This is a genomic window from Aeromonas aquatilis (genome assembly GCF_054052405.1).
In genome coordinates this window covers 1-55,078 of record NZ_JBSTYP010000032.1, presented here as the reverse complement: position 1 = coordinate 55,078, position 55,078 = coordinate 1, and the positions used below count along the sequence as shown (strand labels likewise).

The following is a 55,078-nucleotide window of genomic DNA, read 5'->3' as shown; positions in this document are numbered from 1 at the left end:
TACCCCCGCTGTGTGAAGCCAAGGCCACAGAAGTACAGTGTGAAAAAAGCCAATAAAAACAATGCCAGTCAGGCTTAACTGACTGGCATTAAGCCTGCGAGCTCCCGTTTTTTATGGGCGCAAGAAGTGATGGGCAGAAAATCGCAGGCAACAAAAAGGCGACCCACGGGTCGCCTCGATGTATTTAGGGGAAATAGCTTAGCGGGCCTGCGCCAGCGTGCGCACCACGGCGGCATGGGCCTGACGGGTGCGGCTGATATGGCGCGGCGCGACCAGCACCACGTCATTGCCCGCGACGGCGCCCATGATCTCGGGATTGGCGTTGCGATCCAGCAGGCGAGCCACCACGGTGGCGGCCCCCGGAGTGGTGTGGATCAGCACCATCTGCTGGTTATGCACTACATAGAGCACCATGTCATGGACGGATCGGGTGCTGCCAGCGGGCTCCAGCTGTTCGTCCACCAGGGTGTAGACCTTTTTGCCGTTGGCATTTTGGGCTTTGACCACGCCGATACGGCTCAGCAGGCGGGAAATGGTGGACTGACTGATGTCGGCAAAGCCACGCTCTGACAGTTCACGGCGGATCTCTTCCTGAGTGCTATAGCGGTGCTGACCGATGATCTGGCGACAGGCATCCAGCTGGGCCAGATCGGGCTCTTGGGCAACGGGACGACTGAGGGTTTTGACCACGACGAATTCCTTTGATGATGACCGGAGGTAAACGCGCGATATCTGCCATAGCCGTCAGTTATCAGGCAAAAACACTGATAATCCATCTATATGCAGGGAATGAGCGGGCATTACCATCTTGCGATGGCAAATTATAGCTGACTGGCAATTCGGTGATGTGACAGGGTTCAAAAATGGGCCCCGCAGGGCCCAATCAGATATCAGTAACGCTCGCTGACGATGTCCTGAGTGAAGGACTTCTCGCAATATTTGCACTTCATCCGCACCACGCCTTTCACCTCGCGCACCCGGAAGTAGCTGTCTACCGGCTCGTTGTGGGAGATGCAGTTGGAGTTGGGGCAGTGGAACACCCCGGCGATGAACTCCGGCAACTCCAGCTGGTGCTTCTTCACCACATTGAAGTCTTCGATGATGTTGACGGTCGCTTTCGGGGCGAACAGCGCCAGCTGGTTGGCCTGCTGTTCGGTCAGGCGGGTGTTCTCAATCTTGATGAGATCCTTCTTGCCCAGTGCGCCGGATTTCAGGTTGAAGCCGACGGTGATCCGCTCCTGGGTTTCAACCAGCTGGAACAGCTTGAGGATCTTGATGCCCTGGCCAGCGGGGATGTGATCGATGACGGAGCCGTGACGGATGGCTTCGACTTGCAGTTGGTTCTTGTCAGACATGATATTCCCCTAAGCTCAGACAGTTTCGTTCAGTACCAGTGCCAGCAGCGCCTGGCGTGCATAGACCCCGTTCTCCGCCTGCTGGAAGTAGCAAGCGTGGGGAGTCTTGTCGACCGCCACATCGATCTCATCGACGCGGGGCAGGGGATGCAGGATCTTCATGGTGGGCTTGGCCCCTTCCAGAGTCGCCAGCTCCAGAATGAACTTGGCGGCCATGTGCTTGTATTCGGTCTCGTCGAAGCGCTCTTTCTGGACGCGGGTCATGTAGAGGATGTCCAGCTCTGGCATCACCTCTTCCATGGTCTGGTGGACGCTGAACTGGATGCCTTTCTCTTCCAGCTCTTCACAGATGTAGTCCGGCATCGCCAGCGCTTCCGGGGAGATGAAGAAGAAGCGGCAGTTGAACAGGCTGAGGGCCTGGGCCAGCGAGTGCACGGTGCGGCCATATTTCAGGTCACCGACGAAGGCGACGTTGAGGTTGTCCAGACGGCCCTGGGTCTCATGGATGGTGAACAGGTCGAGCAGGGTCTGGCTCGGATGCTGGTTGGAGCCGTCGCCGCCGTTGATGACCGGCACGCGGGAGAACTCGGAGGCCAGACGGGCCGCGCCCTCTTTCGGGTGGCGCATCACCACCGCATCCGAGTAGGAGCCGATGATCTTGATGGAGTCAGCCAGCGTCTCACCCTTCTTGGCGCTGGTGTTGCCACCGTCGGCGAAGCCGATGATGTTGCCGCCAAGGCGCTGTACCGCGGTCTCGAACGAGAGGCGGGTGCGGGTGGAGGCTTCGAAGAAGCAGCTGGCAACCAGCTTGTCTTTCAACAGGCTGGTGTCAGGTTCAGCCTTCAACCGTTGTGCGGTTGAGACTACCAGTTCCATTTCTGACCTGGTCAGGTCCGAAATGGAGATGACATGTTTCTTATAGAGTGGATTGGTCATCGTCTGCATTCCCTTTGACATCATTGGAGGTTTTTCGGGCACAAAAAAAAGCCCCTGAAACAGGGGCTTTTTTTAAAAATAACTGGGGATCTTTGGGGTGGGAACCGGAAACAACGGGGCCGCTCTGATGCGCATCACCCGTCTGCAAGGCTGTTTTCTGAATCAAAAACTGCATCGTTTCGTCCCGACCTTTTTCAAAACCGGACAGATTATAGGGCCGGTTTTTTAATTGTCAAAATTTTATTTCCGATGCCAATTTCAGCATGAAAAACGTTTAAGTGGCGGGAACAGGACGACAAATCCACACCCTGTGTGTCTCTTGCAGCGATTCCCCATCGCGGGCCATGGCGCGCAAATAACCGAGTCTGTGGTGCCCTTCCAGCAGGCAGTAGGGTTGCGGCAGCGGCTGCCCGTTCGGGTAACTGCTCCCCTCGGCGGGCGCCAGTACGATGACCGGCTCGGGCCAGGTACCTTCGCTCAGCATCTTCTCGCCGAGCCAGGAGCGGCGTACATAGCGATTGCTGCGCAGCATCTCGCCCCAGCGCTCGATCACCTCCATATGGCGGGAGCCGATCTGATCCAGTAGTTGCACAGTGGGCCAGCTTTCGCAGGCGAACTGATGGCTGGCGAGATCGATAAAGCTCCAGTTGGACTCAAAACCGCGCCAATGACGGTAAATCCACTGGGAGAGCACATTTTCAGGAATAAAGGGCACCAGCGGCGCGACCCGTTCAAGATAGGCGGGCAGGGACTCTGTTTTGCGTTCATCTCTGAAGTTGAGGGGCGCCAGTTGTTGGAGTAGTCGGTAATTGAGCATAAGTGGCCTCCCGGTACCTGATTTCACCCTACCCCCATTTATGTCCCATTCCTACCCCGGCAGGGCTGCAAATACAGCAAGTTATCCCGCTTTGCTGCACAAACAACCGCGACTTGTTCGGGATTTGTGCAATCGCATCAAAAGTGCAAAAAAAGCCTTTACCTTTGATCCCGGCTTTGTATAATTCGCCTCGTTTGTTGCAGGGGCGTAGTTCCAATTGGTAGAACAGCGGTCTCCAAAACCGATGGTTGCGGGTTCGAGTCCTGCCGCCCCTGCCATTTTCAGAAAGGCCAGCTCATTGAGCTGGCCTTTCGCATTTCCGGCGTTCGCCCTCTGTCCCTCCCATCCCCAGTTTCTCCTCCTGATTGCTCCACCGCTCGGTAGCATGGAATAGCGAGCAACCAACTTCTGATAGCTATCCCTGTTATTGATGGATGTAAAAATATACAGATTCACTAAAGTCTGTTCATATTGCGGCCGATAGCCTTTGATACATCAGGGTTTTCCCTGCCTGACACAACAACAAGGATTCGTCGTCATGACCCTCTCTCTGCGCGGCAAGCTGCTGGCCACCAGTCTTGGTGTAGTGCTACTGATGGCATCACTGCTCGGCATCGTTGCCTTTCACACCCTAAAATCCCGCACCATGAGCGCCATCCAGAGCGAGGCGGTCAACTATGGTCACGCTTACTCGGTGGAGATCGGCGACTGGATGGCGGATCGCAAGAATAGCGTCCATGCGCTGGTCAATCTGATCAGCGACAACCCGCAAGCCGAGCTGGTGCCACATCTGAAGCAGGCTTACACCTCCGGTGGATTCGGGCTCACTTACTTTGGTTCGACTCAGGGGGTAATGACCCGGCAGGACCCGTCCCTCAACACCGGCAACTATGACCCGCGCGAGCGCCCCTGGTATCAGGATGCGGTGAAGGCGGGGCAGCTGATCGTGACCGCCCCCTATGTCAGCGTCACCATGCAGAAGCTGGTGGTCACCCTCTCCGAGCCGGTGCGTCATCAGGGCGAGCTGGTCGGCGCCGTGGGGGCCAATCTGGTGCTCGACAAGCTGATCGATGAAGTGCTTGAAATGAAGGTGCAGGGTGAGGGCTATGCCATGCTGCTGGACAGCAGCGGTCTCATCGTCGGCCATCCGCAAAAGGATCTGGCGCTCAAGCAGATTGGCGAGCTCTCCCCCGATCTGTCGGCGGCCACCTTTCAGCAGTGGGGCCGCGAAAACAGCGAGCTACACGCCGCCACCCTCAACGGGCGGGATGTGCTGCTGGCGGTACAACCGGTACCGGGCACCGACTGGCTGCTCGCCATGGTGATGTATCGCGATGTGCTGGAAGCGCCGCTCAGCAGCCTGTTGTGGGAGCTGGTGGGACTGACTCTGGTGCTGATGCTGGTGTTCAGCGCCCTGCTCACCGCCATGTTCAAGTATCTGTTTGCCGATCTGGGCCGGGTGGCCGGTGCGCTGCACGACATCGCTCACGGCGAGGGGGATCTCACCGTCCATATCGACACCCGCAGTCAGGATGAGGTGGGTCAGCTGGCACGCAACTTCAACCAGTTCGTGGCCCGGCTGCACGGTATCGTCAGCCGGTTGCGCGATGTCACCGTCGAGCTGGCGGCCCAGTCGCGCGCTCAGGCGGCTGGTGCCCACTCCCGCAGTCAGCGGGTGCGTCAGCAGCAGGACGAGATCGTGATGGTGGCGACCGCGGTGACCGAGATGGCCTCCGCCACTCAGGAGATCGCCGGCAACGCCGAGTTTGCCGCCACCACCTCCGGCGAGGCGGTCAAGCTGGCGGTCGCCGGCCAGTCGCAGGTCGGTCAGAGCCAGCGCAGCATTACCGGGCTCGCGGACGAAGTGGCCGATGCCAGCCAGATCATCAACGAGCTCGACAGCCATGCCCAGAAGATCAGCGGCATTCTGGCGACCATCAGCGGCATCGCCGAGCAGACCAACCTGCTGGCGCTCAACGCGGCCATCGAGGCGGCGCGGGCCGGCGAGCAGGGGCGCGGTTTCGCGGTGGTGGCGGACGAGGTGCGGGTGCTGTCGCGCCGCACTCACGACTCTACCGACGAGATCCAGCAGATGATCGAGACCCTGCAGCAGACCACTCGCCGCGCCGTGGGCGGCATGGAGACCAGTCGCCAGCTGGCCGGCACCAGCGTCGAGGATGCGGAGTCCGCCAACCAGAGTCTGTCGCGGATCAACGAGGCGATCGGCTCCATCAGCGACATGGCGACCCAGATTGCGGCGGCGGCTGAAGAGCAGACCTCGGTCACCAGCGAGATCAGCCGCAACACCGAGAATATCCGCCACGTCTCGCAAGAGCTGGCCGAGCAGGCCAATCAGGAGGCGGCGCAGGCGGCGGAGCTGAAGGCGCTGACCGAGCGGCTGGAGCAGGAGATCGGCCGTTTCCGGCTCTGATCCTCAGGCCATCTTCCATGAAAAAGGGCAGCCCGCGGGCTGCCCTTTGTTATTGTCGCTGACCGTCAGGCGGCGCTCTCCAGCTGCGCCAGATGGAAGGCACGCCAGTTGCCGTCTGGCAGGTAGTGCTTGCCCTGCTGCCACCTGGGATCGTGCTGCACCACGTAGCGGTAGTGGTAGGCCTGCTGCTGGCCGACATAACGCCCCTGCGCCGGGTCGAAGATCTCCACCTCGATGAGCTGGCGCAGATATTCGCTCTGGGGATCATCCTCGCCGTGGAAGTTCTCCATCTCGTCGAGCGCCGCGATGGCGGCAGGGAAGTCGTCCAGCACAAACAGCTCGCCATAGACCCAGTCATCCCCCTGCAGCAGGGCCGGATAGCCCTTGTGCTGCAGGTGATAGAGGGCGCCGCGCACCCGGGCGCGCCGGGGCGTCTGGCTCACGTGGTGAGCCAGATAGCGGCGGTAGTTGAACAACCCGTCCATCAGGCTGCCGTAGACGAACAGCGGGCGTGGCTGGCCGAGGCTCATGAGATCTCGCCGCCCACGACCTTGATATCGCCATCCTGCTGCAGCACCACCGCCTCGATGGCCAGCGCCAGCGCGCGGGTAATGTCGCTCATGGCGAGGCAGGGCTGGTTCACCTTGTCCGCTACCTGCTCGGTGATGTAGGGAACGTGGATAAAGCCGCCGCGCACCGCCGGGAACTCTTTTTCAATCAGGTAGTGCAGCTGGTACATGATGTGGTTGCAGACGAAGGTGCCGGCAGTGTTGGAGACCGCCGCCGGAATGCCGTTCTCCTTGATGCGCTGCACCATCCCCTTGAGGGGCAGGCGGGAGAAGTAGGCCGGTGCGCCATCGGCCTGAATCACTTCGTCGATGGGCTGCAACTGCTCGTTGTCGGGGATGCGGGCATCGTCGATGTTGATGGCGACCCGCTCCGGGGTAATGGCGAAGCGGCCGCCCGCCTGACCGACGTTGATCACCACGTCGGGTTGATGCTGGCGCATCAGCTCCGCCAGCAGGGTGGCTGACTTGCCGAATACGGTGGGGATCTGCGCCTTGATTACGGTGGCGTCCAGAATGGTCTCTGGCAGGCGTTTGACCGCCTCCCATGCCGGGTTGATGGGTTCGCCGCCGAAGGGGTCAAAACCGGTAATCAGTACTTTCATCATCTTCTCCCGAATGGTCAGAATGCCCAGAAATACATGAGTGCGATATGGATCAGCACCAACGTCAGTGCCATCGGCACCTGCACCTTGATCACCTTGTTGAGATCCTTCATCTCCAGCAGGGCGGCGGGCAGGGCGTTGAAGTTGGCGGCCATGGGGGTCATCAGGGTGCCGCAGAAGCCGGCGGTCATCGCCAGCGCACCGGCCACCACCGGGTCACCGCCCTGAGCGATAACGAAGGGGATGCCGATGCCGGCGGTGATGACCGTGAAGGCGGCATAGGCGTTGCCCATGATCATGGTGAAGACCATCATGCCGAGGCAGTAGGCCACCACCCCGACGAAGGGGCTGCCGACCGGCACCACGGTGGAGATGCCGTGGGAGATGACATCGCCGACGCCGGACTTGTTGAAGATCACCCCGAGGGCGGCCAGCAGTTGCGGCAGAATGCCGGTGATGCCGACCTGCTGGATCATCCGGTTGGAGTCGCCCACCACGGTGGAGGGGGTGGCGCGGGTCAGCAGTACCGTGATGACGAAGGCGATGACCGCCGCCAGACCGATACCAACCTGACCGCCAAGGGGGGTGAACTGGGCGATCACCACCGCCAGCACGGCCAGCAGGATGCAGGGGAGGAAGATCCGGTTGCCGATGCGGTTGGCGTGGCGCTGGGACTCCTCCTCGCTCGCCTGCTCCAGCTTGCCGATCTTCACCTGCTTGAGCAGGGTGATGACCCCCATGGCGAGGATCAGCACACCATTGATGACATTGGGGATATAGCTGCCGAAGGCGAACAGCACACCCAGGATGGTCCAGAACAGGGCGGTACCGATTTTGGCCGGGTGGCTTGGGTCACGCAGGACGCGCCAGGCGCTACTGAACAGGATGACGCCGATCAGCACATAAAAGAATTCGAGCATGTTGGGGATGAGGGTCGCCATTATTGCTGCCCCTCCTTGTCGCTGCTCACGGTATATGTCTTGGCCATCTGACGGTCAAACCACATATTGGAAATAGCCACCATCAGCAGGGCGATAATGGCGATCGGCATGGATGCCTTGGCAATATCGACGGCAGAGACGCTATATCCAAGAGATTCAAACGTGCCGACGATCAGCAATACTCCGGCGGAGGCGACGAAGGTATTCTGGGCAAAGAAGTTACCGTAGTTTTCGGTGGCCGAAACCCGCGCCTTGATATATTCCTCGTCCTCTTCGCTTAATTTGCCGTGCACCTTGGTGGCGGCTGCCTGAGTCATGGGGTTGACCAGCGGACGAATAAATTGGGTGTGACCCTGAACCCGCACCGAGAAGAGACCGGCCAGTTCGCGGATAAACATATAGAGGGTCATGAACTTGCCCGGGGTGAGCTTCTTGATCCGCTCGATCAGGGTGACAGCCTGCTGTTTGAGGCCGTAGCGTTCACAGATGCCGATCATCGGCAGGGTCAGCAGAAACAGCGTCACCATGCGGTTGGAGACGAAGGCTTCCCCCAGCAGGGAGAGGCAATCGGTCATGGAGAGACCGGAGACCAGCGCCGTGGTGACGGCGGCCACCAGCACGACAGCCAGGGTGTCGAGTTTGAAATAAAAACCCAACAAAATAATAAGAATGCCGCTCAGTTTAATCCATTCCAATTAGCCACCTCGTTAAAGTGAATATTTATGTGTAATTTTGGGTAGTCTAGTTGTTTATCATCCGGAGTAATGGATGGCAATAATTAATCGTCGATTCGGGATTCGTTTGATTTCTTATGGCGTTCTATCGATTACTTGTTGTTCACTAGTAAAGGGTGAATCCTAATTTCTCGTTGCTATAACCGAAGACCTCGGAGAGGGAGGCTTAATTATTCGCTAAAGTATCATTAGTTGTGCTGGTGCGTTATTTGTTGTTTGCATGGCTATTCAATCACACATATAGAAACGCACGGCTAACATCTTTGACGAACGCCTTACACGCTCGCCGTGGCTGAATCAGCGGCCGCCAGTGTCGTGATGGGAGGGGGGAATATTTTGCGTCACCGGTGCGGGGTCAATGAGTCTGTTTGACCCAGATAAGTTGGTCGGTGGCAAAGCCCAGCCCCTTGGCCTTGGCGATCAGCGCGTCCACCTTCTCCTTGGGCGGATTGGGGGAGCGGGAGAGGATCCAGAGGTAGTCGTGGTTGTAGCTGGTCACCAGCGAGAGCTGGTAATCGGGGTCGAGGTCGATGACGTTGTAGCCGCCGTAGAAGGGGCCGAAGAAACTCACCTTGAGCCGCGCCTCGTCCGGGTTGCCGACGAAGTAGGCCTTGCCCTCGGCTTCGCGCCAGCTGCCATCGCTCTGCTTGCCGCGGTTGAGCACCTTGACGCCGCCATCATCCCGCAGGCTGTAGGTGGCGCTCACCTGCTTCAGCCCCCGTTCGAAGCTGTGGTCGAGGCGGGCGATTTCGTACCAGGTACCGAGATAACGATCGAGCTGGAAGCCGGTAACGGGGCGGATGCCATCGGCAATCCCGGTACAGGCCGTCAGCAGCAAAGCGGTGAACAGGCAAAGCAGTGAACGCATAAGTAATCCCTCTCTTGTTATCCCTCGATGATGCGCAGCTGGCCATCCCGGAAGCGGGAGGCCTGATCCGTTGGCGTGCTGCCGAAGAAGCGCTTGTACTCCCGACTGAACTGGGAGTTGCTCTCGTAACCGACTCTGGCCGCCGCGGTGCCCGCCTTGATGCCATCGTGCAGCATCATCATCCGCGCCTTGTGGAGGCGAAACGACTTGATGTACTGCAGCGGCGAGGTAGCGGTGACCGCCTTGAAGTGGTGGTGAAAGGCGGAGACGCTCATGTTCACCTCCCGCGCCAGCTCCTCCATGGTGAGGTTGTCGGCATAACGGGACTCTATCATACGCAGCACCCGGGCGATCTGGCCCACATGGTTGTGGCGATTGGCGAGCGCCTGCAGCGCCGGGCCGCCCCCCTCGGTGAGGGCGTGGAACAGCATTTCCCGCACCGTCTGCGGTCCCAGCACCCTGGCGTGCAGCGGGTTGTCCATCAGCTCGATCAGTCGCTCGGCGGCGCAGAACATGGTTTCCGACAGGGGGACCGAGTGGACGCCGCTCTTTTGCGGCGCGGGGGCGGGTAGGGCATCGCCCAGCTCCAGCAGCAGCTCTTGCAGGGTGACCAGATCGATCTCGATGGTAAACCCGATAAGCGGCTGCTCGGGGGAGGCGAAGCACTCGCACTCGCAGGGTAGCGGCAGGGTCATCAGCAGATAGTGGTTGGGGTCGTAGCGAAATACCTGATCCGCCAGATAACCCACCTTGTGCCCCTGCAGGATAACGATCATCCGCGGTTGGTAGAGCACCGGGGTGCGGCCATGGTGCTCGGTGGTATAGATGAGGTTGACCTGTTTCACCGGGGACGGGGAGATGCCGGGGGTGGTGACGTGGCGGGCCACTCTGGCGGCGAGGTCGCTGTAACGGTTTTGCATGGGGGCTCTTTGATTCGACTGTTTTGGTTTTTGCTGCTTTGTAGAAATAGGCAAGAATCAAGCAGGATGTTGCCTTGATGGTAGGGTTGTTCTGGAGAAAAATGCAATCACGATTTCGCGGCCAGGCCGCCCTGACTATCAGAAGAAGGCAATGTCGATGAACAACTTTACTCTCCATACCCCGACCAAAATCCTGTTCGGCCAAGGGCAGATCGCCCAGCTGCGCGAGCAGCTCCCGAGCGATGCCCGCGTCATGATCACCTATGGCGGCGGCAGCGTGGTACGCAGCGGCTTGCTGGAACAGATCCGCAACGAGCTGGCTGGCATGACCCTGTTTGAATTTGGCGGCATCGAGCCGAACCCGGCCTACGAGACCCTGATGGGGGCCGTGGAGCTGGCCCGTGCCGAGCGGGTCGACTTCCTGCTCGCCGTTGGCGGTGGTTCCGTGCTCGATGGCACCAAGTTTATCGCCGCTGCCACGCATTACGATCCGGCCAAGGATCCCTGGCACATTCTCGAGACCGCCGGCAGCGAAGTGCGTTCCGCCATCCCGCTCGGTTCCGTGCTGACCCTGCCGGCGACCGGTTCCGAAATGAACATGGGTGCCGTCATCACCCGTCGCAGCAGTGGCGACAAGGTGCACTTCTTCTCGCCGTTCGTGATGCCGCGCTTCGCCGTGCTGGATCCGGTGCTCACCTACACCCTGCCCGAGCGCCAGGTGGCGAACGGAGTGGTGGATGCTTTCGTCCACATCGTGGAGCAGTACCTCACCTATCCGGTCAATGCAAAGGTGCAGGATCGCTTCGCTGAAGGCTTGCTGCTGACCCTGATCGAAGAGGGCCCCAAGGCGCTGGCCGAGCCGCACAACTACGAGGTACGCGCCAACATCATGTGGAGCGCCACCATGGCGTTGAACGGCCTGATCGGTGCCGGGGTGCCACAGGACTGGGCCACCCACATGCTGGGTCACGAGCTGACTGCCCTGCACGGCCTCGACCACGCCCAGACTCTGGCGGTGGTGCTGCCTGCCCTGCTGCAGGCCAAGCGCAAACAGAAACATGCCAAGCTGCTGCAATACGCCGAGCGGGTGTGGGGTCTGCACAGCGGCAGCGAAGCGGAGCGCATCGACGATGCCATCGCCGCGACCCGCGACTTCTTCGAGCGGATGGGGGTCAAGACCCGGCTGCGCGACTACGGTCTCAAAGATCTGGGTATCGACACCCTGATCGGCAAGCTGGGTGAGCACGGCATGAGCCGTCTGGGTGAGCACGGCGATATCGATCTGGTGCAGAGTCAGCATATTTATGAAGCTGCCTGGTAAAAGCCCCGGATCGGGCGCCAACCGGCGAAACGATTGAATATCGAGGGCCGCCTCCTGCCAGCTGGCGGGAGTGCGGCCCTGTCATTGTTGTGAAATTGTTATTTTTCGGCCTTTGCCGCAGCCGTACAGAGCTCCGGCGCATTTCGTAAGAACAAAAAACGCTAAGATAGAGAGCCGGTGAAACATTTTTTTTGACTGGTTGGATCACTTTTTTCAGCCGTTTTTACTGGTATAAGCCTCTAATTTGGTTTGTTTTTTTTAATCCTCGGCGGGGATGGGCTGAAATCTGTACGCGTGCTGTCGGGCGTGCGGTTGTAATAAAACTCCAAAATTTGATACTAATCACCTTCGCGCCTGAAAAGCGGGGGCCTGACCATGACAGGAGGTTGAGGTAAAGCCTACTGATTTTCATAACAAAGAGCCCAAGACCTGCACTTTGGTCATGTCTTGTTTCGCCAGAAATGAGACACTGGGCAGCGATTGTTTATTAACCATCAGGGAATAGTCATGCAGATTGGAATACCGAGAGAGAGTCTCGTCGGTGAGACCCGGGTCGCAGCGACCCCGGCTACCGTCGAGCAGCTGAAAAAGCTCGGCTTCGAGGTCGCCATCGAGACCGGCGCAGGCCTGTCGGCCAGCTTCGATGATGCCGCCTTCGAGGCTGCCGGTGCCAGCGTGGTGCCGAATGTCTGGCAAGCCGACCTTATCTTCAAGGTCAATGCGCCGACCGATGCCGAGATCGCACAAATTAAAGATGGTGCCACTCTGGTGAGCTTCATTTGGCCCGCCCAGAACCCTGAGCTGGTCAAGAAGCTGTCGATGCGCAACATTAATGTGATGGCGATGGACATGGTGCCGCGGATCTCCCGTGCCCAGTCCCTCGATGCCCTCTCCTCCATGGCCAACATCGGTGGCTATCGCGCCGTGGTTGAAGCTGCGCACCAGTTCGGTCGCTTCTTCACCGGTCAAATCACCGCAGCCGGTAAAGTGCCGCCTGCCAAGGTGCTGGTGATCGGTGCCGGTGTGGCCGGTCTGGCCGCCATCGGTACGGCCGGTTCCCTCGGCGCCATCGTGCGTGCGTTCGATACCCGTCTGGAAGTGGCCGAGCAGATCGAATCCATGGGTGGGGAATTCCTCAAACTGGACTTCGGCGGCGAAGACGGCGCATCCAGCGATGGTTATGCCAAAGTGATGAGCGAAGAGTTCATCAAGGCCGAGATGGAGCTGTTTGCCCAGCAGGCCAAAGAGGTGGACATCATCATCACCACCGCCCTGATCCCGGGCAAGCCGGCTCCCAAGCTGATCACCAAAGAGATGGTCGACAGCATGAAGCCGGGCTCCGTCATCGTGGACATGGCCGCTCAGGCTGGCGGTAACTGCGAATACACAGTGCCGGGTGAACTGCATGTCACCGCCAACGGCGTCAAGGTGATCGGTTACACCGATCTGCCGGGTCGTCTGCCTGCCCAATCCTCCCAGCTCTACGGTACCAACCTGGTCAACCTGATGAAGCTGATGTGCAAGGAGAAGGACGGCAACGTAGCCATCAACTTCGAAGACGTGGTTCAGCGCAACATGACGGTGATCCAGGCCGGTGAAGTGACCTTCCCGCCGCCCGCCATCTCTGTCTCTGCCGCCCCGCAGAAACCCGCTGCCGCCAAACCGGCCGCCAAGAAGGAAGAGGCCAAGCCCTCCAACAAGAAGTTCGTGTTCGGTGCCCTCGGCATCGCCGCCTTCGGCTGGATTGCGTCTGTTGCCCCGGCAGCCTTCCTCTCCCACTTCACCGTATTCATCCTGGCCTGTGTGGTTGGTTACTACGTGGTGTGGAACGTATCGCACGCCCTGCATACGCCGCTGATGTCGGTCACCAATGCCATCTCCGGCATTATCGTGGTCGGTGCTCTGCTGCAGATCGGGCAAGGGTCGACCCTGGTCACCGCGCTGGCGTTCATCGCCGTGCTGATTGCCAGTATCAACATCTTCGGCGGCTTCACCGTCACTCAGCGCATGCTGAAGATGTTCCGTAAGGATTAAGGGGGTTTAACGTGTCTCAAGGACTGGTAACAGCATCCTATATCGTTGCCGCCGTGCTCTTCATCCTCAGTCTCGCGGGACTGTCGAAGCAAGAAACGGCCAAGCATGGCAACCTGTTCGGTATCGCGGGTATGGCTATCGCCCTGCTCGCCACCGTATTCAACCCGGAGACCAGTGGCGTGCACTGGATCATCCTGGCCATGGTGATCGGCGGTGCCATCGGCGTGCGTCTGGCACTCAAGGTCGAGATGACCGAGATGCCCGAGCTGGTGGCCGTGCTGCACAGCTTCGTCGGTATGGCGGCAGTGCTGGTGGGCTTCAACAGCTTCATCGATCTGCACCCCTCTGCGCCTGCTGAGGTGGTGGTCTCCGTCGGTTCCAACCTGGATGCTACTTTGGCTGCTGCCCGTGCGGCGTTCGAACAGGCGGCCAGCGTCGCCCAGGTCGAGCACCTCTCCGGCGCCATGCTGAACATCCACCTGGTCGAAATCTTCCTGGGCGTCTTCATCGGTGCGGTGACCTTCACCGGTTCCGTGGTGGCCTTTGGCAAATTGCGCGGTCTCATCTCCTCCAAGCCGCTGATGTTGCCGCACCGCCACAAGCTGAACCTGTTGGCCGTGGTCGCCTCGCTGGCGCTGATGGTCTACTTCGTCAACGCGGGCGGTTCTACCTTCGCTCTGCTGGTGATGACCCTGATCGCCTTCGCCTTCGGCTGGCATCTGGTTGCCTCCATCGGTGGCGCCGACATGCCGGTGGTGGTCTCCATGCTGAACTCCTACTCCGGTTGGGCGGCAGCGGCGGCGGGCTTCATGCTCTCCAACGACCTGCTGATCGTGGTGGGTGCGCTGGTGGGCTCCTCCGGTGCGATCCTCTCTTACATCATGTGTAAGGCGATGAACCGCTCCTTCATCTCGGTGATCGCCGGTGGCTTCGGCTCCGATGGCGTGGCCTCCACGGCTGATCAGGAGATGGGCGAATACCGCGAAACCAGCGCCGAGGAAGTGGCTGACCTGCTGAAGAACTCCAGCTCCGTCATCATCACCCCGGGCTACGGCATGGCGGTGGCACAGGCCCAGTATCCGGTGGCTGAAATCACCCAGAAGCTGCGTGATCGCGGCGTCAAGGTACGCTTCGGTATCCACCCGGTTGCCGGTCGTCTGCCAGGCCACATGAACGTGCTGCTGGCGGAAGCAAAAGTCCCGTATGACATCGTGCTGGAAATGGACGAAATCAACGACGACTTCGCCGACACCGATACCGTGCTGGTGATCGGTGCCAACGACACCGTCAACCCGGCCGCGATGGAAGATCCGGGCAGCCCGATCGCCGGTATGCCGGTGCTGGAAGTGTGGAAAGCGCAGAACGTCATCGGCTTCAAGCGTTCCATGAACACTGGCTACGCCGGTGTCCAGAACCCGCTGTTCTTCAAGGAAAATACCCAGATGCTGTTTGGCGATGCCAAGGCCAGCGTCGAGGCAATTCTGAAAGCACTGTAAGTGCCGCTCAGAGAGTGAATACCAAGGAGGCTTCGGCCTCCTTTGTTATTGTTGGATACTTGTATATCCTGAGTCCATATGGGTCATGAGGGATCTCCATGATGTGGTGTCAGGGTTGGCGCAAGCTGGGTTGGTGTGGTTGCCTGCTGGTATCGCTTCTGGTCGACAGCGAGGCGGTGGCGGGCGAGCTCCCCCCTCTGATTATTCTGACCGAGATCTGGCCTCCTTATGTGATGCGAGACGATAACGGCAAGTTGGTTGGGGCTGACCTGGAGCTGACCCAGATCGTCCTTGCCCAGTTGGGTTATCAGACCAACGTGAGGGCGTTGCCCTGGAAGCGGGTACTGCAAGAGGCTCACCTCAAGCAGGGGGATGCGGTGCTTGGCGTCTTCTTTGAACCTTCTCGCCAGCAGTGGCTCCACTATCCCGACGAGCCGCTCTCTCGCAGCGGCGAAGTGCTCTTCTATCCGGCGGATCGCCCGGTGAAATTCGAGCAATTCTCTGACCTCAAGGGGTTGCGGATCGGCATTCAGGCAGGCTATGCCTACCGCCCTGATTTTCTGGCTGAGGAAGGAGTGATCAGAGTCGCCATGACGGGCGAAGGCAAGATGCTCAAGCAACTGCATCTGATGATGGCCGGTCGACTGGATGGTGTCGTGCTCAACGAACGGGTTGGTCACTATTTGCTGCACAGCCAGGGATTGCAGGGTCTGGTGCGTCACGGTACACCTCTGCTGACCGATGACAATCGCAATTTCCTTGCATTTACCCGCAAGCCCGGCCACGACCAACTGGCTATCCGTTTCTCCTCTGCTCTCAAAGCATTCAAGAAAACCGCTGCCTATCAGCACCTATTGGCTCGTTACCATCTCTAGATGAGCCAGATGTCTGTGGGCTGCTTCACAATTTGTCGCACTTTGTTAAAAGACGGGCATAATTGCGCTGAAAAAAGCGATATTGCGCAACTTAATTTGATTTAATTGATATTAATATCAAATTAAGTTGCTTGGCATGGGGTCGTCATCGGACGGCCACCTCTCTCGCAGCGCCTCTGCGATGCTCCCCCAGATTGACGTTGACCCCGGGTCACCCTTTTTTGCCATGTTGTTGCCTGTGGCGATGACAGGCATTGCGCCACCAAGATGAGAATGCACAGATGAAAGCACAATGGACCGACTTTATTACCCTGCTCAAGCGTGAAGTGGTGCCAGCCCTGGGCTGTACCGAGCCGATGTCGGTGGCGCTGGCGGCGGCCAACTGCCGCAAGCTGCTGGGGGAGACCCCGACCCGCATCAGCGTCTGGGTCAGTGGCAATCTGTTCAAGAACGGCATGGGGGTCGGGGTGCCGGGCACCGGCATGATCGGTCTGCCGGTGGCCGCTGCGGTCGGCATCACAGGGGGCAATCCCGATGCCGGACTGGAGGTGCTCAAGACCCTTACACCAGAACAGGTGGAAGCGGCCAAGACGTTGCTGCCGGTCATCAAGGTGGATGTGAAGGATGTACCGGATGTGCTCTACGCCGAGGTGCTGGCTGAAATTGAAGGGCACAGCGCCCGGGTGGTGATCTGTACCGACCACACCCGCATCATCCTGATGGAGAAGGATGGCGAGGTGCTGATGGAGCTGGCCAGTGCCCCCGGCGTGCAGATCCAGCCAGCCAAATCCGCCAAACCGACCATGACCCTGCGGGAGATCGTCGATTTTGCATTGGAAGTGCCGCTGGCGGAGATCGACTTTATCCGCGAGGCCGCCACCATGAATCAGGCGCTGGCTGATGAAGGGTTGCAGGGTTACGGCCTGAAGATCGGCAAGATCCTCACCGAGCAGGTGGAGCGCAAGCTGCTCTCCGATGACCTGATGACGCTGGCGATGCGACTCTCCTCTGCTGCCTCCGATGCACGGATGGATGGCGCCATGCTGCCCGCCATGTCCAACTCGGGTTCCGGCAATCAGGGCATTGCCGCCACCATGCCGGTGGTCGCGGCTGCCCGCTTCCTCAAGGCGAGCGACGAGCAGCTGACCCGGGCACTGGTGATGAGCCATCTGGTGGCCATCTACATCAAGACTTATCAGAACAAGCTGTCGGCGCTGTGCGCCGCCAGTACCGCCGCCATGGGGGCCGGTGCCGCCATCACCTGGCTGCTGGGCGGCCAGTATCAGCAGATCAGCCACTGCATCAACAACATGATTGGCGATGTCTCCGGCATCATCTGCGACGGCGCGGGTAGCGCCTGCTCCATGAAGGTTTCCACCTCCACCTCGGCGGCGGTGAAGTCTTCGCTGATGGCCATCAACAACCTGCATGTGCCCCAGAGTGAGGGGATCGTCTCCGATGATGTGGACCAGACCATTGCCAATCTGGGTCGCCTCTCCAAAGAGGGGATGCTCGATACCGACATCGAAATCATCAACATCATGCGAGCGAAACAGCAGAAGCAGTGAATCTGTGACAAGGGGGCGATAGACCCCCTTGTTCTTGTCACGACGGCGCAGACCGTCTGACACGGTTGCCAGGGCAAGCATGGCGCTTGCTCTTGTTTCTCGGGCGCAAGCCCGCTTTTTGGGGAGTCATACCATGACATTTAGCGTTATCGGCAATCTGGCCATTGCGGCCTTCTTGCTGTTCTTCCTCTATCGGTTGCAGCAAAAACATGTGAGCTTCACCCGCCGGGTCTTTGCCGGTCTGGGGCTCGGTATTCTGTTCGGCGCCGCTTTGCAACTGCTTTACGGTGCAGGTTCGTCCGTCATTGTTCAGACCATCGACTATCTGGATATCGTGGGTAGCGGCTATGTGAAGCTGCTGCAGATGATCATCATCCCGCTGATCATGGTCTCCATCATCGGGGCCATCCTCAAGCTCAATGGCGGTACTGCGCTGGGCAAGATCAGCGCCATGACCATAGGCGTGCTGATCTTCACCACCGCCATCGCCGCCGGGGCGGGCATCCTGATGTCCAACCTGTTTGGCCTGACCGCAGAAGGGCTCACCTCCGGGGCCGCCGAGAGCGCCCGTGGCGCCGCGCTGCAGACCACCCTCGGCAGCGTCGAGAGCATGTCTTTCGCCAAGATGATGCTGGAGTTCATTCCGGCCAACCCCTTCCTCGACATGACCGGGGCGCGCAAGACCTCTACCATCGCCGTGGTGATCTTCTCCATCTTCATTGGCCTCTCCGCTACCGGTATCGCCCGCAAGAAGCCGGAGATCTTCGCCAGCTTCAGCCACTTCGTGGCCGTGGCTCATGCCATCGTAATGCGAATGGTGACTCTGGTGCTGCGCCTGACCCCGTTTGGCGTACTGGCGCTGATGACCAAGGTGGTCTCCGGCTCCAACTATGCGGATATTCTTAACCTGCTCAGCTTTGTGATGGCCTCTTACGGCGCCATCGCCATCATGTTTGTCGTGCACCTGCTGCTGGTGAGCATGGTCGGCATCAACCCGCTGCGCTTCCTCAAGAAGATCACTCCGGTGCTGGCGTTTGCCTTCACCTCGCGCACCAGTGCGGGCTCCATCCCGATGAACGTGCAGACCCAGACCAAGTCGCTGGGTATTCCTGAGGGGATCGCCAATTTCGCCGCCTCCTTCGGTTCCACCATCGGCCAGAACGGCTGCGCCGGTATCTATCCGGCCATGCTGGCCGTGATGATTGCCCCGACCGTCGGGGTTAACCCGATGGATCCCGGCTTCATCATGACCCTGATCGCCATCATCACCGTCAGCTCCTTCGGGGTGGCCGGGATTGGCGGTGGCGCTACCTTTGCCGCGCTGATCGTGCTCTCCGCGCTGGACTTCCCGGTGGCGCTGGCCGGTCTGCTCATCTCCATCGAGCCGCTGATCGACATGGGCCGTACCGCGCTCAACGTTTCCGGCTCCATCACCGCAGGGACGGTCACCAGCCGCCTGATGGGCGAGACCGACATGCATGTGTTCAACAGCGATCACGAAGTGAGTCTGGACGGCGAAGAGTCCACCGTCTGATTTGCTGTCGGTTGATCTGCGCGTGGAAAGGGGCGACCCTTTCCCGTCATAGACCGCAGGGAGGGCATGCCCTCCCTGCGCCATTGAGAGGAAAAACAATGAGAATTCTGATCATAGGTGGCGAAGCAGCCGGTATGAGTGCTGCGGCCAAGGCACGCCGTCTGGCCAAAGATGCCGAAATCGTGGTGTATGAGGCCTCCGAAGTGATCTCTTTCGGTGCTTGCGGCCTGCCTTACTTCGTCGGTGACGAGTTTCAGGATCCCGGCTACATGGCCGAGTTCACCCCGGAGCAGTTCGCCGCCAAGGGGATCGAGGTCAAGATTGGCCATCGGGTATTGAGTGTTGACGCAACTGCCCAGACTCTGCAGGTGGAGCATAACGGCGACACCTTCACCGATCACTACGATCGGCTGATGATCGCCACCGGTGCCCGTGAAGTGATGCCCCCCATCCCCGGCTTGCAGCAGCAAGGGGTATTCGGTCTGCGCCGGATGGCCGACGGACTGGCGCTGAAGGCGGCGGTACAGGACAAGAACAATCGCCGCGCCGTGGTGATCGGTTCCGGCTTTATCGGGCTGGAAGTGGTCGAGGCGCTGGTCCATCAGGGTAAAGAGGTGCGTCTTATCGAGCTGGCGGAGCGGGTCATCCCCGATGCGTTTGATGGCGAGATCACCCAGCACATCGAAACCGAACTGCGCGAGCAGGGGGTCTCTCTCCATCTGGGTGAGCGAGTTGAAGCACTGCTGGGGGATGGTCGGGTGACCGGCGTGCGCACCAGCCAGGGCGAGTACGAGGCCGATATCGTGGTGGTCTGCACCGGGGTCAAGCCCAACACCGAGTTTCTGGCTAATACCGGCATCGAACGACTCGGCAACGGCGCCATCAAGGTGGACCGTCAGGGACGCAGCTCGCTGGCCAACGTCTGGTCGGCCGGTGACTGTGCCAGTGTCTGGCACAGCGTCAAGCAGCAGCAGGTCTATGTACCGCTCGCCACCATCGCCAATAAGCTGGGCCGCATGGTGGGTGAGAACCTGGCCGGTGCCGAGCAAGAGTTCCCGGGCACTCTGGGTTCTGCTGCGCTCAAGGTACTGGGGTTGGAGGCGGGCCGTACCGGCCTCTCCGAACAGGAAGCCAAGGCGATGGGCATCGACTATCGCACCGTGGTGATCAAGGACAAGTGCCACACCAACTACTGCCCTGGCCAGTCCGACATCCACGTCAAGCTGGTCTACGAGGCGGGTAGCAAGCGGCTGCTGGGGGGCCAGATCCTCGGTCGCAAGGGGGCGGTACACCGCATCGACGCGCTGGCAGTGGCCATCACCATGGGGGTAACCACCGAGCAGCTCGGCATGCTGGACTTTGCCTACGCGCCGCCCTTCTCCCGCACCTGGGATGCCCTGAACGTGGCGGGTAACGTCGCGAAGTAAGAGCTGCGGTGACGGTGCAGGGAGGGCACCGTCATGCTGAACCAGCTCAGCGGGTAACAGCTGAGGGTAAACTGCAGCGATAAAAAAACCGATGCCAAGGCATCGGTTTTTTGTTACCGGTTTATCCGTATCACTCAGCTACGGCCGAGGCGGTTCTCCGGGTAGTTCTTGGCCAGCACTTCGCGGGCATGCTTGGCCAGCTGCGGCATCTTCAGGGCGTCGTAAGACTCGACCATGATCTCCAGTGCCTTCTCGGTTTCGGCTGTGTCGGGGTAGGTTTCGACCAGCAGCTTGGCCCGGTTGGCGGCTGCGACCAGTGCATCACGCTTCACATAATACTCGGCCACGCTCAGGTCATATTTGGCCAGACGATTTTTCAGGCCAATCATGCGGGCGCGGGCATCGGCGGCATAGACGCTGTTGGGGTAGTTCTGCAGCAGGGTCTTGAAGTCCTGGAAGGCCTGACGGGCATAAGCCGGGTCTTTGTCGTCCCGATCGATACCGAACAGGCTCTGGAAGAAGTTGTAATCCGCCGCCATGTTGGTCAGGCCGCGCATATAGAAGACGTAATCAATATTTTTATGCGCCGGATTGAGGCGGATAAAACGGTCGATATTGGCGATCGCCTGAGCGGTGTCATCCTGCTTGTAGTAGGCATAGATGAGGTCAAGCTGCACCTGATTGGAGTAGGCGCCGAACGGGTAGCGAGAGTCCAAAGCCTCCAGCAATTCAGTGGCTTGCACGTAATTGCCAACGTCCAGTTTGAGGCGTGCTTTCTGGTACAGGGTCTCCGGCGGTTCGTCGGGTACCTTGGGTTTGGTGCTGGAACAGCCTGTGATCAAGGTAGCGACCAAGGCGAGCGACATCAGCAGGTGAGACTTCTTTCCCATCAACAACATCCGGTCCATTTCCACGAAATTGGCAAAGTATCCGTTATGCTTGGCTAAAAGAAAAGCTAGAATACCCGGATTATTTCGAATTGATACCCCCCGCTCAAGAGACCATACATGAGCCAGCATATTGAACTGACAGGCGAATTCCAGGATCACCAATTCGGGCAGCGACTCGACCAGGCCCTGGCCGAATTGTTTCCAGACTACTCCCGCACCCGCATCAAGGAGTGGATTTTACAGGACAGAGTGACCCTGGACGGTCAGGTTGCCAACACCCCGCGCGAGAAGATTCTGGCCGGGCAGCAGGTGCATGTGAATGTCGAGCTGGAAGCCGATACCCGCTGGGATGCCCAGGAGATCGAGCTCAACATCGTTTATGAAGACGAACACATTCTGGTGATCGACAAGCCGGCCGGTCTGGTCGTCCACCCGGGCGCCGGCACGCCCGATGGCACCATCCTCAACGCCCTGCTGCACCGCTACCCCGGCATTGCCGAGGTGCCCCGTGCCGGTATCGTGCACCGTCTGGATAAAGACACCACAGGTCTGATGGTGGTTGCCAAGACCGTACCCGCCCAGACCCATCTGGTGGAAGCGCTGCAGGCGCGCCAGATCACCCGTGAGTACGAAGCGATCGCCATCGGTCACATGACCGCAGGTGGTACGGTTGATGCGCCCATCGGCCGTCACCCGACCCAGCGTACCCATATGGCCGTGGTGCCCAATGGTCGTCCTTCCGTGACCCACTACCGGGTGCACGAGAAGTTCCGTGGCCACACCCGTCTGCGTCTGCGTCTGGAGACCGGTCGTACCCACCAGATCCGTGTCCACATGGCCCACATCAAGCACCCGCTGGTGGGTGATCCCGCTTACGGTGGTCGTCTGCGCCTGTTGCGCAACGCGACCCCCGAGCTGACCCAGATGCTGCGCAGCTTCAACCGTCAGGCGCTGCATGCGACCATGCTGCAACTGGCACACCCCATCACGGGTGAAGTGATGCAGTGGCACTCCGAGACGCCGCAGGACATGGTGGATCTGATGGAAGTGCTGCGCGCTGACACCTTGGCCAATCCGGATGATTTAGTCTGGAACTGATGCGATAGGGCCTGCGTCGGTTTCTGCCGTCAGCCGGCCCGAAGAGATGCCAAACGGGGTTCCCTTGCAGGAGCCCCGTTTTTTATAGCGGTGAATTGAAGGAGTCACAGATGAAATGGATCGAACCCGATTGGCCTGCACCTGACAACGTCAGAGCCTTGTCGACCACCCGGGATGGCGGCGTCAGTGAAGGGGTCTTTGCCGGCCTCAATCTGGGGGCTCACGTGGGGGATGAACCGGCTCGCGTCGAGGTAAATCGTGCCCGCTTGCAGCAGGCCGCTGAAATCCCCGGCACCCTCAACTGGCTCAATCAGGTACACGGCACCGTCGTTCATCCGGTCAGCCGCCATTATGAGCAGGCGCCGGATGCCGATGCCGCCTGCGCCCATGAGAGGGATCAGGCCTGCATTGTGATGACCGCCGACTGTCTGCCGGTGCTGTTTTGCGATCGGGCGGGTACTGTGGTGGCCGCCGCCCATGCCGGCTGGCGTGGACTGCAGGGGGGCGTGCTGGAGGCGAGCATCGCCGCCATGGGCTGCGAGCCGAGCGAGATCCTGGCCTGGATGGGCCCGGCCATTGGCCCCACTGCATTTGAAGTGGGGGGAGAGGTGCGCGAGGCCTTTATGGCTGAGCAGGCTGAAGCAGAAGCGGCGTTCGTCCCTTCGTCCAACGACGGCAAATGGTTGGCGGATATCTACCGGCTGGCCCGGCTGCGCCTTGCCCGCGCCGGCGTCATCGCCGTCTATGGCGGCGAATACTGCACCTTCAGCGATAGCGAGCAGTTTTACTCCTATCGTCGCGACGGCCAGACCGGCCGGATGGCCTCCCTCATCTGGTTGGCCCGCTAAGCAATCACCCGCCAAGTAATACCCCGTCTCTCTCTCAATAACAGATCCGTATGAGAGAGGCGGGGATCCTGCCCTCTCCCCACTTTGCAGAAAAAATAACCAGCCCCACCCCTTGAAATAGTCCGTACGGGCCTCATCTTTCATCTCAGAAAGTTATGTTGTTTGCCGCGCAAGCGGCGTCTGCCTGTTTGAAGGGGGAGTGCAATGCGCCTCGATCGCCTTACCAGCAAATTCCAGATTGCTATTTCCGATGCCCAGTCTTTAGCACTGGGTCGTGACCACCAATTTATCGAACCCGTTCACCTGATGACCGCACTGGTCAATCAGGATGGCGGCTCTATCCGTCCGCTGCTCACCCTGACCGGGATGGATATCAATGCCCTGCGCTCCCGCCTCGGCGAGGAGCTGGATCGCCTGCCGCGCGTCAGCGGTGTGGAAGGGGACGTACAACTTTCCAACGGCCTCGGCCGCCTGCTTAACGTCTGCGACAAGCTGGCCCAGCAGCGCAAGGATCAGTTCATCTCCTCCGAACTGTTCGTGCTGGCGGCCCTCGACGAGAAGGGCACGCTGGGCGAGCTGCTGCGTGCCCAGGGGCTGACCAAGGAAAAACTCGAAGCGGCCATCGACAAGGTGCGGGGCGGCAAGAAGGTGGAGGATGCCAACGCCGAGGAGAACCGCCAGGCGCTGGAGAAGTACACCATCGATCTGACCGAGCGGGCCGAACTTGGCAAGCTCGACCCGGTGATCGGCCGTGATGACGAGATCCGCCGTACCATTCAGGTGTTGCAACGCCGCACCAAGAACAACCCCGTGCTGATCGGTGCCCCCGGTGTCGGCAAGACCGCCATCGTCGAGGGGCTAGCCCAGCGCATCATCAACGGCGAGGTGCCGGAAGGGCTCAAGAACAAGCGGGTGCTCTCCCTCGATATGGGGGCGCTGGTGGCCGGAGCCAAATATCGCGGCGAGTTTGAAGAGCGGCTCAAAGCCGTGCTGAACGATCTGGCCAAGGAGGAGGGCAACGTCATCCTCTTTATCGACGAGCTGCACACCATGGTCGGCGCCGGCAAGGGTGAGGGGGCCATGGACGCGGGCAACATGCTGAAACCTGCGCTGGCCCGTGGCGACCTGCACTGCGTCGGCGCCACCACCCTGGATGAGTACCGCCAGTACATCGAGAAGGATGCCGCGCTGGAGCGTCGCTTCCAGAAGGTGCTGGTGGAAGAGCCGAGCGTGGAGGACACCATCGCCATCCTGCGCGGCCTGAAAGAGCGTTACGAGCTGCACCACCATGTGCAGATCACCGACCCGGCCATCGTGGCAGCGGCCCAGCTGTCGCACCGCTATATCGCGGATCGCCAGCTGCCGGACAAGGCCATCGACCTTATCGACGAGGCGGCGGCCAGCATCCGGCTGCAGATCGACTCCAAGCCCGAGGCGCTCGATCGTCTCGAGCGGCGCATCATCCAGCTCAAGCTGGAGCAGCAGGCGCTGATGAAGGAGGACGATGACGCCAGCCGCAAGCGTCTGGAGCTGATCAATCAGGAGATTGGCGAAAAAGATCGGGAATACAACGAGCTGGACGAGGTGTGGAAGGCTGAGAAGGCCGCACTCGCCGGCACCCAGCATATCAAGGCTGCGCTGGAGCAGGCTCGTCAGGATCTTGATGTAGCGCGCCGCGCAGGTGACCTGGGCCGGATGTCCGAGCTGCAGTACGGCCGCATTCCCGAGCTGGAGAAACAGCTGGATCTCGCCACTCAGGCCGAGATGCAGGAGACCAGCCTGCTGCGCAACCGGGTCACCGATGTGGAGATTGCAGACGTCTTGGCCCGCTGGACCGGTATTCCGGTGGCCCGCATGCTGGAAGGGGAGCGCGACAAGCTGCTGCGGATGGAAGATCAGCTGCACAGCCGGGTGATCGGTCAGGAAGAGGCGGTTGATGCGGTCTCCAACGCCATTCGTCGCTCTCGCGCCGGGCTGTCCGACCCGAATCGCCCCATCGGCTCCTTCCTGTTCCTGGGGCCCACCGGGGTGGGCAAGACCGAGCTGTGCAAGGCGCTGGCCGAGTTCCTGTTCGATACCCAGGATGCCATGGTGCGGATCGATATGTCCGAGTTCATGGAGAAACACAGCGTGGCCCGTCTGGTGGGAGCGCCTCCCGGATACGTGGGTTATGAAGAGGGCGGTTATCTGACCGAGGCGGTACGCCGTCGTCCCTACTCGGTGATCCTGCTGGACGAGGTGGAGAAGGCGCATCCCGATGTCTTCAACATTCTGCTGCAGGTGCTGGATGATGGCCGCCTGACCGATGGTCAGGGTCGTACCGTTGATTTTCGCAACACAGTGGTCATCATGACCTCCAACCTCGGTTCGGATCTGATTCAGGAGCATTCTTTTGCAAAAGAGGGTTCCGAGAAGGATTACGACGAGATGAAGGCCATGCTGATGGAGGTGCTGACCCGCAGTTTCCGGCCGGAATTTATCAACCGGATCGACGAGACAGTGGTGTTCCACCCCCTCGGCGAGGAGCACATCAAGTCCATCGCCCGCATCCAGCTCAAGAGCCTGATGGGCCGACTGGAGGCTCAGGGCTACGAGGTGGAGGTGAACGAAGCGTTGCTCAACAAGCTGGTTCACGCCGGGTTCGACCCCGTGTACGGGGCACGACCCCTCAAGCGGGCGATCCAGCAGAAGGTGGAGAACCCGCTGGCTCAGGCGCTGCTCTCCGGTCGCATCGTGCCGGGCAAAAAACTGCTGCTGGGGGCCGACAGCAACGGCCTGACCATGACCCAGTAACCAGTCTCGCATCGATGTTTGCAACGCCAGCCCTCGGGCTGGCGTTGTCATATCTGGTGGCGGGGATTCGGGCGTAAAAAAAACGGCAATCCGAAGATTGCCGGGAGGAATGTAGTGAAGCGACCTGACGTGGGTTGAGCGGGTCGCAGGGGCAAGCCCCCGATTTCGAAACAAAACCGCTAACGGCCTTGCGTCTTACAGCCTGCCGGGGATGCGCTCGCTCAACCCCGACGGCCACTTGCCTGTTGCCATGCCGGCTGCGATGTCGCCGGCATGGCCTTCAATCGTTACAGCATGCCTTGCACGGCGGCTTTCATCTCGGCTGGCCAGACGCCGACCTGTACCTGACCGATATGCTCTTTTTGCAGCAGCAGCATGGCCAGACGGGATTGGCCGATGCCGCCGCCGATGGTCTGCGGCATCCGTGCGGCCAGCAGATCCTGATGCCAGTCGTACTGCAGGCGATCCTCGTCGCCTGTGATGGCCAGCTGGCGGCGCAGCGCCTCGGCATCGACCCGGATCCCCATGGAGGAGATCTCGAAGCTGTCTTGCAGCACCGGGTTCCACACCAGAATGTCGCCGTTCAGGCCTGCCAGTCCCAGCTCGCTGTGGCTGCTCCAGTCGTCATAGTCCGGGGCACGCACATCGTGACGCTCACCGTGGGAGAGGGCTCCGCCGATGCCGATCAGGAACACGGCCCCCAGCTCTTTGGCGATGGCACGCTCGCGCCCCTTGGCGTCGAGGTTCGGGTAGCGGGTCAGCAGCTCTTCGCTGTGCAGGAACTGGATCTCCGCTGGCAGGAAGGGGGTCAGTTCATGCTCGGCACAGACCGCGCGCTCGGTGGCCTTGATGGCGGCCCAGATGCCGCGCACGGTTTCCTGCAGATAGGCCAGATCGCGGCGCTCGCTCGGCATCACCTTCTCCCAGTCCCACTGATCCACGTAGACGGAGTGGATGGGGGTAAGCTTGTCTTCATCCGGACGCAGTGCCTTCATGTGGGTGTAGATCCCTTCGCCCGGACCGAAGCCGAAGCGCCCCAGGGTCTGGCGCTTCCATTTGGCCAGTGAATGGACCACTTCGTAGCTGTGATCCGGCAGGGTTTTTACTTTGACCTGCACTGCATTCTCGTGGCCAGAGAGGTTGTCCTGAGTGCCATCACCGACCCGGCTCAGAATGGGGGCTTGCACCTCCATCAGACCCAGTTGCTGGGCGAGTTGGCGGGAGAACATCTCTTTGACGAAGCTGATCTGCTGTTGGCTGCGAATGTAGTGCTGTTTCATGCTGAATTCCTGTTTCAAACCCCGTTGGATGTGGTGATTCTTCAACGGATTGCCAACTAAATTCAATATTCGATAATAGAAATAGGCTTCGTGTGTTTTTTTCTTCAAAATTAGGGTGTTTTTAATGATGTATCGCTAACGGGAGGGCAAAAAAATGCCGGAAAATTACCGGATCGATAATCTCGATCAGGCCATCCTCACCGCCCTGATGGAGAATGCGCGGATCCCTTATGCCGAGTTGGCTAAACAACTGGCTGTCAGCCCGGGCACCATCCATGTGCGGGTGGAGAAGATGAAGCAGGCGGGGATCATCGAGGGGACGCGGGTGCAAGTGAACGCGAAGAAGCTGGGCTATGACGTCTGCTGCTTTATCGGGATCAATCTGAAGAGTGCCAAGGATTACCCCTCGGCACTGGCCAAGCTGCAAGCGCTGGACGAGGTGGTGGAGGCTTACTACACCACCGGCCACTACAGCATCTTCATGAAGGTGATGACCCGCTCCATCGACGAACTGCAGATTGTGCTGATCAACAAGATCCAGACCATCGATGAGATCCAGTCCACTGAAACGCTGATTTCACTGCAGAACCCGATCCTGCGGGATGTGAAACCCTGACCCCTGATCAGGGTTCGATATAGGGGATGGCGTACTTGTCGTAGAGGGCCTTGAGGCTGCCGTTGCGCTTCATGCGCAGCAGCTCGGCATCGTAGGCCGCCATCTGGGCGGGCGTATTCTCGTCGGCCCTGGCGCGGGTCCAGGTATTGAAATAGGGGCTGCTCTTGAGCGGCTTTGGCAGGTAATCGACCTTGCCGGTCAGCCCCTCCTCCTTGATCTGGGTGAAGGCGGTGACCAGCGGCATCGGCACGGTATCGATGCGCCCGGCCAGCAGTTTGCGCAGTTGCAGCTGGTTCATGGTGATCTCCTGAAACTGATAGGCCGGGTCGGCCATCGCCGCGGCCAGTTCAGGGGTGTAGGAGAAATCCTTGGTCACCCCGATGCGCCAGGGTTTGAGGTCCGCCAGCGTCTCGTAGCGGATCTTCAGCAGGTCGGCCTTGCGCACGAAGAAGTGCCAGCTGTGGCGGATATGGGCCTGCTGGGGATAGATAAGATAGCTTTCCCGTTCCGCCTTGTAGGAGTGGGTCATCACCAGATCGCAGGCGCCGGTTTCGGTATTGCGGGTGAGACGCGCTCCCGAATCAGCCAGCTCGATCCTGAAAGGCGTCTCCAGCTTGTCGAAGATGGCGGTGACGATATCGATATCGATATCGAGTCCGCGGGGTTTCTGATCGGCATCGAGATACTTGAGCGGGGACTCCATGGTGCCGCAGATCACCAGCTCTTTGGCGGACAATCCGAGTGGAAGCAGCAACCAAAACAGGGGGATCACACGCAAACTACGTATCCTGAGCCCGTTTGAAGATATTCCAAGACCTGATTCCAGTATATTGGATGGCACCTGATTCGTTAGAAGCGACTGTTTATGGCAAATCCTGAAATCGAGAGCCCGCTGGACGGGATCGACAAGTTGACCGTCTCGCTCTACCGCCTTGGCTTGAGTGCGGCAGCCTTGTTGCTGCTTTGCCGCGGTGCGGCGCTGCTGAGCAGGGTGGCACTGCTCCCGTCGGCACAATGGTTGATGTCGCTGGCAGTGGCAAGCGCAATCTGCGGCTTCTCGCTGCATATCTACGACAAGCGGATTCGCTTGATTCTGCAGGGGGTTGGTTGGGGCGCGCTGGCCCTGGCTGCGGTGGGGGCGCCGGATGCGCTGGTGCTGGGGGCGGCGTTGGCGACGCTCTCCGGGCTGGCGTTCAAGGAGCAGTTTTGTTTCGCCATTCCCGGCATCAAGCTGGTGCCCATTTTGTTGCCGGCGTTATGGCTGCTGGAGTGGTTGCGGGTGGAGTGGGCCGCCGCACTGGTGGCGCTGGTCTGCGGGGCCCTGTTGACCTTGCTGGCGCTGGCCAAGTGGCGAATGCCCCTGCACTTCGATATCGGTGACAAGGGGCGTTATCAGATCTAGGTCTGCTGGCACACCTTCATCTGCTGGTTGAGGGCCTGCATCACCTGACGGCGGCTGATGATGCCGATCACCTTGCCCTGTTGCAGCACCGGGTAGATCTTGGGCTTGGCATCGGCCATCTGGCGAGCCAGCTCCAGAATGCTGTCATCCGGCCCGACCGAGAGGGGCGTGCGGTTCATCAGATCCTCCACCCGGGTACGGGTGTCGCAGTGATAGCTGCCGGTGAGCAGGCTGGGGATACAGTCCTGTTCGGAGAGAAAGCCGATCAGCCGTTTCTGCTCATCCAGCACTGGCAAGCCGCCAAGGCCCGATTGATGCAGGCGATCCAGCGCTTCGGCCAAGCCGAGTCCGGCGGTGAGGGAGTGGGTCAGGCGACCCATGTGGTGGTGCACTTTCAGCATGGTGGTGACTCCGCAAGAGGGGATGCCGCCACTATGGCGCGGCCGGGGGCCCGCGACCAATGGCTTGTGCCGTAGGGATTGATAGGCACAAGCCATTGGCGGTGATCCGCTGGCAGGCGGGCTTCGTTCATGCAAGACCATGAAAGGGAAAGGAGATCGTATGCGTGCATTGGTAACGGGCTGTGGCCGTCGACTGGGGTTTTATCTCTGTGAGCAGCTAGTGGCGGCGGGCTGGCAGGTGACGGGCTGCTATCGCAGCGAGCGGTCGGAGCTGGCCACCTTGGCGGCGCTGGGGGTCGAGCTGGTGCAGGCGGATTTTGGCCGGGAAGAGGACGTTGGCAAGCTGATCGATGTGCTGGCGGCTCATCAGGATCTGGCGCTGGTGATCCACAACGCCTCGGCCTTCGAGCCGCAGGCGGCCGATCCGGCGGCGCAGCTGGCCCAGTTTGAGCAGTTCTACCGGGTGCACATGGCGGCCCCTTTCCAGCTCAACCGGGCGCTGGCGCCGCAATTAGCGAGCAATGCCAACGCCAGCATCATCCACATCACCGATATCTACATCCACGCTCCGGCCCCGCGTTTTGCCAGCTATGTAGCGACCAAGGCAGGTGCCCATTCACTGGCCATGAGCTTTGCCCGCGAGCTGGCGCCTGCGGTGCGGGTCAACACCATAGAGCCGGGGCCCATTCTGTTTCTCGACGAGCATGACGAGGCATGGCGCCAGCAGGTGTTGGCGAAAACGCCGCTGGCGCGGGAGGGGGGGCTTGAGCCCATCTGGCAGGCGGTGCAGCTACTGGTGGGAAACAGTTATATGACGGGGGCCAGCATCAAGGTAGATGGCGGGCGCGCGCTGGCCACTCTCTGACGATTTGCCAAGCACCAGCGGCTCCAGCCCGACCTGCCGGGTCAGCCCGCCCTTGCCGGGCGTGAGCTGGCCCGACGGGCCCGGGAGCGCGACTTGAAGCGCCACCTTGGGGTCATGCGCCTTGCCATGGCCGTAGAGCTCGGCCAGCAGCTCCGCCAGATAGGAATCGACCTCTGCCGAGGCAAAGTCACCGTGCGTGTTGCTGGCCAGAATATCGATGTCGAGCGGCCGATCGTGCACCTTGCAGAGCGGATCGCTGCGATCCCGGCCGTGAGCCACTTCCAGGGCGACAAAGTGCTGCTTGAGGCGGGTGGCATCGAGCGAGCTCTCCACCACCAACAGGCAGTTGAGAAAGTCGTGGCTAGAGTGCATTCCCACCGGCTTGGTGCGGATCACCGAACTCAGCCGCAGGGGACCGACGTTCGCAAGCAGCTCGGCCAGCGCGCGGCTGACATGGATATGCGGGTCAATATTGGAACCAATGCTACACAGATAGAACATGTTCACCTTCCAGGGGTTGGCTTCATCTGAAATGTATACGCAGCTCACGGTTATCGGATTAACTATGACTTAACATTCCATTATCTATTGTGATCCGGCACTGATTGGCAGAAAGGAGGTTTGCATGAGTGTGGAGCTGAAATGGGCGCTGTTGACCGCCTCGGGTGCGCTGGGGCTGATCCTCACTATCTGCCTAGCATCTGTCGCGTTGGCGTGATTTGGCGTTAGTCTGATAATCCTAACCGGCCTGTGGGCCGGTTTTGTTTTTTTGGGGCTACCGCTATGCTGGCCCACCGGTTTGAATGCAAGAGAAGAGATGATGACCAAGGTTCGCCCGCGCTCCCTGCTACAGGTGGTATTGATGGGGTTTACGCTGTTATTGATGCCCCTTGGCGGGATGATCTGGCACAACAGTACCTCCCTTGCCCACCTCAGTCAGCTCACCAGCGACGAGATGAAGCGGGCGGTCAAGGATACCCGCCGCGCCACGCTGCTGACGGCGCAAGCCATCGATATCGAACGCACCTTGCGCCGCTTCGCGGTGCTGGGGGATCGCCGCAGTCTCACCAGCTACCAGCAGCAACTCGACGGGTATCGGGTGTTGCTGGCGGAACACCGCAACTCCATCACCGACGGCCAGCTCTACAGCGGGCTCGATCAGGGGCTGGCCTGGCTCGACAGCCTGCAGGATGCCGCGCTGGCCCGTGCGGCGGTAGCGGGGGACAAGCTTGAGCAGTTCAACGATGCCAACAAGCAGCTCGAAATAGTCACCCGCAGCCGGGTTGACGAACACATGGATCGGGTGCAGCTCACCATCGCCGGACTGACCAGCGAGCTCTGGTGGGTGAGTGGAGCGGTAGCGGCGATCAGCCTGCTGCTGGTCTTTATCTTCACCTACCTCATTATTCATCCGGTACGACAGATTGAGTCGCGCATCTTGAGCCTGGGAGCCGGGGTCGAACCCGATCCCAAGCCGGTTGATGGCCCTGCCGAGCTGGTATTGCTGGGGGAGCGGATCCTCTGGCTGCACGACAAACTCAAGGAGCTGGAGCTGCAGAAATACCAGTTCCTGCGCCATGTTTCCCACGAGCTCAAGACCCCGCTGGCGGTGCTGCGGGAAGGGACGGATCTGCTCTGCGAGCAGTTGGTCGGGCCGTTGACGGCGGATCAGCTGGAGATCTGCCAGATGCTCGACGAGAACAGTCGGCGTTTGCAGACCCTGATCGAGCGGCTGCTCGACTTCAACCGGCTCAGCCAGCAGGAGGCCTTCGAACTGGAGCCCGTTCCCCTGCTGCCGATGTTGTCAGAACTGTCTGCCGAGTACCGGCTGGCATTGGAGTCCAAGCAGATCCGTGTACACTTGCCGACCGTGCCAGTGACCCTGTGGGCGGAGCCCTACCGGCTACGACTGATCCTCGATAACCTCTTCTCCAACGCCGTCAGTTACGGCGCCAGCGGAGGCAATATCTGGATCAGGGCAGGGCAGGATGAACAGATAAGCTGGCTGGAAGTGGCCAACGAGGGGCCCAAGATCCCCGTGGCCGATCAGCAACGCATTTTTGAACCCTTTGAGCAGGGCAGCACTGTGCGGCAAGGCCTCCTGAAAGGCTCGGGCATGGGCCTCTCCATCGCCCGCGAGTCTGCCAACAGCCTAGGGGGGGAACTGGTTCTGGTAGAGGATGAACAGGCGGATGTCTGTTTCAGGTTGACGTTGAAATGAGGACTATGAAGATACAACGCGTATTTCCAGCTCTGATGGCAGGGCTGCTCGCGGGTTGCTCCTTGCTGCCGCAACAGGCACAGCGGGAGTCCTCCGATATCGCTTTTGCCAAGCGGATGGAGTTTGCCAACAAGGAGATGCAGGTGCGTCTGCAATACTCCGACTGGCTGCTGGCCAGTCACCCCCAACAACGGGTGCAGGAGCGTCAGCGTCTGAAAGGGGCTGACGATCTGGAGAGCCGGGTCAGTCTGGCCATGGTGGACTCCCACCCCGCCGAATCGGTGGCCAATCGCACCGCCGGTCTGGCGCGCCTGAAGCAGATGCTGCCCGAACTGGGGCTCGATGCGCAGGCCTTTTTGCGCAGCTGGATCGCCCTCGGCGAGCAGCTGCTGGCCCGCGACAGCCGTCGCTATGACCAGAGTCGGGAGATCCAGCGGCTGCGCCGCCAGATCGAGCAGCTGACCGCTATCGACGACCAGCTCAACCAGCGCAAGCTGAACGAGACTCGTGAGGTCATACCATGAGCCGGATCCTGTTGGTGGATGACGATGTCAGCCTGCTCAAACTGATGAGCATGCGGCTGCGCAGTCAGGGTTATGAAGTGGATACCGCCGACAGTGCGGAAGGGGCCCTCGACCGGTTGCGTCAGCAACGGGCCGATCTGGTGCTGAGCGATCTGCGGATGGCCGGCATGGACGGTCTGGCGCTGTTCGAGCGGATCCAGGCCCAGTGGCTGGGTTTGCCGGTGATCATCATGACCGCCCACGGCACTATCCCGGACGCCATTCAGGCGACCCGCTCCGGCGTATTCAGCTTCCTGACCAAACCCATCAACAAGGATGAGCTGTTCGCCACCATCGAACATGCGCTGAGCCTGACCCGGCCGAAACAGCAGCAGGAGTGGCAGTCGCTGATCCTGACCCGTAATCCCCAGCTGGAGCAGTTGCTGATCCAGGCTCACAGCATCGCCACCATGGAGGTGCCGGTGCTGATCATGGGGCCGTCAGGCTCCGGCAAGGGGGCGATGGCACAGGCGCTGCATCAGGCCAGCCAGCGGCGCGACAAGCCGCTCCATACCATCAACTGTGCCGCCATTCCGTGGGCGTCACTCGACTTGCAGCTGTTTGGTGAAGATGGCCAGTCCGGTCTGTTCGAGCAGGCCAAGGGGGCGACCCTGTTTCTCGACGAGATTGGCAGCCTCTCCGAATCCCTGCAGGCCAAGCTGCTGCAGGTGATGGAGGAGTATGGTCAGGGCACGCCGGAGGTGCGGGTGCTCAGCTCCAGCCATCAGGATCTTGTCAAGGCGATGGAGGAGGGGCGCTTTCGGGAAGATCTCTTCTACCGCCTCAACGTCGCCAATATCACCCTGCCGTCTCTCAGTGCTCGTAGCGAGGATATCCCCCTGCTGGCCCGTCAGGCGCTCGATGACTACCGCAGCCGCCACAGCGACTGCGCCGCCATGGGCTTCTCGCCGGAGTCGCTGGCGATGCTGGCGGCCGCCGCCTGGCCCGGCAACGTGCGCCAGCTCTGCAACGTGGTGGAGCAGCTCGCCAGCCTCTGTTGCAGTCCGGTGATCGGGGTATCCATGGTGGAGTCCGCCCTGAGCGGCGGTGGTGGCGGCATCCCCTCGTTCAACGAGGCGCGGGCCGAATTCGAGAAGGAGTATCTGATCCGTTTGCTGCGCACCACCGAGGGCAACGTGACCCTGGCGGCCAACATGGCGGGCAGAAACCGTACCGATTTTTACAAGCTATTGAATCGGCACGGTATCGAGGCGGCAAACTTCAAATCGAAGGGATAAATCAGGCGGGATCAATCACCGCCGGAGCGGCCTCGGCTTTTTGAGTTTTATGGGAGAGCCAGAGGCCGCTCGCCTTCATCAGGTAGCCGAACAGGCCACCAATGATGAGGGAGGGCAGGATCAGCCGCCACTCGCCAGCCGCCCCGAAGGTGGCGCAGCAACCGGCAAAGGTGCCGGGAATGTAGCCGAGCCACTGCTGCTTGGCCTGCACACACATCAGGGTTGCCACCACCCCCGTCATCACATAACCCGCTACCCCGGCCCCCCACAGGTCGCCGCCATGGATCAGCAGCAATCCCCACAGCATGCCGCTGGTGTTGCAGAAGAGGGTCTGCAGCAGCGCCTTGTAGCCGCCACTGGTTGCGAAATAACTGGTGCAGCCGAGAAAGCCGACCCAGGAGATAAGGCCGAACGCGACGGCAATCCAGCCCCAGACGGCGGAGAGAATTCCAGTGGTGATGGCGATGGCGATCAGTGGGCTCATGGGGCGACTCTTCAGTTGGCTTCGCAAAATGGGCAGCCTACCCCCGGCAATCGGGGCGGCAAGCGGGGGCAGAATTGTGTGTGATCTTCATCACCCTTTTCAACTCAGGAATACGCTTGCGCTCGCGAAAAAAATTCATTGGTGACCGGCCTGACAGTCGGCCATAGTTGGAGGCCCTGTCCTGCTCATGGAGTGAGTCTGATGGCGCCAAATGTGATCGTTCCCCTGCTGGTGTTCGTAGTCCTGTTTCTGGTCGGCACCATGGCCAAGGCACTGCCCCTGCACCACATGATGTAAATTTGTGTGAAATAAAAATCTGCCGGGGCGGGTCTTATCCATACTGCCTCACTCAGCCCCGGGAGTTTTTCATGTTGATCAAGCGTCGTACCGCCCACCCCCTCACCGAACAGGATGTCACCCCGGAAGCCGTCTATCAGGACCGCCGCCTTATTCTCAAGGGGCTGGGTCTGGGCGCAGCCACCCTGGCGTTTCCCACTCAGGCTGGTGTACTCGATCTGCTGCGCGGTAAAGAGGATGCTCCCCAATTAGCCACCAAACCGCTCAACAGCAAGCCTGCGGAGCGTCCGGCCAATCTGGTGTTGACGCCGGAAGAGAAGGCAACCAGTTACAACAACTTTTATGAGCTCGGCACCGACAAGTCCGACCCGGCTCGCAACGGCCATTACCTCAAGCCCGAACCCTGGACCCTCAAGGTGGAGGGGGAGGTGGCCAAGCCTTTTACACTCGATGTGTGGGATCTCATCAACAAGAGCGAGCTGGAGGAGCGGATCTACCGGCTGCGCTGCGTCGAAGCCTGGTCCATGGTACTGCCCTGGAATGGCATCTCGCTGGCCGAGATCATCCGCCGTGCCGAGCCCACCAGTCGTGCCAAGTTTGTCGCCTTCGAAACCCTGTTTGACCCGAAGCAGCTGCCGGGGCAGGCCTCCAGTCTGGGGGGCGGCATCGAGTATCCCTACGTCGAAGGGCTGCGTATCGACGAGGCGATGCACCCGCTCTCCTTCCTCGCCATGGGGCTCTACGGCAAGACCCTGCCCGCCCAGAACGGGGCACCAATCCGGCTGGTGGTGCCGTGGAAGTACGGCTTCAAGAGCATCAAGAGCATTGTCTCCATTCGACTGGTGGAGGAGATGCCGCCCACCACCTGGAACCTGCTGGCGCCCAACGAATATGGCTTCTACGCCAACGTCAACCCGCAGGTGGATCACCCGCGTTGGAGTCAGGCCAGCGAGCGGTTCATCGGCGAGGGCGGGTTGTTCGGTGCCAAGCGCCAGCCGACCCTGATGTTCAACGGCTATGGTGACGAAGTCGCCTCGCTCTATCAGGGGATGGATCTGCGCCAATGGTACTGAGATTGAAACCGGTCCATATCAGCGGTTTGCGGGCGCTGGTGCATCTGGGCTCACTCGGCTTCCTGCTCTGGCTGGTTTTTGCCATTCCAGCGGGTCTGCTGGGGGGCGATCCGGTGCCCGAGCTTATCCACTACCTCGGCAAGGGGGCGCTCAACCTGCTGCTGCTCACCCTGCTGGTGTCGCCGCTGGCCAAGCGCTGGCGGCAGGGGCAGCTCATCAAGCTGCGCCGCCCCCTCGGGCTCTGGTGCTTTGCCTGGGCATTGCTCCACTTCATGGCGTGGCTGGGGCTGGATCTGCAGTTTGACTGGGGTCTGATTGGCGGCGAGCTGGTCAAGCGCAGTTATATCGTGGTGGGGATGGTGGCCCTGTTGCTGCTGGCCGCCCTCAGCATCACCTCGCTGCCGGTATTGCAGCGCAGAATGGGCGCCGTATGGCAGAAGCTGCACAACTGGATCTATGCCATCGCCCTGCTGGTGCCGGTGCATTACTGGTGGTCGCTCAAGAGCGGTTGGGGGGAGCCCCTCATCTACCTGCTGCTGGCCTGCGCCCTGCTCTGGCCGAGGCGGGAGAAGCTGCTGTGCCCCATGCGGGGACGCTGGAATGCAAAAGAGGCCTAATCGGCCTCTTGTTGTTTGATCTCGCCAGTGTAGGCATCGACGATGAGATGCACCTTCTGATCCTGGCGATTGAGGGTTTTGACCTCGAATTTGTCCCCTTCCAGCTCCACTTCCCGAATGTCGTGATACCCTTGCGCCAGCAGGAGCTTGACCAGCCCGGCCATGTCGAGACGGCTCTGGGCCGCCCAGCTGGTGGCACTCAACAGGCAAAGGATCAGCAAGAAACTGCGCGGGATCATATTCATTCCGGATTCATGGCTGGCAGACTATAAACGCCATTATGTTAGGTTTTTGGAGATGAATCATCCATGAATAGAGCGCTCCCTCTGATCGGGTTGTTGTTGCCAGTGCTGGCGCAGGCGCTGACGCCTGACGAAGCCCTGTTGCAGCAAGCTGTCCATGAGGGACGGGTTCGGCCCTTCCACGAAATGATGGAGGTGGCATCCAGATTGCCGGTGCGGGTGTTGCGGGTGGATCTGGGGGAAGAGGATGGTATCTGGCTCTATGAACTGCGAGTCATCGATCGGGAAAACAGCGTGATCAAAGTAGCCTATCGGGCCGACAACCTTGAGCTGGTGTGGGCCAAGGGCCACCATCTGGAACGGTTGTTCGAACCGCCAAAGCCCCCGGTCGAGGATGATGAATAACCCCTGTGTGGAAGCCTGTTCATGCGAATTCTGATTGTTGAAGACGAAAAAATTCTGGCTGGTCAGCTGGCCGAACAGCTGCGCCTCTCCGGCTTTGTCACCGACCTCTGCCACGACGGCAACGAGGCCGGTTTCCTCGGTGAGACCGAACCCTACGACGCCATCATTCTCGACCTCGGCCTGCCGGGGCGCGATGGCCTGAGCGTGCTGAAAGAGTGGCGCAGCAAGGGGATCGATACCCCGGTGCTGGTACTGACCGCCCGTGGTCAGCTGCACGAGAAGATCGAAGGGCTCAACGCCGGTGCCGATGACTACCTCACCAAGCCGTTTCAGGTGGCCGAGCTGGTGGCGCGGGTGCATGCGCTGGTACGCCGGGCGGCGGGGAATGCCAGCTCCATTCTGGAGATCGGCGGGGTGCGCCTCGACATGGCAGCGTCGCAGGTGTGGTACGAAGGGACCCCCATCAAGCTGACCGCCCACGAGTTCCGGGTGCTGGGTTACCTGATGCAGCATCGGGGCAAGGTGGTGTCGCGCAGCGAGCTGATCGACCACATCTACGCTCAGGATTTTGACCGCGACTCCAATACCGTGGAGGTGTTCATCGGCCGGATCCGCAAGAAAACCAACCCCGATCTGATTGAGACAGTGCGCGGCCTCGGGTACCGGATCAACGAATGAGGCTGGTCAGAACCCTGCGGGGGCGACTGGTCGCCATCGCGCTGGTGTGGTGCGGGCTGTTTCTGTTCGCCACCGGTTTCAGTCTGCAGACCATGATGCGTAACTACTGGCAGGAGGCGGAGGCCGACGGTTTGCGCCTGCAGCTCTATGATCTGCTTTCCCGGCTGGAAGTGGCCAAAACCGGCCTGCCGGTGGTCACCGGCTCCCTCTCCGATCCCCGCTTCAATCAACCCTACTCCGGCTACTACTGGCAGCTGGAGCTGGGCCGCGATGTGGTGGGGCGCTCCCGTTCCCTGTGGGATACCAACCTGAAGAGCGATGGCCTCAAGTCAGCGTTTGGCGATCCTGACCTCTTTGTCGGCAAGGGGCCCAACAAGGAGCCGCTGCTGATCATGACCCGCACCGTGCTGCTGCCCGGTTCGGATCGGGTCTTCACTCTGGTGATGGCCAAGGACAGCAGCGCCCTGACCCAGACCCTCAACAAGACCCGGATCAGCCTGTTCCTCGGCCTCGGCTTTGCCGCTGCCGGTCTGGTGCTCGGCTTCATGTTCCAGATCGTCTACGGCTTGCGGCCGCTGCACCTGCTGCGCCGCGAACTGGGACGGGTTCATGAGGGCCATCAGGAGGGGTTCCGGCTGCGCTATCCGCTGGAGATCCAGCCACTGGTGGAGGATATCAACCGGCTGCTGCACCACTACGGCGAGCTGCTGCAGCGGGCGCGCTCCCACACCGGCAATCTGGCCCACGCCCTCAAGACGCCGCTCAGTATCATGCGCAATCAGGTGGCTCAATTGCCGCCGGAGGATCAGGCCGCCATCGGCGAGCAGCTCGACCAGATCCAGCGCCATATCGATTACCACCTCGGCAAGGCGCGGGTGACCGGCGCCGCCAAGATCCTCGGGGTCTCTACCCCGGTGCGGGCGCGGGTGGAGTATATCTGCCGCGCCTTCTCCCGCCTCTATCCGGGCAAGACGGTGGATCTGCAAGTGCCCGCCAATCTGGCGGTCGGGGTGGAGGAGCAGGACTTCGACGAGATGGTAGGCAACCTGCTGGAGAACGCCTTCAAGTGGTCTGCCAGCGAGCTGCGTATCTCCAGCGCCGAGCTGGGGGGCTGGATCACCTTGCGTATCGAGGATGACGGCCCCGGCATGAGCGAGGATCAGATCGCCAAGGCGGTGCTGCGCGGGGTGCGGCTCGACGAGAAGGTGCCGGGTTCGGGCCTGGGTCTCAACATCGTCTCCGATCTGGCGGAAGCCTATCGGGGCAGTTTCATCATGGGCCGCGCCGAACTGGGCGGTCTGGCCGCCTCCCTCTCGTTGCCCAAGGTGGCAAGAGTCGAGAGCTAGGCATAACATATGGCATTTGTTTTAGCCTGAGGAAGAGAAGCATGACCGACGATCCGTGGGCACTGTGTCACCTTGACGATTCGTTTGATGCCTCTGTGCTGGGGGTCAAGGGCGCCCAGATCCAGTGGTTTGAAGACAGGGATGGCCTGATCGCGTTCCTTCTGGAAGATTTTGTCGACCTGCTGGCCGATGTGGGCGAGCTGGACGAGGAGCAGACCGAGCAGGCGCGCGAGCGCTTCACCCTGCTGGTGGAGCAGAGCTTCGACGATCGCACCCTGATGGATGCCATCAACGATCTCGCCTCCGGCCTGCGTCGCATCGCCTGGTTGGGGCCGCTCTCGGAGCTGGCCGAGATCAGCGACGAGTTTGCCTCCGGCCTGCGCCGCTATTTCTGGAGCCAGTACGATGGCGACGAAGATGACCCGGACGCCTGGGTGCCGGAAGAGCTCTGGCCGCAGTTGGTGGAGTGTGCGCAGGAGTATATGGAGGAAGGGGAGTTCTAAACCCATCCCCATGCCTGCGCTTTGGCAGACAGATAAAGAAACGGCGCCTTGATGGCGCCGTTTTTATTGGGTGGCAATCGCCTTAGCCGTTGGCCGGTACCGCGTGGGCGGTATTGGCCAGCACCGGGCCTGTGTACTTCTCAATCTGCAACTGGGCCATGTGGCCGCAGTTACCCTGCGCCAGGCTGGATGAGCCTTCGTCGAAGGTGAGGCAGTTGACGTTGCCATTCTTGCAGATGCTGCCCGCTTCGCCCGGCTTGGCCGGGTCGAACCAGGCCCCTTCACAGATCCGCACCACCCCCTGACGAATATCCTCTGAGACGAGCGCCCCCACCAGGATTTGGCCACGTTCGTTGAAGGCGCGCACCAGATCTCCCTGAGCGATACCGCGAGCCTTGGCATCGGCCGGATGGATCATGATGGCTTCGCGGTCGGCGATGGCGTACTTGTCCCGCAGCGGGGTGTTGTCGAGCTGAGAGTGCAGCCGCTGGGTCGGGTGGGAGGTGTTCAGCGACAGCGGATAGCGGGTCGCCACCTCGCTCTTCAGCCACTCCTTGGGCTCATACCACTTGGGATGGCCGACGCAGTCGGCATAACCCATCCCCGCCACCGTGTTGGAGAAGATCTCGATCTTGCCGGACGGTGTTCCCAGCGGGCTCAGCAGCGGGTTCTCGCGAAAATCGGCGTGTCGAACCCACTGGCGGTTCGCCTCCGGGACCGGGAAGCGGATGTAGTTGTTGGACTCCCAGAACATGTTGAATGGCGGCAGTGCCACCCGGGCACCACGAGCCTGCGCCGCCATGCCGTCATACATCTGCTTGAGCCACAGCATCTCGTCCTTGCCTTCGGTGTACTGATCCTGCACCCCCAACTTGGCGGCGATGGCACTGAAGATATCGAAGTCGTTGCGTGACTCGTGCTGAGGGGGGACGCACTGGTGCATCGGGAAGACGTAGCGCTGGGAGTAGTCGCCACCCATCTCCAGGTCATTGCGCTCGTAGCTGGTGGTCACCGGCAGCACGATATCGGCATGCTTGGCGGTGGCGGTCCAGTAGGGCTCGTGGACGATCACCGTCTGCGGTTTGCGCCAGGCTTGTACCAGGTTGTTGGTATCCTGATGCTGGTGGAAGGGGTTGCCGCCCGCCACATAGATCAGCTTGAGGTCCGGATAGGTGACCTTGCGCCCGTTGTAGTCGATGGTCTTGCCCGGATTGACCAGACAGTCGGCGATGCGCGCCACCGGGATCGAGGTCGGACTGTTCTTCGGTGCGTTGCCGGCGGAGATACCCGCCAGAATGCCCCCCTTGGCGGTGGGGCTGCCACCGGAAGAGTAGTGATAGCTGAAGCCAAAGCCGCCACCCGGCAGGCCGATCTGGCCCAGCATGGCGGCGAGCGTCACCAGCATCCAGTTTGGCTGTTCGCCATGCTGCTGCCGCTGCATGCCCCAACCGGCCATGATCATGGTGCGTTTGCCTGCCATGTCGAGGGCCAGCTGGCGGATCACCTTGGCATCGACGCCACAGATGGTACTCGCCCACTCGGCGCTCTTCGGCTGACCGTCATCCTTGCCGAGCAGGTAGTTCAGGAACTTGTCGAAGCCGACGGTGTAGCGATCGAGGAAGGCCTGATCGTGCTTCTTCTCGCTGTAGAGGGTGTGGGCGACCCCCAACATCATGGCCACGTCGGTATAGGCGTTGGGGGCAATCCACTCGGCGCCGAGCGTCTTGGCGGTCTCGTTGAAGATGGGGTCGATGCTGATGATGCGGGTGCCCTTCTCTTTCAGCGCCATGAAACCGGCCTGGCCCTCGTGATCCGGCATGTTCCAGCTGTTCTTCAGGGTTGCCTGAGCGTTGACGCCCCACAGCACCACCAGCTCGGCGTGCTCGACCACGTTGGGCCAGGCGGTCTGCTGCTCGTACACCTCGATGGAGCCCATCACGTGAGACATGATCACCTGAGCCGCACCGGTGGAGTAATCGCCGGCATAGCCGGTGAAGCCGCCGGAGAGGTTCATCAGGCGGTGCAGCAGGGTACGGCTGTTGTGGAACATGCCGACGCTTTTCCAGCCGTAGGAACCGGCGTGGATCGCCTGTGGACCGAAGTCGGTCTGGACCCGCTGGATTTCACCGGCCACCAGTTCAATGGCTTTCTCCCAGCTCACCCGCACCCACTCGTCGGCGCCGCGCAGCTCGGGTTTGGCGCCCGGGCCGTGCTCCAGCCAGCTCTTGCGTACCATGGGGTACTTGATGCGGTTCTTGGCGTGCACCTGGAACGGCGCCATGTCGATGAGATCGTTCGGCGCCGGATCATCGGCCACCGGCTGGACGCGCACCATGCGGCCATCCTCGACGATCGCCTCGAAGGCACCCCAGTGGGCGCCGGTCAGAATGCCCTTCTGGGCGGGAACCAGGGTCGGGAACTGACTCAATGCGGTGCTGATGGCTTGGGCCAGCGCACTCTTGGGAAAAATGCCGCCGAGCAGGGGCAGGGCTGCGCAGGCGCCGAGCCCCTTGAGCAGGTTGCGGCGGGACAGATTGGTCTTCTTGTCATTGAAAAAAGTCATAACGGTTTTCCTCTGTGCCAGCCTTAGTGGGCCGCGCTCATGTCACTGGCGTGTTTCTGGACATACTGGGTCAACATGCGAGCCTGTTCCGGGGTCAGGGAGGTACGAGATTCCATCCCCTTGATGACGCCGATCCACTGGTTGGCATTGAAGTGATCCAGCGCGGTGAGGCCGTGGCAGCCGGTACAGTTGTTGGACATCAGGGTGGAGGCGTATTGCCACAACTTGCCCTGATCGCCGATGAGCTGGCTCTGGTCGACCCAGGCGGTCAGCTTGACCTGATGCCAGGTGAGGTTGGTGGCGCTGTCGGTTTCGCTCTGGCCGGTGACCAGTGCTTTCTTGGCGGCATCGCCGACCAGTACGCTGAGGATCCGCTTGCCCGGTGCGGCGTAGAACACTTCGCTCACACCATCCTGTTGCCAGCCTTCGATCTGCACCTTGGCGCGGCCGTTTTCGTTGGCAAGCACTTCCACCTTGGTGGAGGGCATCAGGGTGCCTTCGTCGGTCTTGGCGGCGGCATCGAGAAACAGCGGGGTGGTGGCGATGGCGTAGCGGGTGGTGACGTTGGCCGGGGTCTGGGCCGCAGCCTGCGCCAGCTCGCTGGCACCGGCGGCAGCCAGACCGCTCATGTCGGGCATGATGTGGGCGACGCCGCGGTGGCAGTCGATGCAGGTCTGGCCATCCTTGATGGCGATGGGGTGCTCGGCGCGGGCGTTGGGGCGCTGGGCCAGAATGTCCATCGCCTCATAGCTGTGGCAGCTGCGGCAGGTGGCGGAGTCGTTGGCCTTCAGCTCGTCCCACACGGACTGGGCCATCCGTAGCTTGTGGGCTTCATACTTTTCCGGGGTATCCAGGGTGCCGATCGCCTCGTGATAGATATCCTTCACGGCGCGGATCTTGGTCCACAGGTAGGAGGTGGGGTCGCCTGGGATGTGGCAGTCGGCGCACTCGGCGCGGATCCCCTTGGTGTTCTGGAAATGAACGCTGCCCTGATACTCGGCGAGGGGAGTCTGCATCGAGTGGCAGGAGACACAAAATTCGGTGGAGCTGGTCTTGTGCAGCACGGTCACGGTGACGCCGAGGGCGGCGATACCCAGCATGGCGCCCAGCAGCAGGAGCCAGAACCAGGTTTTTCTTATCAGTTTTCCAATCATGGGGACTGTGTCCTGTGGTCGATGAATACCAACATAGTAGTAGGTGTATGGTAGTCATCGGAAGCTCATGGGGTGTTGACCTCAATCATGATTTGAATTTTAAGATGTGCGTCACATTGTGATTTATGTTTTGTTATTGACTGGTTTGTCAGAATTTAGTTTTGAAAGTTATCGATTTAATGATTGTTTTACTTTCTGCTGCTGCTGTTAGCCCCCTCGCAAAACCCTGTCCAATTCGTTGATATAGTCGGCATTGAGCCTCAACGGAGTGTCGCTGATGAGCCCTTTCTCACTGCTGTGTGTCGCCGCCAATGTCCAGCTGCTGGCCGAATTCGAACAGGAGTTGGCTCCGCTGCTCGGCCATTTCGCGCTGGTGGTAGTGGTCGGTCAGGGGTCGGCGGAGCTGGCCTTGGAGGAGCTGGAGCGCAAGGGGCAGCCGCCGGCCGTGGTGGTGTGCGACAGCGATCTGGGGGATGGCCGCGGGGCCGATTTTTTGATCCGCCTCGGCAGCCGTCACGAGGCGTGCCGCAAGATCCTGCTCGGCAGCCAGCCGGAGATGAAATCGATCATCGAGGCGGTCAACCTCGGTCGTCTCGACTACTACCTGCAACGTCCCTGGCGCGATGGCAGCCTGCGCCGAGAGGTGATCGAGCAAGCGAGCCACTTTGTATTGCAGCGTCCCGAGGCGGACCTGCTGAGCTATGCCGCCGTGCTCGACAACCAGAAGCTGCTGCGAGCCCACGTTGATCGTCAGTTGGCAGCCTATCGGCAGGGCTTTATGGATTACACCCACTGCAGCGATGAAGAACTCTCCCGGGTGGTGATCGACGGCCTCTATCAGTTTTTCGAGGGTAATGACGAGGAGCGGGTCTGCCGCCACTACAGTCCGGGCCATGTGCTGACCCGCGAGGGGGAGCCCAACAGCTTCCTCTGGTTTATCGCCAAGGGGGAGGTGGTGCTGCGCAAGCGGGACGAGCAGGGGATCGATCAGGAGGTGGTGCACTACCGTACCGGCTCGCTGGTGGGGGGCATGTCCTTTGTGACTGGCGAACCCGCCTTCACCACCGGGGTGACTCTGACCGGTGCCGAGGTGATCAAGCTCGACAAGCTGCAATTCTCACGGGTGATGCAGGCGCGCAGCGAACTGCTCCCCTCCTTTACCAACCTGCTGCTGCGCCACTTCAACCGCCGCCTGCAAAACAGCATCCGCACCGAGATGCGGTTGCAACAGACCCTCAACTCCCTCGATGCCGCTCACGCCCAGCTGGTGGAGAGCGAAAAGATGGCGATGCTGGGTCAGCTGGTAGCCGGTGTCGCCCACGAGCTCAACAACCCGGTGGCGGCCATTATTCGTGGCAGCGAGACTCTGCGGGCCGCCATCCCCGATCTGGTCAATCTCGAGCTGCCAGCACCCATCAAGGGGCTGGGCAACCAGACCCTCTGTCAGGCGCTCTCTTCCCAGCCGGTCTCGACCAGCGAGATCCGCGACAAGACCCGGCTGGCAGAGGGGCGTTTTGGCGATCGTCAGCAGGCTCGGCTGGCGGTGCAGATGAATCTGGATGACGAGCTGAACTGGCAGCGCTGGTTTGCCAGCCGCACTGCCGCCGAGCGGGAGGCGCTGCTCTCCCGGCTGGAGCTGTTCCAGCAGACCGGCAGCTTCCTGCGCAATATCGAAGTGTGTGCCCGTCGCATCGGCGATCTGGTCAAGAGCCTCAAGCAGTATGCCCGGCAGGACAGGGACGAACCCTCGCTGGTGGATCTGCACGAGGGGCTGGAAGATACCCTGATGATTTTCGAAAACCGCCTCAAGCATCATGAGCTCTGCAAGGAGTACCAGCCGCTGCCGCTGGTGCTCTGTCACCCCATCGCCCTGCAGCAGGTGTGGACCAACCTGATCGCCAACAGTCTGGATGCCATGAGCGGTCCGGGGCGACTCACCATCCGCACTGGGTTGCTGGATCCTGAGTGGGTCATGGTAGAGATCGAGGATAGCGGTTGCGGTATCGAGCCCAAGCTGTGGCAGCGGATCTTCGATCTCAACTTCACTACCAAGCGGGAGGGCCATTTCGGCCTCGGGATTGGTATGAGCGTTTCGCTGCAGATAGTGCAGCAACACCACGGCCGGATCGAGGTGGCCTCCGAACCGGGCCGTTACACCCGGATGCGGGTCTGTCTGCCGCTGGACGGCATGGGGCAGGCCGGTTACGGGGGCGAACCTCAAAATAACAAGGAGCATGCGGCCTGAGCCGTCGCCAGCATCAATCGCGCGGCGTGCCAAACCATGTCGCCAAGGAGGAGCAATGAACAAACACTATCTGATCCTGTGTGTGGACGATGAGCGGGAAGTGCTGGATGCGGTGATCCACGATCTCGCGCTGTTCCGTTCCCACTTCGAGCTGGAAGCCGCCGAGAGCGTCGATGAGGCGCGAGCGGTAGTGGAGGAGTGGGAACGCGACGGCAACAAGCTGGCGCTGATCCTCTGTGACCACATCATGCCGGGAACCCTGGGGGTCGATTTTCTGGTGGAGCTGAACCGGCGGGCCACCACCCGGGCCAGTCGCAAATTGCTGCTGACCGGACAAGCGGGGCTGGAGGCCACCGTCGAAGCGGTCAATCGCGGCGGGTTGCACTACTACCTTGCCAAGCCGTGGAGGCTTGAGACCCTACAAGAGGCGGTGCGCGAACAGCTGACCGACTACCTGCTGGCGGAAGATGGCGAAAATGCCTTCCACTATGCGCCGCTGCTCAATCAGGCGCGGCTGTTTGCCGCCATCCACGATCACCCGTTCGACGAATAGGGGAAGTTGGGCTTTCGCGGTGGCAGTTGTATACTGTCTGCATATACAGTATTGCAGGTAGCCACCGATGCGACTCTTTATCGCCGAGAAGCCCACGCTGGGCCGCGCCATTGCCGATGCCCTGCCCAAGCCCCACAAGAAGGGCGACGGTTTTATCGAAACAGCCCAGGGGGATGTGGTCACCTGGTGCATCGGCCATCTGCTGGAGCAGGCCGAGCCCGATGCCTATGACGCCGCCTTCAAGCAGTGGCGGATGGAGCATCTCCCCATCATCCCCGCCCAGTGGCAGCTGGTGGCCAAGCCCAAGACCAAAACCCAGCTCACCGTCATCAAGCGGCTGATCAAGCAGGCCGACTGCGTGGTCAACGCCGGTGACCCGGACAGGGAAGGGCAACTGCTGGTGGACGAGGTGATCGACTTTCTCGGCTTCCCGAAAACCAAGCCGGTGCAGCGTTGTCTCATCAGCGATCTCAACCCGCCTGCAGTGCGCCGTGCCCTAGACAAACTGAGGGATAACAAGGAGTTCGTGCCGCTGGCCGTCTCCGCGCTGGCCCGCAGTCGGGCCGACTGGCTCTACGGCATCAACATGACCCGCGCCTATACCTTGCTCGGCCGCAAGGCCGGTTGTAGCGAGCTGCTGTCGGTCGGCCGGGTGCAGACCCCGCTGCTGGGGCTGGTGGTGCGGCGGGATCTCGAGATCGAGGCCTTCGTCCCCAAACCCTTCTACGAGGTGCTGGCCCATCTGCTGACCGATAGCAACGAGCGCTTCACCGCCAAGTGGCTGCCGTCTGAAGCCTGCCTGCCGTGGCAGGACGAGGAGGGGCGGGTGCTCAACCGGGCGCTGGCCGACAAGGTGGTGAGTCGGATTAACGGCCAACCGGCACAGGTCGAATCGGTGGAGGAGCAGGCCCGCAAGCAGGCGGCGCCGCTGCCCTACAACCTCTCCAGCCTGCAGATCGATGCCGCCAAACGCTTCGGTATGGATGCCAAGCGAGTGCTCGACATCTGCCAGAGCCTCTACGAACGCCACAAGCTCATCACCTATCCGCGCTCCGACAGCCGCTATCTGCCGACCGACCACTTCAAACGGGCCGAGCAGGTGCGCGGCGCCATCGCAGCTACTGCGTCCGCGCTGGCCAAGGCAGTTGCCGAGGCGGACGGCAAGATCCGCAGCAAGGCGTGGAACGACAGCAAGGTGGATGCTCACCACGCCATCATCCCCACCGAGAAGCAGGGTAACCCCGCTACGCTGGGGGCCGACGAGGCGAAGCTCTATGGCCTGATTGCCCGCCAGTATCTGCTGCAGTTCTATCCCCCGTTCGAATACAACGACAGCAAGGTGCTGCTGCGCATCGCCGGTGGTCTGTTTCAGGCCAAGGCACGGCGCATTCTCAAAGCGGGCTGGAAGGCGCTGCTCGGGGTGGAGGAGGATGACGACGAAGAGAAGGCGGGCACGCTACCCGCGCTGAAGGAGGGCGAACAACTGTTCTGCGAGCGGGGCGAACTGCAGGAGAAAATGACCCAGCCGCCCAAGTCGTTCACCGATGCCACCCTGCTGGCGGCCATGACCGGCATCGCCCGCTATGTGCAGGATCCCGAGATCCGCAAGACCCTGCGCGACACCGATGGCCTCGGCACAGAAGCGACCCGAGCAGGCATTATCGACCTGCTATTCAAGCGCCGCTTTCTGGTGCGTCAGGGCAAGAGCATCAAGGCGACCCCGACCGGGCGGGCGCTGGTGCAGGCGCTGCCTGCGACGGCCACCACGCCGGATATGACGGCGCTGTGGGAGCAGAGCCTCGGCCAGATCGCCGAGCGCCACGGCAGCTATCAGCAGTTTATGGGGCCGCTCACCGAGCAGCTCAACGGCCTGATCGAAGGGGCGCGGCAGGACTCCGGCGCCAGCTTCAGCGCCCTGCCCAAGGAGGCGCCGGGTGTCGGCAAGCGGCGTTTTACCAGGCGCAAGAGTCCGGCGGCCAGCACGACTGGCGGGCCCCGACCGCGCAAGACGGCCAGCAAGCGCCAGACCAGGGCGGCATAACGAAAAAAGGCGCCCATCCCGGGCGCCAAAGGCATTGTTGTCAGGCTGCCTGAGTGGACAAGCTGGCACGGATCCTGTGCTGGTAGTGCAGAACCACACCGAGAAACACCAGATCCTTGAACAGGAAGAACTCGGTGACTGGGACGCCATCAACCACTTTCCAGACACCTGTCAGAGTCAGCAGGAAGCTCAGCGTCGCCAGGAAGGTGACGATAGCCCCCATGCTGCACCAGTAACCGATGCGAGGTTGCCACAGACCCACGACCAGTCCGATGGCGATCACTATCTCGACCACCCCGATCAGGTTCGATACGCTCTGTTCCGACAGGGGGCCATAGAGCCAGCTCATCAAGGGGTGGCTGGCTACCAGTGGTTTGATGGCGGCTGCCTCGGTCGGGGTAAACTTGAAGACGCCGATCCAGAGCAGGGTCATTACCACGCCCGCCAGGGCGACCAGAAAGCCTTTGTCATGTTGTTGCATGGGGGGCTCCTTGTTTAAGTGGTCAGAGTGACGGGCGGGAAGTCGATCTCGGTCGCTGCCAGGTGGTTGCCATAGTTGGTCAGGGTATTGACGACCACCTGGCCGAGCACCTCCAGCAGCAGCTCGTCATCTACGCCTGCGGCACGGGCGCTAGCAAGCTGCTCGTCACTGATGACCCCGCGCTGGTTGACCTGTGCCGTTGCCAGTTGCAGCAGGGCGTGATCAAGGGGAGCCGAGGCCTGGCCGAGTCGGGCTGCCCGGATCTCCTGGGCCGAGAATCCGGCCTTGCCCGCCAGTAGTGTGTGGGCAGACAAACAGTATTGGCAGGCGTTGGCTTGACCTATGGCCAGTGCCAGCAACTCCCGTTGTGAGGCCGTGAGGCGCCCCTTGCCAAGCGCCTCGGCAAAGGCCAGGAAGCCATTGAGCAGGGCTGGCGAGTGGGCCAGAGTGGCGTAGAGGTTGGGCACCATACCCAGATTGCGTTGCAGGGTGGCCAGGGTCTGGGCGGCAGCTGGTTGCGGCTGGGATATTGGTTGGATACGGCTCATGAACTTCTCCTGTGGTCGTGAAGGTACGGGAGACAGTGTGCCGTCATTCGTGATACGGTTTATCACTCATCGTCTGCAAATAAACACTATTCGTCTCAAATATGGATCCGCTCTCTGCCCTGTTGGTTCATGCCTCCCCCGAAGCCAAGATCTTCTTCGCCGGCAACCTGTGCCAGAACTCCTCCAGTGATGATTACCCGAGTGGCGGACATCTTCATCTGCTGCGCAGCGGTGCCGTCATGCTGCGTGAAGAGGGGGGAGCCAGCTTGCTGCTCGAGGAGCCGACCCTGATCCTGTTCCCTCGGGGACGTCCTCACAAGCTTGAACCCAGAACGTTGGGGGGTTGCGATCTGGTGTGTGCCAATGTCGCATTCGGCAAGGGGGGATCATCGCCGTTGCAACTGGCATTACCGGGCTCGCTGGTGCTGCCGCTAAGGGAGTTGCCTGCCCTGACGCCGGTGCTGAACCAGTTGTTTGACGAGGCGTTTCACCCCCGCTACGGGCAGGATCCGCTGATCTCCCGCTTGCTGGAGGTACTGTTGATCCTGCTGCTGCGTCATCTGGTCGAACAAGGGGTGTGTGAGCAGGGGATGCTGGCAGGTATTTCCGATCCCCAGTTGGCCAAGGCGATCTCGGTGATGCATCAGCGTGGGGATGAACCCTGGACGGTGGCCACGCTGGCGCGGGAGGCCGGCATGTCGCGGGCCCGATTTGCCGCGAGGTTTCAAGAGCGGGTTGGTCAAGCGCCGCTGGGTTATCTGACCCACTGGCGCATGGCGCGAGCCTGCCAGCAACTACTGGCGGGGGAGCCCATGGTGCAGGTGGCGCTGGGGGCGGGGTACAGCAGCAGTGTTGCCTTTGGTCGGGCATTCGAGCGGGAGCTGGGGGTGAGCCCGGGGCGCTGGCTCAAGGCGCAGCAACAAGCCGAATAAAAAAACGGGGCGGCCAGTGGCTGCCCCGTTTTCATAACCGGTCATCCGGTATAGACGTTCTCTTCCGGATAACGGATGCGGGTCTCGACCGGGCGGGCCAGCATAAAGGCCAGGGTCAGGGGGCCGAGACGGCCGCAGATCATCACCAGCACCAGGATCAGCTTGCCCGGCTCGCTCAGGGAGGCGGTGATGCCGGTCGAGAGGCCGACGGTGGCAAATGCCGAGATGGTCTCGAACATGATTTTGTCGAACGGCAGATCCTCGGTCACCATCAGCAGGAACATCGCCAGCATCAGCACCATGGTGCTGACAATGATGATGGCTAGCGATCGGGTCACGATCTGGGGCGACAGGGTGCGGCCAAAAGCGGTGACATGGGGCCGTTTGGTCAGAAATGCCTTGGTCGCCAGCAGCACCACGGCGAAGGTGGTGACTTTGATACCACCACCGGTCGAGGTGGCACCAGCACCGATAAACATCAGCATCATCAGGAACAGCAACGCCGCCGGAGTCATCAGCCCGATATCTATGGTATTGAAACCGGCGGTACGGGCACTGGCAGATTGGAAGAAGGCAGCCAGCAGCTGGCCACCGATACCTGCCTTGCCGAGGGTGCCGGGGTTGTTGTGTTCCAGCAGCCAGAACATCAGGGTACCGGCCAGCAGCAGCGCCGGGGTCATCAGCAGCATCAACTTGCTGTGCAGCTTGAGCTTGCGCCAGCGGCGGTTGCGCACCAGATCGACGATGACGGTAAAGCCGATCCCCCCCAGGATCAGCAGACCGGCGATGGTCAGGCTGATGATGGGGTCGTCCCTATAGTCCATCAAGTTGTTGGCAAACAGCGAAAAACCGGCGTTGTTGAAGGCCGAGACCGCGTGGAAGAAGCTGACATAGAGGCCATGTACCCACCCCATCTCGGGTACCCAGCGGATCGCCATGATGCCAGTACCGATCAGCTGGGCAATAAAGGCGAACAGCACGATCCGTTTGACCAGCTGGATGATGTTGACCGAGCCCTCCTGTCCCAGCGCCTCCTTGGCCAGCACCTGTTGGCGCAGACCGACCCGCTTGCTGAAGATGGCGATCAGCAGCAGGGTCATGGTCATCTGGCCCAGACCGCCGATCTCCATCAGCATCAACAGGAAAATCTGCCCCTGCAGGGTGAAGGCGGTGCCGGTATCCACCACGCCAAGACCTGTCACGCTGATGGCCGAGGTGGCGGTAAACAAGGCGTTGACGAAGGTGACCTCGCCATTGTGGCTGGAGGGTTGCACCAGAAAGATGGTGCCAATCAGCAGAATGATCAGAAAGCTACCGAGGATCAGCCGGGCTTCGCTCCAGCGAGAGTCCTGTTCCCGATGGAGGGCGAAGGCGTAGCTGCTGCGCCAGTTGATCATAGGGTTTCGAGCCAGTGGTCGATGGCGTGCTTGTTGCCCGCCAGGATCAGGATGTCGCCCAGTTGCAGCTCCATCTTGCCGGTCAGCACGTTGTGCAGCACGTCACCACGCTTGATGGCGAGCAGCTGGAAATCGCTCTGTTGCAGCAGGTGGAAGTCGCCCAGTTCCCGGCCGTTCTGTTGCAGGCCAATCACGAACTCGGTCAGCACCATGTCGTGGCCCAGCTCCAGATAGTCGAACAGCCGGTTGTCCAGCATGCTCTGGGCGACCCGGCGGCCCATGTCCCACTCCGGGTTGATCACCTTGTCGGCGCCCACTTTCTGTAGGATCTTGGCGTGGAACTTGTCGCGCGCCTTGACCCACACCTTTTTCACGCCCGCCTCTTTCAAGACGAGGGTGGTGAGGATGCTGGTCTCCAGGTTGTCACCGATGGCAACGAAGACGATATCGAAATTGGCCAGTCCCAGCTCGGCCACGGTGGCCTCGTCGGTGGCATCCGCCACGATAACGTGATTGCAGAGGGCGGCGATTTGCCGGGTCTTGCTCTCGTCGATATCGATGGCCAGTACTTCGGCATCTTGCCGTTGCAGCTCTTCGCACAGCGCGCTGCCAAACAGGCCCAGGCCGATGACGGCAAACTGGTTGTTCATGAGTTGTTCCTCAGCAGTTGAAGTCGCCTACTCTAAACCACTGTTATTGCCCCGAAAAGGGCTCGGGTTTTTCGTCATGGGGTAACTTGAGGTAGACTGCGCCCTTGCTCCAAGCCGGGATAGACCGATGAAACTGAATGCCAACGCCTCCTTGTTGAAGCTCAACACCCTTGCCCTCGATGCGTACTGCCTCTGGCTGGCCGAGGTGGAGCAGGTTGCCGATCTGGCGACCCTGCGTGCCGATCCACAGCTCAACCAGTTGCCGCGCCTCACTCTGGGTGGCGGCAGCAACATGCTCTTCACCACCGATTTTCTCGGTCTGGTGGTGCTCAACCGGCTCAAGGGGATTACCGCTGAAGATGGAGGCGATCACTGGTTGCTCCATGTGGCGGCCGGTGAAGATTGGCATCAGCTGGTGCGCCATACCTTGCAACAGGGCTGGTTCGGGCTGGAGAATTTGGCGCTCATTCCCGGCACGGTCGGTGCGGCGCCGGTGCAGAACATCGGTGCGTATGGCGTTGAGCTGGCCGACTTCTGTGCCTATGTCGAGGCTTTCAACTGGCAGAGTGGCGAAATTGAACGGATCGCGGCGGCAGAGTGCCGCTTCGGTTATCGCGACAGCATCTTCAAACATGAATATCAGGATTCCCACCTGATCACCGCCATCGGGCTCAAACTGCCCAAGGCGTGGCAGCCGGTGCTGGGCTATGGCCCGCTGGCGGCGCTCGGTGACGCGCCTTCTGCGCAGGCCATCTTCGATACCGTCTGTGCCACCCGAATGGCCAAACTGCCGGATCCCGCCGTGCTCGGCAATGCGGGCAGCTTCTTCAAAAATCCGGTGGTGCCTGCCGCGCTGGCGGAGAATCTCAAGGCGCGCTATCCGCAGATGCCCTGCTATCCAGCCGGAGAAGGGCAGGCCAAGCTGGCGGCGGGCTGGCTCATCGATCAGTGCGGCCTGAAAGGCTTCGCCATCGGCCGCGCCGCCGTCCATCAGGAGCAGGCGCTGGTGCTGGTCAATCTGGGGGGGGGCAGTGCCATGGAGCTGATCGCGCTGGCGGCCCACGTGCGCGACAGCGTAGAGCAGACGTTTGGCGTGGTACTGGAGCACGAGGTGCGCTTTATGGGCGCGCACGGTGAAACCTGGCTCGACGAGGTGCTCTCATGACCCTTACTCCCATTAGACAGACCCTGATCACTCTGCTTAGCGACGGCCAGTTTCACTCCGGCGAACAGCTGGGTGAGCAGCTCGGCATCAGCCGGGCTGCGGTAAGCAAACACATGGCGGCGCTCAAGGAGCTGGGGCTTGATCTCTTTAGCCTGACCGGCAAGGGCTACCGGCTGGCGGTGCCGATGGCGCTCTATGATCAGGCCACCTTGCAGGCACTGGCCCCGATGGCGCCGGTGCACTGTTTTCCGGTCATAGGCTCGACCAACCAACACCTGCTGGATCGGGTCAATGAGCTGCGCTCCGGCGAGAGCTGTCTGGCCGAGTGTCAGACAGCCGGGCGCGGTCGTCGTGGCAAACCCTGGATTTCGCCGTTCGGGTGCCAGCTGATCCTCAGCATGTACTGGCGACTGGAACAAGGCATGGCGGCGGCCATGGGGCTCAGTCTGGCGGTCGGCGTGGCAGTGGTTGAAGCGCTGGAGTCCCTTGGTTATCAGGGCGTCGAGCTCAAGTGGCCGAATGACCTCTACTATCAGGGCCGCAAGCTGGCGGGCATTCTGGTAGAGATGAGCGGCAGTGCCGGTGCCAGCTGTCATCTGGTGATCGGCATCGGTCTCAATCTGGCGATGCCTGCCCGCGAAGGTGAGAAGATTGATCAGGCCTGGGCTGAGCTGCGTCACATCAATCCCGAGCTGGTCGAGCGCAATGAGCTAGCGGCCCGGATGATCGTCCATCTGCAGCGGGCGCTGCACACCTTTGAGCAGCAGGGGCTGGTAAGCTTTGTCGATGAGTGGAACCGGCTCGATCACTTTGCCGGTCGTCCAGTGCGCTTGCTGATGGGGGATCAGGAGATCCGCGGCATCGCCCGTGGCATCGACGATCGCGGCGCCCTGCGACTGGAGACAGGCGAAGGGATCAAATTCTATCTGGGGGGCGAACTCTCCCTGCGCCGGGGCGACTGAGGGTCAGCAAGGCCGCTCATGATACAAAACAGAAGAGGGGGGCCCCGGGGCCCCGGAACGATATACCGCAGCCCCCCGGCTGATTTTCGCCCCTAGGTA

At 60.9% G+C, this 55,078-nt stretch carries 54 protein-coding genes and 1 tRNA gene; 31 read left to right on the top strand and 24 right to left on the bottom strand.

Annotated elements, in window-relative coordinates; all coding sequences use genetic code 11:
* Positions 1–198: 198 nt before the first annotated feature.
* From ACW5W8_RS14095 to ACW5W8_RS14075, 5 genes are all read right to left on the bottom strand, one after another.
* Complete coding sequence (locus ACW5W8_RS14095) at positions 199–690, bottom strand: arginine repressor (protein ID WP_498628377.1); 492 nt, start codon at positions 688–690, stop codon at positions 199–201.
* Between the two features lie 200 nt (positions 691–890).
* Positions 891–1,355 carry an aspartate carbamoyltransferase regulatory subunit gene (gene pyrI / locus ACW5W8_RS14090; RefSeq protein ID WP_005339730.1) on the bottom strand — a complete coding sequence of 155 codons (465 nt, stop codon included), beginning with the start codon at positions 1,353–1,355 and terminating at the stop codon, positions 891–893.
* A 15-nt stretch (positions 1,356–1,370) separates the two neighbouring features.
* Positions 1,371–2,291 (bottom strand): aspartate carbamoyltransferase, encoded by a 921-nt coding sequence (pyrB, locus tag ACW5W8_RS14085; RefSeq protein ID WP_005339735.1) that lies wholly within the window; start codon positions 2,289–2,291, stop codon positions 1,371–1,373.
* Positions 2,272–2,466: a hypothetical protein gene (locus tag ACW5W8_RS14080; protein ID WP_498628376.1), complete on the bottom strand. Its 195-nt coding sequence runs from the start codon at positions 2,464–2,466 to the stop codon at positions 2,272–2,274. The genes pyrB and ACW5W8_RS14080 overlap by 20 nt, the downstream gene beginning before the upstream one ends.
* A gap of 99 nt (positions 2,467–2,565) precedes the next feature.
* The gene (locus tag ACW5W8_RS14075) at positions 2,566–3,108 is read right to left on the bottom strand and encodes a hypothetical protein (RefSeq protein WP_498628375.1); all 543 of its coding nucleotides are present in this window, start codon (positions 3,106–3,108) and stop codon (positions 2,566–2,568) included.
* Positions 3,109–3,309: 201 nt separating this feature from the next.
* Between ACW5W8_RS14075 and ACW5W8_RS14070 the strand changes: the two genes are divergently transcribed.
* A tRNA-Trp gene (locus ACW5W8_RS14070) sits at positions 3,310–3,386 on the top strand.
* A 260-nt stretch (positions 3,387–3,646) separates the two neighbouring features.
* Complete coding sequence (locus ACW5W8_RS14065) at positions 3,647–5,539, top strand: methyl-accepting chemotaxis protein (RefSeq protein ID WP_498628374.1); 1,893 nt, start codon at positions 3,647–3,649, stop codon at positions 5,537–5,539.
* Between the two features lie 65 nt (positions 5,540–5,604).
* Here ACW5W8_RS14065 and ACW5W8_RS14060 read toward each other — a convergent pair whose 3' ends face one another.
* From ACW5W8_RS14060 to ACW5W8_RS14035, 6 genes are all read right to left on the bottom strand, one after another.
* Positions 5,605–6,069, bottom strand: coding sequence for a gamma-glutamylcyclotransferase family protein (locus ACW5W8_RS14060; RefSeq protein WP_498628373.1), 465 nt, complete (start codon positions 6,067–6,069; stop codon positions 5,605–5,607).
* Entirely contained in the window at positions 6,066–6,713 is a 648-nt protein-coding gene (gene pcp / locus ACW5W8_RS14055) for a pyroglutamyl-peptidase I (protein WP_498628372.1), read from the bottom strand. The genes ACW5W8_RS14060 and pcp overlap by 4 nt, the downstream gene beginning before the upstream one ends.
* 14 nt (positions 6,714–6,727) lie before the next feature.
* On the bottom strand, positions 6,728–7,651 hold the full coding sequence (locus tag ACW5W8_RS14050; RefSeq protein WP_498628371.1) for a DUF979 domain-containing protein: 924 nt from the start codon (positions 7,649–7,651) through the stop codon (positions 6,728–6,730).
* Complete coding sequence (locus ACW5W8_RS14045) at positions 7,651–8,346, bottom strand: DUF969 domain-containing protein (RefSeq protein WP_041209532.1); 696 nt, start codon at positions 8,344–8,346, stop codon at positions 7,651–7,653. The genes ACW5W8_RS14050 and ACW5W8_RS14045 overlap by 1 nt, the downstream gene beginning before the upstream one ends.
* Positions 8,347–8,740: 394 nt before the next feature.
* On the bottom strand, positions 8,741–9,253 hold the full coding sequence (locus ACW5W8_RS14040) for a lipocalin family protein (protein WP_498628370.1): 513 nt from the start codon (positions 9,251–9,253) through the stop codon (positions 8,741–8,743).
* 17 nt (positions 9,254–9,270) lie between these two features.
* Complete coding sequence (locus ACW5W8_RS14035; protein ID WP_498628369.1) at positions 9,271–10,173, bottom strand: AraC family transcriptional regulator; 903 nt, start codon at positions 10,171–10,173, stop codon at positions 9,271–9,273.
* A 157-nt stretch (positions 10,174–10,330) separates the two neighbouring features.
* Here ACW5W8_RS14035 and yqhD point away from each other — a divergent pair, with 157 nt between their 5' ends.
* The 7 genes from yqhD to ACW5W8_RS14000 all read left to right on the top strand — a co-directional run bounded on the left by yqhD (position 10,331) and on the right by ACW5W8_RS14000 (position 20,428).
* Positions 10,331–11,494: an alcohol dehydrogenase gene (gene yqhD, locus ACW5W8_RS14030; RefSeq protein ID WP_498628368.1), complete on the top strand. Its 1,164-nt coding sequence runs from the start codon at positions 10,331–10,333 to the stop codon at positions 11,492–11,494.
* A gap of 507 nt (positions 11,495–12,001) precedes the next feature.
* Entirely contained in the window at positions 12,002–13,528 is a 1,527-nt protein-coding gene (gene pntA, locus ACW5W8_RS14025; protein WP_498628367.1) for a Re/Si-specific NAD(P)(+) transhydrogenase subunit alpha, read from the top strand.
* 11 nt (positions 13,529–13,539) lie between these two features.
* Positions 13,540–15,024 (top strand): Re/Si-specific NAD(P)(+) transhydrogenase subunit beta, encoded by a 1,485-nt coding sequence (gene pntB, locus ACW5W8_RS14020; protein WP_075111904.1) that lies wholly within the window; start codon positions 13,540–13,542, stop codon positions 15,022–15,024.
* Between the two features lie 98 nt (positions 15,025–15,122).
* Entirely contained in the window at positions 15,123–15,899 is a 777-nt protein-coding gene (locus ACW5W8_RS14015; protein WP_431360964.1) for a substrate-binding periplasmic protein, read from the top strand.
* A gap of 281 nt (positions 15,900–16,180) precedes the next feature.
* Complete coding sequence (locus tag ACW5W8_RS14010; RefSeq protein WP_498628366.1) at positions 16,181–17,467, top strand: L-cysteine desulfidase family protein; 1,287 nt, start codon at positions 16,181–16,183, stop codon at positions 17,465–17,467.
* A gap of 133 nt (positions 17,468–17,600) precedes the next feature.
* Positions 17,601–19,001 (top strand): L-cystine transporter, encoded by a 1,401-nt coding sequence (locus tag ACW5W8_RS14005; protein ID WP_498628365.1) that lies wholly within the window; start codon positions 17,601–17,603, stop codon positions 18,999–19,001.
* Positions 19,002–19,099: 98 nt separating this feature from the next.
* On the top strand, positions 19,100–20,428 hold the full coding sequence (locus ACW5W8_RS14000; RefSeq protein ID WP_498628364.1) for a CoA-disulfide reductase: 1,329 nt from the start codon (positions 19,100–19,102) through the stop codon (positions 20,426–20,428).
* A 134-nt stretch (positions 20,429–20,562) separates the two neighbouring features.
* On the opposite strand, the gene ACW5W8_RS13995 is transcribed toward ACW5W8_RS14000, so the two are convergent.
* Entirely contained in the window at positions 20,563–21,318 is a 756-nt protein-coding gene (locus ACW5W8_RS13995) for an outer membrane protein assembly factor BamD (protein ID WP_498628363.1), read from the bottom strand.
* A gap of 117 nt (positions 21,319–21,435) precedes the next feature.
* On the opposite strand from ACW5W8_RS13995, the gene rluD reads away from it, so the two are divergent.
* From rluD to clpB, 3 genes are all read left to right on the top strand, one after another.
* The gene (gene rluD, locus ACW5W8_RS13990; protein ID WP_429021048.1) at positions 21,436–22,416 is read left to right on the top strand and encodes a 23S rRNA pseudouridine(1911/1915/1917) synthase RluD; all 981 of its coding nucleotides are present in this window, start codon (positions 21,436–21,438) and stop codon (positions 22,414–22,416) included.
* A 110-nt stretch (positions 22,417–22,526) separates the two neighbouring features.
* Positions 22,527–23,264, top strand: coding sequence for a peptidoglycan editing factor PgeF (gene pgeF / locus ACW5W8_RS13985; RefSeq protein ID WP_498628362.1), 738 nt, complete (start codon positions 22,527–22,529; stop codon positions 23,262–23,264).
* Positions 23,265–23,468: 204 nt separating this feature from the next.
* Positions 23,469–26,057, top strand: coding sequence for an ATP-dependent chaperone ClpB (gene clpB, locus ACW5W8_RS13980; protein WP_498628361.1), 2,589 nt, complete (start codon positions 23,469–23,471; stop codon positions 26,055–26,057).
* A gap of 287 nt (positions 26,058–26,344) precedes the next feature.
* Here the strand turns inward: clpB and asnA are convergent, their stop codons facing one another.
* The gene (gene asnA / locus ACW5W8_RS13975; RefSeq protein ID WP_498628360.1) at positions 26,345–27,337 is read right to left on the bottom strand and encodes an aspartate--ammonia ligase; all 993 of its coding nucleotides are present in this window, start codon (positions 27,335–27,337) and stop codon (positions 26,345–26,347) included.
* Positions 27,338–27,491: 154 nt separating this feature from the next.
* On the opposite strand from asnA, the gene asnC reads away from it, so the two are divergent.
* Positions 27,492–27,953: a transcriptional regulator AsnC gene (asnC, locus tag ACW5W8_RS13970; RefSeq protein ID WP_033135290.1), complete on the top strand. Its 462-nt coding sequence runs from the start codon at positions 27,492–27,494 to the stop codon at positions 27,951–27,953.
* Positions 27,954–27,960: 7 nt separating this feature from the next.
* Here asnC and ACW5W8_RS13965 read toward each other — a convergent pair whose 3' ends face one another.
* Entirely contained in the window at positions 27,961–28,731 is a 771-nt protein-coding gene (locus ACW5W8_RS13965) for a substrate-binding periplasmic protein (RefSeq protein ID WP_498628359.1), read from the bottom strand.
* Between the two features lie 87 nt (positions 28,732–28,818).
* Here ACW5W8_RS13965 and ACW5W8_RS13960 point away from each other — a divergent pair, with 87 nt between their 5' ends.
* Positions 28,819–29,355, top strand: a complete 537-nt coding sequence (locus tag ACW5W8_RS13960; RefSeq protein ID WP_498628358.1) for a DUF2301 domain-containing membrane protein — start codon at positions 28,819–28,821, stop codon at positions 29,353–29,355.
* Here ACW5W8_RS13960 and ACW5W8_RS13955 read toward each other — a convergent pair.
* The gene (locus tag ACW5W8_RS13955) at positions 29,352–29,756 is read right to left on the bottom strand and encodes a CBS domain-containing protein (protein WP_005341894.1); all 405 of its coding nucleotides are present in this window, start codon (positions 29,754–29,756) and stop codon (positions 29,352–29,354) included. The two genes, ACW5W8_RS13960 and ACW5W8_RS13955, sit on opposite strands and share 4 nt — an antisense overlap.
* A gap of 160 nt (positions 29,757–29,916) precedes the next feature.
* Here ACW5W8_RS13955 and ACW5W8_RS13950 point away from each other — a divergent pair, with 160 nt between their 5' ends.
* On the top strand, positions 29,917–30,621 hold the full coding sequence (locus tag ACW5W8_RS13950) for an SDR family oxidoreductase (protein ID WP_498628357.1): 705 nt from the start codon (positions 29,917–29,919) through the stop codon (positions 30,619–30,621).
* On the opposite strand, the gene ACW5W8_RS13945 is transcribed toward ACW5W8_RS13950, so the two are convergent.
* Positions 30,547–31,122 (bottom strand): 2-amino-4-hydroxy-6-hydroxymethyldihydropteridine diphosphokinase, encoded by a 576-nt coding sequence (locus ACW5W8_RS13945; protein WP_498628356.1) that lies wholly within the window; start codon positions 31,120–31,122, stop codon positions 30,547–30,549. The two genes, ACW5W8_RS13950 and ACW5W8_RS13945, sit on opposite strands and share 75 nt — an antisense overlap.
* A 124-nt stretch (positions 31,123–31,246) precedes the next feature.
* Between ACW5W8_RS13945 and cydH the strand changes: the two genes are divergently transcribed.
* From cydH to ACW5W8_RS13925, 4 genes are all read left to right on the top strand, one after another.
* The gene (gene cydH, locus ACW5W8_RS13940; protein ID WP_498628355.1) at positions 31,247–31,339 is read left to right on the top strand and encodes a cytochrome bd-I oxidase subunit CydH; all 93 of its coding nucleotides are present in this window, start codon (positions 31,247–31,249) and stop codon (positions 31,337–31,339) included.
* A gap of 102 nt (positions 31,340–31,441) precedes the next feature.
* The gene (locus ACW5W8_RS13935; RefSeq protein ID WP_498628378.1) at positions 31,442–32,842 is read left to right on the top strand and encodes a sensor histidine kinase; all 1,401 of its coding nucleotides are present in this window, start codon (positions 31,442–31,444) and stop codon (positions 32,840–32,842) included.
* Positions 32,839–33,366 (top strand): hypothetical protein, encoded by a 528-nt coding sequence (locus tag ACW5W8_RS13930; RefSeq protein ID WP_498628354.1) that lies wholly within the window; start codon positions 32,839–32,841, stop codon positions 33,364–33,366. The genes ACW5W8_RS13935 and ACW5W8_RS13930 overlap by 4 nt, the downstream gene beginning before the upstream one ends.
* Positions 33,363–34,643, top strand: coding sequence for a sigma 54-interacting transcriptional regulator (locus ACW5W8_RS13925; RefSeq protein WP_005339807.1), 1,281 nt, complete (start codon positions 33,363–33,365; stop codon positions 34,641–34,643). Before ACW5W8_RS13930 ends, ACW5W8_RS13925 begins: the two co-directional genes overlap by 4 nt.
* Before the next feature lies 1 nt (position 34,644).
* Here the strand turns inward: ACW5W8_RS13925 and ACW5W8_RS13920 are convergent, their stop codons facing one another.
* The gene (locus ACW5W8_RS13920; protein WP_498628353.1) at positions 34,645–35,127 is read right to left on the bottom strand and encodes a DUF1097 domain-containing protein; all 483 of its coding nucleotides are present in this window, start codon (positions 35,125–35,127) and stop codon (positions 34,645–34,647) included.
* Between the two features lie 368 nt (positions 35,128–35,495).
* Between ACW5W8_RS13920 and msrP the strand changes: the two genes are divergently transcribed.
* A complete protein-coding gene (gene msrP / locus ACW5W8_RS13915) occupies positions 35,496–36,497 on the top strand; it encodes a protein-methionine-sulfoxide reductase catalytic subunit MsrP (protein ID WP_498628352.1) in 1,002 nt (333 codons plus the stop codon).
* Complete coding sequence (gene msrQ / locus ACW5W8_RS13910) at positions 36,488–37,114, top strand: protein-methionine-sulfoxide reductase heme-binding subunit MsrQ (RefSeq protein WP_498628351.1); 627 nt, start codon at positions 36,488–36,490, stop codon at positions 37,112–37,114. Before msrP ends, msrQ begins: the two co-directional genes overlap by 10 nt.
* On the opposite strand, the gene ACW5W8_RS13905 is transcribed toward msrQ, so the two are convergent.
* The gene (locus ACW5W8_RS13905; protein ID WP_013724184.1) at positions 37,111–37,359 is read right to left on the bottom strand and encodes a PepSY domain-containing protein; all 249 of its coding nucleotides are present in this window, start codon (positions 37,357–37,359) and stop codon (positions 37,111–37,113) included. The two genes, msrQ and ACW5W8_RS13905, sit on opposite strands and share 4 nt — an antisense overlap.
* A gap of 63 nt (positions 37,360–37,422) precedes the next feature.
* Here ACW5W8_RS13905 and ACW5W8_RS13900 point away from each other — a divergent pair, with 63 nt between their 5' ends.
* From ACW5W8_RS13900 to ACW5W8_RS13885, 4 genes are read left to right on the top strand one after another with little or no spacing between them, the layout of a single operon-like run.
* Positions 37,423–37,761: a PepSY domain-containing protein gene (locus ACW5W8_RS13900; protein WP_236301807.1), complete on the top strand. Its 339-nt coding sequence runs from the start codon at positions 37,423–37,425 to the stop codon at positions 37,759–37,761.
* Between the two features lie 21 nt (positions 37,762–37,782).
* Complete coding sequence (locus ACW5W8_RS13895) at positions 37,783–38,439, top strand: AHA_4052 family stress response regulator transcription factor (RefSeq protein WP_005339826.1); 657 nt, start codon at positions 37,783–37,785, stop codon at positions 38,437–38,439.
* Entirely contained in the window at positions 38,436–39,785 is a 1,350-nt protein-coding gene (locus tag ACW5W8_RS13890; protein ID WP_005339828.1) for a sensor histidine kinase, read from the top strand. Before ACW5W8_RS13895 ends, ACW5W8_RS13890 begins: the two co-directional genes overlap by 4 nt.
* Before the next feature lie 41 nt (positions 39,786–39,826).
* The gene (locus ACW5W8_RS13885; RefSeq protein WP_005339830.1) at positions 39,827–40,288 is read left to right on the top strand and encodes a hypothetical protein; all 462 of its coding nucleotides are present in this window, start codon (positions 39,827–39,829) and stop codon (positions 40,286–40,288) included.
* Positions 40,289–40,370: 82 nt separating this feature from the next.
* Here the strand turns inward: ACW5W8_RS13885 and torA are convergent, their stop codons facing one another.
* Together torA and ACW5W8_RS13875 are read right to left on the bottom strand one after the other, a co-directional pair.
* Complete coding sequence (torA, locus tag ACW5W8_RS13880; protein WP_498628350.1) at positions 40,371–42,851, bottom strand: trimethylamine-N-oxide reductase TorA; 2,481 nt, start codon at positions 42,849–42,851, stop codon at positions 40,371–40,373.
* 23 nt (positions 42,852–42,874) lie between these two features.
* On the bottom strand, positions 42,875–44,005 hold the full coding sequence (locus tag ACW5W8_RS13875; protein WP_498628349.1) for a NapC/NirT family cytochrome c: 1,131 nt from the start codon (positions 44,003–44,005) through the stop codon (positions 42,875–42,877).
* A 277-nt stretch (positions 44,006–44,282) separates the two neighbouring features.
* Between ACW5W8_RS13875 and ACW5W8_RS13870 the strand changes: the two genes are divergently transcribed.
* From ACW5W8_RS13870 to ACW5W8_RS13860, 3 genes are all read left to right on the top strand, one after another.
* A complete protein-coding gene (locus tag ACW5W8_RS13870; protein WP_498628348.1) occupies positions 44,283–46,250 on the top strand; it encodes an ATP-binding protein in 1,968 nt (655 codons plus the stop codon).
* Positions 46,251–46,305: 55 nt separating this feature from the next.
* Positions 46,306–46,803 carry a response regulator gene (locus ACW5W8_RS13865; protein WP_498628347.1) on the top strand — a complete coding sequence of 166 codons (498 nt, stop codon included), beginning with the start codon at positions 46,306–46,308 and terminating at the stop codon, positions 46,801–46,803.
* A 67-nt stretch (positions 46,804–46,870) separates the two neighbouring features.
* Positions 46,871–48,844 (top strand): DNA topoisomerase III, encoded by a 1,974-nt coding sequence (locus tag ACW5W8_RS13860; protein ID WP_498628346.1) that lies wholly within the window; start codon positions 46,871–46,873, stop codon positions 48,842–48,844.
* Positions 48,845–48,884: 40 nt separating this feature from the next.
* On the opposite strand, the gene ACW5W8_RS13855 is transcribed toward ACW5W8_RS13860, so the two are convergent.
* Both ACW5W8_RS13855 and ACW5W8_RS13850 read right to left on the bottom strand, forming a co-directional pair.
* On the bottom strand, positions 48,885–49,325 hold the full coding sequence (locus ACW5W8_RS13855) for a DUF417 family protein (protein WP_139461831.1): 441 nt from the start codon (positions 49,323–49,325) through the stop codon (positions 48,885–48,887).
* Between the two features lie 14 nt (positions 49,326–49,339).
* Positions 49,340–49,873 (bottom strand): carboxymuconolactone decarboxylase family protein, encoded by a 534-nt coding sequence (locus tag ACW5W8_RS13850; RefSeq protein ID WP_498628345.1) that lies wholly within the window; start codon positions 49,871–49,873, stop codon positions 49,340–49,342.
* A 101-nt stretch (positions 49,874–49,974) separates the two neighbouring features.
* On the opposite strand from ACW5W8_RS13850, the gene ACW5W8_RS13845 reads away from it, so the two are divergent.
* The gene (locus ACW5W8_RS13845) at positions 49,975–50,805 is read left to right on the top strand and encodes a cupin domain-containing protein (protein WP_498628344.1); all 831 of its coding nucleotides are present in this window, start codon (positions 49,975–49,977) and stop codon (positions 50,803–50,805) included.
* A gap of 41 nt (positions 50,806–50,846) precedes the next feature.
* Here ACW5W8_RS13845 and ACW5W8_RS13840 read toward each other — a convergent pair whose 3' ends face one another.
* Together ACW5W8_RS13840 and ACW5W8_RS13835 are read right to left on the bottom strand one after the other, a co-directional pair.
* Positions 50,847–52,202: a TrkH family potassium uptake protein gene (locus ACW5W8_RS13840; RefSeq protein ID WP_005356363.1), complete on the bottom strand. Its 1,356-nt coding sequence runs from the start codon at positions 52,200–52,202 to the stop codon at positions 50,847–50,849.
* Positions 52,199–52,852, bottom strand: coding sequence for a potassium channel family protein (locus ACW5W8_RS13835; RefSeq protein ID WP_005339863.1), 654 nt, complete (start codon positions 52,850–52,852; stop codon positions 52,199–52,201). The genes ACW5W8_RS13840 and ACW5W8_RS13835 overlap by 4 nt, the downstream gene beginning before the upstream one ends.
* Positions 52,853–52,979: 127 nt before the next feature.
* On the opposite strand from ACW5W8_RS13835, the gene murB reads away from it, so the two are divergent.
* Positions 52,980–54,017 (top strand): UDP-N-acetylmuramate dehydrogenase, encoded by a 1,038-nt coding sequence (gene murB / locus ACW5W8_RS13830; RefSeq protein WP_498628343.1) that lies wholly within the window; start codon positions 52,980–52,982, stop codon positions 54,015–54,017.
* Positions 54,014–54,979, top strand: a complete 966-nt coding sequence (gene birA / locus ACW5W8_RS13825) for a bifunctional biotin--[acetyl-CoA-carboxylase] ligase/biotin operon repressor BirA (protein ID WP_498628342.1) — start codon at positions 54,014–54,016, stop codon at positions 54,977–54,979. The genes murB and birA overlap by 4 nt, the downstream gene beginning before the upstream one ends.
* Positions 54,980–55,078: the final 99 nt, after the last annotated feature.

Coding starts and splice junctions, on each gene's coding strand:
- pyrI (WP_005339730.1), bottom strand. CDS start 1,355: ATGTCTGACAAGAACCAACTGCAAGTCGAAGCCATCCGTCACGGCTCC.
- pyrB (WP_005339735.1), bottom strand. CDS start 2,291: ATGACCAATCCACTCTATAAGAAACATGTCATCTCCATTTCGGACCTG.
- ACW5W8_RS14080 (WP_498628376.1), bottom strand. CDS start 2,466: ATGCAGTTTTTGATTCAGAAAACAGCCTTGCAGACGGGTGATGCGCAT.
- ACW5W8_RS14075 (WP_498628375.1), bottom strand. CDS start 3,108: ATGCTCAATTACCGACTACTCCAACAACTGGCGCCCCTCAACTTCAGA.
- ACW5W8_RS14065 (WP_498628374.1), top strand. CDS start 3,647: ATGACCCTCTCTCTGCGCGGCAAGCTGCTGGCCACCAGTCTTGGTGTA.
- ACW5W8_RS14060 (WP_498628373.1), bottom strand. CDS start 6,069: ATGAGCCTCGGCCAGCCACGCCCGCTGTTCGTCTACGGCAGCCTGATG.
- pcp (WP_498628372.1), bottom strand. CDS start 6,713: ATGATGAAAGTACTGATTACCGGTTTTGACCCCTTCGGCGGCGAACCC.
- ACW5W8_RS14050 (WP_498628371.1), bottom strand. CDS start 7,651: ATGGCGACCCTCATCCCCAACATGCTCGAATTCTTTTATGTGCTGATC.
- ACW5W8_RS14040 (WP_498628370.1), bottom strand. CDS start 9,253: ATGCGTTCACTGCTTTGCCTGTTCACCGCTTTGCTGCTGACGGCCTGT.
- ACW5W8_RS14035 (WP_498628369.1), bottom strand. CDS start 10,173: ATGCAAAACCGTTACAGCGACCTCGCCGCCAGAGTGGCCCGCCACGTC.
- yqhD (WP_498628368.1), top strand. CDS start 10,331: ATGAACAACTTTACTCTCCATACCCCGACCAAAATCCTGTTCGGCCAA.
- pntA (WP_498628367.1), top strand. CDS start 12,002: ATGCAGATTGGAATACCGAGAGAGAGTCTCGTCGGTGAGACCCGGGTC.
- ACW5W8_RS14015 (WP_431360964.1), top strand. CDS start 15,123: ATGATGTGGTGTCAGGGTTGGCGCAAGCTGGGTTGGTGTGGTTGCCTG.
- ACW5W8_RS14010 (WP_498628366.1), top strand. CDS start 16,181: ATGAAAGCACAATGGACCGACTTTATTACCCTGCTCAAGCGTGAAGTG.
- ACW5W8_RS14005 (WP_498628365.1), top strand. CDS start 17,601: ATGACATTTAGCGTTATCGGCAATCTGGCCATTGCGGCCTTCTTGCTG.
- ACW5W8_RS14000 (WP_498628364.1), top strand. CDS start 19,100: ATGAGAATTCTGATCATAGGTGGCGAAGCAGCCGGTATGAGTGCTGCG.
- ACW5W8_RS13995 (WP_498628363.1), bottom strand. CDS start 21,318: ATGGGAAAGAAGTCTCACCTGCTGATGTCGCTCGCCTTGGTCGCTACC.
- rluD (WP_429021048.1), top strand. CDS start 21,436: ATGAGCCAGCATATTGAACTGACAGGCGAATTCCAGGATCACCAATTC.
- pgeF (WP_498628362.1), top strand. CDS start 22,527: ATGAAATGGATCGAACCCGATTGGCCTGCACCTGACAACGTCAGAGCC.
- clpB (WP_498628361.1), top strand. CDS start 23,469: ATGCGCCTCGATCGCCTTACCAGCAAATTCCAGATTGCTATTTCCGAT.
- asnA (WP_498628360.1), bottom strand. CDS start 27,337: ATGAAACAGCACTACATTCGCAGCCAACAGCAGATCAGCTTCGTCAAA.
- asnC (WP_033135290.1), top strand. CDS start 27,492: ATGCCGGAAAATTACCGGATCGATAATCTCGATCAGGCCATCCTCACC.
- ACW5W8_RS13960 (WP_498628358.1), top strand. CDS start 28,819: ATGGCAAATCCTGAAATCGAGAGCCCGCTGGACGGGATCGACAAGTTG.
- ACW5W8_RS13955 (WP_005341894.1), bottom strand. CDS start 29,756: ATGCTGAAAGTGCACCACCACATGGGTCGCCTGACCCACTCCCTCACC.
- ACW5W8_RS13950 (WP_498628357.1), top strand. CDS start 29,917: ATGCGTGCATTGGTAACGGGCTGTGGCCGTCGACTGGGGTTTTATCTC.
- ACW5W8_RS13945 (WP_498628356.1), bottom strand. CDS start 31,122: ATGTTCTATCTGTGTAGCATTGGTTCCAATATTGACCCGCATATCCAT.
- cydH (WP_498628355.1), top strand. CDS start 31,247: ATGAGTGTGGAGCTGAAATGGGCGCTGTTGACCGCCTCGGGTGCGCTG.
- ACW5W8_RS13935 (WP_498628378.1), top strand. CDS start 31,442: ATGACCAAGGTTCGCCCGCGCTCCCTGCTACAGGTGGTATTGATGGGG.
- ACW5W8_RS13930 (WP_498628354.1), top strand. CDS start 32,839: ATGAGGACTATGAAGATACAACGCGTATTTCCAGCTCTGATGGCAGGG.
- ACW5W8_RS13925 (WP_005339807.1), top strand. CDS start 33,363: ATGAGCCGGATCCTGTTGGTGGATGACGATGTCAGCCTGCTCAAACTG.
- ACW5W8_RS13920 (WP_498628353.1), bottom strand. CDS start 35,127: ATGAGCCCACTGATCGCCATCGCCATCACCACTGGAATTCTCTCCGCC.
- msrP (WP_498628352.1), top strand. CDS start 35,496: ATGTTGATCAAGCGTCGTACCGCCCACCCCCTCACCGAACAGGATGTC.
- msrQ (WP_498628351.1), top strand. CDS start 36,488: ATGGTACTGAGATTGAAACCGGTCCATATCAGCGGTTTGCGGGCGCTG.
- ACW5W8_RS13905 (WP_013724184.1), bottom strand. CDS start 37,359: ATGAATATGATCCCGCGCAGTTTCTTGCTGATCCTTTGCCTGTTGAGT.
- ACW5W8_RS13900 (WP_236301807.1), top strand. CDS start 37,423: ATGAATAGAGCGCTCCCTCTGATCGGGTTGTTGTTGCCAGTGCTGGCG.
- ACW5W8_RS13895 (WP_005339826.1), top strand. CDS start 37,783: ATGCGAATTCTGATTGTTGAAGACGAAAAAATTCTGGCTGGTCAGCTG.
- ACW5W8_RS13890 (WP_005339828.1), top strand. CDS start 38,436: ATGAGGCTGGTCAGAACCCTGCGGGGGCGACTGGTCGCCATCGCGCTG.
- ACW5W8_RS13885 (WP_005339830.1), top strand. CDS start 39,827: ATGACCGACGATCCGTGGGCACTGTGTCACCTTGACGATTCGTTTGAT.
- torA (WP_498628350.1), bottom strand. CDS start 42,851: ATGACTTTTTTCAATGACAAGAAGACCAATCTGTCCCGCCGCAACCTG.
- ACW5W8_RS13875 (WP_498628349.1), bottom strand. CDS start 44,005: ATGATTGGAAAACTGATAAGAAAAACCTGGTTCTGGCTCCTGCTGCTG.
- ACW5W8_RS13870 (WP_498628348.1), top strand. CDS start 44,283: ATGAGCCCTTTCTCACTGCTGTGTGTCGCCGCCAATGTCCAGCTGCTG.
- ACW5W8_RS13865 (WP_498628347.1), top strand. CDS start 46,306: ATGAACAAACACTATCTGATCCTGTGTGTGGACGATGAGCGGGAAGTG.
- ACW5W8_RS13860 (WP_498628346.1), top strand. CDS start 46,871: ATGCGACTCTTTATCGCCGAGAAGCCCACGCTGGGCCGCGCCATTGCC.
- ACW5W8_RS13855 (WP_139461831.1), bottom strand. CDS start 49,325: ATGCAACAACATGACAAAGGCTTTCTGGTCGCCCTGGCGGGCGTGGTA.
- ACW5W8_RS13850 (WP_498628345.1), bottom strand. CDS start 49,873: ATGAGCCGTATCCAACCAATATCCCAGCCGCAACCAGCTGCCGCCCAG.
- ACW5W8_RS13845 (WP_498628344.1), top strand. CDS start 49,975: ATGGATCCGCTCTCTGCCCTGTTGGTTCATGCCTCCCCCGAAGCCAAG.
- ACW5W8_RS13840 (WP_005356363.1), bottom strand. CDS start 52,202: ATGATCAACTGGCGCAGCAGCTACGCCTTCGCCCTCCATCGGGAACAG.
- ACW5W8_RS13835 (WP_005339863.1), bottom strand. CDS start 52,852: ATGAACAACCAGTTTGCCGTCATCGGCCTGGGCCTGTTTGGCAGCGCG.
- murB (WP_498628343.1), top strand. CDS start 52,980: ATGAAACTGAATGCCAACGCCTCCTTGTTGAAGCTCAACACCCTTGCC.
- birA (WP_498628342.1), top strand. CDS start 54,014: ATGACCCTTACTCCCATTAGACAGACCCTGATCACTCTGCTTAGCGAC.